At 73.8% G+C, this 57353-nt stretch carries 53 protein-coding genes (2 of these 53 cut by a window edge); 35 read left to right on the plus strand and 18 right to left on the minus strand.

Annotated elements, in window-relative coordinates; genetic code table 11:
* A protein-coding gene (locus ACLE50_RS07715; protein WP_410942711.1) for an LLM class flavin-dependent oxidoreductase crosses the window boundary here: on the minus strand, positions 1-1120 show its 5' portion. 167 nt of this gene lie to the left of the window's left edge; the window shows 1120 of its 1287 coding nt (coding positions 1-1120); it begins with the start codon at positions 1118-1120; the stop codon falls past the left edge of the window.
* Positions 1121-1865: 745 nt separating this feature from the next.
* On the opposite strand from ACLE50_RS07715, the gene ACLE50_RS07720 reads away from it, so the two are divergent.
* From ACLE50_RS07720 to ACLE50_RS07780, 13 genes are all read left to right on the plus strand, one after another.
* A complete protein-coding gene (locus ACLE50_RS07720) occupies positions 1866-2963 on the plus strand; it encodes an ABC transporter substrate-binding protein (RefSeq protein ID WP_410942712.1) in 1098 nt (365 codons plus the stop codon).
* A 48-nt stretch (positions 2964-3011) separates the two neighbouring features.
* A complete protein-coding gene (locus ACLE50_RS07725) occupies positions 3012-3872 on the plus strand; it encodes an ABC transporter ATP-binding protein (RefSeq protein ID WP_410942713.1) in 861 nt (286 codons plus the stop codon).
* Entirely contained in the window at positions 3862-4773 is a 912-nt protein-coding gene (locus ACLE50_RS07730; RefSeq protein ID WP_410942714.1) for an ABC transporter permease, read from the plus strand. The genes ACLE50_RS07725 and ACLE50_RS07730 overlap by 11 nt, the downstream gene beginning before the upstream one ends.
* A 407-nt stretch (positions 4774-5180) precedes the next feature.
* Positions 5181-6032: an ABC transporter permease gene (locus ACLE50_RS07735; RefSeq protein ID WP_410942863.1), complete on the plus strand. Its 852-nt coding sequence runs from the start codon at positions 5181-5183 to the stop codon at positions 6030-6032.
* Positions 6029-6745, plus strand: a complete 717-nt coding sequence (locus tag ACLE50_RS07740) for an ABC transporter ATP-binding protein (RefSeq protein ID WP_410942715.1) — start codon at positions 6029-6031, stop codon at positions 6743-6745. The genes ACLE50_RS07735 and ACLE50_RS07740 overlap by 4 nt, the downstream gene beginning before the upstream one ends.
* Positions 6735-7781, plus strand: a complete 1047-nt coding sequence (locus ACLE50_RS07745; RefSeq protein WP_410942716.1) for an ABC transporter substrate-binding protein — start codon at positions 6735-6737, stop codon at positions 7779-7781. Before ACLE50_RS07740 ends, ACLE50_RS07745 begins: the two co-directional genes overlap by 11 nt.
* Positions 7778-8932: an LLM class flavin-dependent oxidoreductase gene (locus tag ACLE50_RS07750; protein WP_410942717.1), complete on the plus strand. Its 1155-nt coding sequence runs from the start codon at positions 7778-7780 to the stop codon at positions 8930-8932. Before ACLE50_RS07745 ends, ACLE50_RS07750 begins: the two co-directional genes overlap by 4 nt.
* A gap of 229 nt (positions 8933-9161) precedes the next feature.
* On the plus strand, positions 9162-10046 hold the full coding sequence (locus ACLE50_RS07755) for a MetQ/NlpA family ABC transporter substrate-binding protein (protein WP_410942718.1): 885 nt from the start codon (positions 9162-9164) through the stop codon (positions 10044-10046).
* Positions 10047-10048: 2 nt separating this feature from the next.
* On the plus strand, positions 10049-11167 hold the full coding sequence (locus tag ACLE50_RS07760) for a methionine ABC transporter ATP-binding protein (RefSeq protein WP_410942719.1): 1119 nt from the start codon (positions 10049-10051) through the stop codon (positions 11165-11167).
* The gene (locus tag ACLE50_RS07765; RefSeq protein ID WP_410942720.1) at positions 11164-11826 is read left to right on the plus strand and encodes a methionine ABC transporter permease; all 663 of its coding nucleotides are present in this window, start codon (positions 11164-11166) and stop codon (positions 11824-11826) included. Before ACLE50_RS07760 ends, ACLE50_RS07765 begins: the two co-directional genes overlap by 4 nt.
* A gap of 41 nt (positions 11827-11867) precedes the next feature.
* On the plus strand, positions 11868-13217 hold the full coding sequence (locus tag ACLE50_RS07770; protein ID WP_410942721.1) for an NtaA/DmoA family FMN-dependent monooxygenase: 1350 nt from the start codon (positions 11868-11870) through the stop codon (positions 13215-13217).
* A 72-nt stretch (positions 13218-13289) separates the two neighbouring features.
* Positions 13290-13730 carry a helix-turn-helix domain-containing protein gene (locus ACLE50_RS07775; protein WP_410942722.1) on the plus strand — a complete coding sequence of 147 codons (441 nt, stop codon included), beginning with the start codon at positions 13290-13292 and terminating at the stop codon, positions 13728-13730.
* A 208-nt stretch (positions 13731-13938) separates the two neighbouring features.
* Positions 13939-14883, plus strand: a complete 945-nt coding sequence (locus tag ACLE50_RS07780; protein WP_410942723.1) for a sigma-70 family RNA polymerase sigma factor — start codon at positions 13939-13941, stop codon at positions 14881-14883.
* Between the two features lie 27 nt (positions 14884-14910).
* On the opposite strand, the gene ACLE50_RS07785 is transcribed toward ACLE50_RS07780, so the two are convergent.
* From ACLE50_RS07785 to ACLE50_RS07810, 6 genes are all read right to left on the minus strand, one after another.
* Entirely contained in the window at positions 14911-15489 is a 579-nt protein-coding gene (locus ACLE50_RS07785) for a type 1 glutamine amidotransferase domain-containing protein (RefSeq protein WP_410942724.1), read from the minus strand.
* A gap of 109 nt (positions 15490-15598) precedes the next feature.
* Positions 15599-16177 carry a hypothetical protein gene (locus tag ACLE50_RS07790; protein ID WP_410942725.1) on the minus strand — a complete coding sequence of 193 codons (579 nt, stop codon included), beginning with the start codon at positions 16175-16177 and terminating at the stop codon, positions 15599-15601.
* A 70-nt stretch (positions 16178-16247) separates the two neighbouring features.
* Complete coding sequence (locus ACLE50_RS07795) at positions 16248-16640, minus strand: nitrile hydratase accessory protein (RefSeq protein WP_410942726.1); 393 nt, start codon at positions 16638-16640, stop codon at positions 16248-16250.
* Positions 16637-17221, minus strand: a complete 585-nt coding sequence (nthA, locus tag ACLE50_RS07800; RefSeq protein ID WP_410942727.1) for a nitrile hydratase subunit alpha — start codon at positions 17219-17221, stop codon at positions 16637-16639. The genes ACLE50_RS07795 and nthA overlap by 4 nt, the downstream gene beginning before the upstream one ends.
* Positions 17218-17925: an SH3-like domain-containing protein gene (locus ACLE50_RS07805; protein WP_410942728.1), complete on the minus strand. Its 708-nt coding sequence runs from the start codon at positions 17923-17925 to the stop codon at positions 17218-17220. The genes nthA and ACLE50_RS07805 overlap by 4 nt, the downstream gene beginning before the upstream one ends.
* A gap of 4 nt (positions 17926-17929) precedes the next feature.
* On the minus strand, positions 17930-19261 hold the full coding sequence (locus tag ACLE50_RS07810) for an MSMEG_0569 family flavin-dependent oxidoreductase (RefSeq protein WP_410942729.1): 1332 nt from the start codon (positions 19259-19261) through the stop codon (positions 17930-17932).
* 299 nt (positions 19262-19560) lie between these two features.
* Here ACLE50_RS07810 and ACLE50_RS07815 point away from each other — a divergent pair, with 299 nt between their 5' ends.
* From ACLE50_RS07815 to ACLE50_RS07840, 6 genes are all read left to right on the plus strand, one after another.
* Entirely contained in the window at positions 19561-20079 is a 519-nt protein-coding gene (locus ACLE50_RS07815) for an MSMEG_0572/Sll0783 family nitrogen starvation response protein (protein WP_410942730.1), read from the plus strand.
* A 90-nt stretch (positions 20080-20169) separates the two neighbouring features.
* Positions 20170-21312, plus strand: a complete 1143-nt coding sequence (locus ACLE50_RS07820; RefSeq protein WP_410942731.1) for an MSMEG_0568 family radical SAM protein — start codon at positions 20170-20172, stop codon at positions 21310-21312.
* Between the two features lies 1 nt (position 21313).
* Complete coding sequence (locus ACLE50_RS07825) at positions 21314-22879, plus strand: MSMEG_0567/sll0787 family protein (protein WP_410942732.1); 1566 nt, start codon at positions 21314-21316, stop codon at positions 22877-22879.
* Entirely contained in the window at positions 22876-23721 is an 846-nt protein-coding gene (locus ACLE50_RS07830) for a carbon-nitrogen hydrolase family protein (RefSeq protein ID WP_410942733.1), read from the plus strand. The genes ACLE50_RS07825 and ACLE50_RS07830 overlap by 4 nt, the downstream gene beginning before the upstream one ends.
* Positions 23722-23723: 2 nt before the next feature.
* Positions 23724-24557 carry a carbon-nitrogen hydrolase family protein gene (locus ACLE50_RS07835; RefSeq protein ID WP_410942734.1) on the plus strand — a complete coding sequence of 278 codons (834 nt, stop codon included), beginning with the start codon at positions 23724-23726 and terminating at the stop codon, positions 24555-24557.
* A 1-nt stretch (position 24558) separates the two neighbouring features.
* Positions 24559-25644, plus strand: coding sequence for an MSMEG_0565 family glycosyltransferase (locus tag ACLE50_RS07840; RefSeq protein ID WP_410942735.1), 1086 nt, complete (start codon positions 24559-24561; stop codon positions 25642-25644).
* 40 nt (positions 25645-25684) lie between these two features.
* Here ACLE50_RS07840 and ACLE50_RS07845 read toward each other — a convergent pair whose 3' ends face one another.
* From ACLE50_RS07845 to ACLE50_RS07855, 3 genes are all read right to left on the minus strand, one after another.
* Positions 25685-26914 (minus strand): PucR family transcriptional regulator, encoded by a 1230-nt coding sequence (locus tag ACLE50_RS07845; protein ID WP_410942736.1) that lies wholly within the window; start codon positions 26912-26914, stop codon positions 25685-25687.
* Between the two features lie 80 nt (positions 26915-26994).
* Positions 26995-27186, minus strand: a complete 192-nt coding sequence (locus ACLE50_RS07850) for a ferredoxin (protein WP_410942737.1) — start codon at positions 27184-27186, stop codon at positions 26995-26997.
* A gap of 1 nt (position 27187) precedes the next feature.
* Positions 27188-28603 carry a fatty acid desaturase gene (locus ACLE50_RS07855; RefSeq protein WP_410942738.1) on the minus strand — a complete coding sequence of 472 codons (1416 nt, stop codon included), beginning with the start codon at positions 28601-28603 and terminating at the stop codon, positions 27188-27190.
* A 320-nt stretch (positions 28604-28923) separates the two neighbouring features.
* On the opposite strand from ACLE50_RS07855, the gene ACLE50_RS07860 reads away from it, so the two are divergent.
* Positions 28924-29106, plus strand: coding sequence for a three-helix bundle dimerization domain-containing protein (locus tag ACLE50_RS07860; protein WP_410942739.1), 183 nt, complete (start codon positions 28924-28926; stop codon positions 29104-29106).
* A 79-nt stretch (positions 29107-29185) separates the two neighbouring features.
* Here the strand turns inward: ACLE50_RS07860 and ACLE50_RS07865 are convergent, their stop codons facing one another.
* The 3 genes from ACLE50_RS07865 to ACLE50_RS07875 all read right to left on the minus strand — a co-directional run bounded on the left by ACLE50_RS07865 (position 29186) and on the right by ACLE50_RS07875 (position 32080).
* Complete coding sequence (locus ACLE50_RS07865; RefSeq protein ID WP_410942740.1) at positions 29186-29743, minus strand: CPBP family intramembrane glutamic endopeptidase; 558 nt, start codon at positions 29741-29743, stop codon at positions 29186-29188.
* A gap of 259 nt (positions 29744-30002) precedes the next feature.
* Positions 30003-31262, minus strand: a complete 1260-nt coding sequence (locus tag ACLE50_RS07870; RefSeq protein ID WP_410942741.1) for a kynureninase — start codon at positions 31260-31262, stop codon at positions 30003-30005.
* Between the two features lie 23 nt (positions 31263-31285).
* The gene (locus ACLE50_RS07875) at positions 31286-32080 is read right to left on the minus strand and encodes a FadR/GntR family transcriptional regulator (RefSeq protein WP_410942742.1); all 795 of its coding nucleotides are present in this window, start codon (positions 32078-32080) and stop codon (positions 31286-31288) included.
* A 258-nt stretch (positions 32081-32338) separates the two neighbouring features.
* On the opposite strand from ACLE50_RS07875, the gene ACLE50_RS07880 reads away from it, so the two are divergent.
* From ACLE50_RS07880 to ACLE50_RS07915, 8 genes are read left to right on the plus strand one after another with little or no spacing between them, the layout of a single operon-like run.
* Positions 32339-33736, plus strand: a complete 1398-nt coding sequence (locus ACLE50_RS07880) for an MFS transporter (protein WP_410942743.1) — start codon at positions 32339-32341, stop codon at positions 33734-33736.
* A 43-nt stretch (positions 33737-33779) separates the two neighbouring features.
* On the plus strand, positions 33780-34304 hold the full coding sequence (locus ACLE50_RS07885; RefSeq protein WP_410942744.1) for a MaoC family dehydratase: 525 nt from the start codon (positions 33780-33782) through the stop codon (positions 34302-34304).
* Positions 34301-35506 (plus strand): CaiB/BaiF CoA transferase family protein, encoded by a 1206-nt coding sequence (locus tag ACLE50_RS07890; protein WP_410942745.1) that lies wholly within the window; start codon positions 34301-34303, stop codon positions 35504-35506. Before ACLE50_RS07885 ends, ACLE50_RS07890 begins: the two co-directional genes overlap by 4 nt.
* Position 35507: 1 nt before the next feature.
* Positions 35508-36671 carry an acyl-CoA dehydrogenase family protein gene (locus tag ACLE50_RS07895; RefSeq protein WP_410942746.1) on the plus strand — a complete coding sequence of 388 codons (1164 nt, stop codon included), beginning with the start codon at positions 35508-35510 and terminating at the stop codon, positions 36669-36671.
* The gene (locus tag ACLE50_RS07900; protein WP_410942747.1) at positions 36668-38251 is read left to right on the plus strand and encodes an amidase; all 1584 of its coding nucleotides are present in this window, start codon (positions 36668-36670) and stop codon (positions 38249-38251) included. The genes ACLE50_RS07895 and ACLE50_RS07900 overlap by 4 nt, the downstream gene beginning before the upstream one ends.
* Positions 38248-39642 (plus strand): MmgE/PrpD family protein, encoded by a 1395-nt coding sequence (locus ACLE50_RS07905; protein WP_410942748.1) that lies wholly within the window; start codon positions 38248-38250, stop codon positions 39640-39642. The genes ACLE50_RS07900 and ACLE50_RS07905 overlap by 4 nt, the downstream gene beginning before the upstream one ends.
* A 54-nt stretch (positions 39643-39696) precedes the next feature.
* Entirely contained in the window at positions 39697-41799 is a 2103-nt protein-coding gene (locus tag ACLE50_RS07910) for a hydantoinase/oxoprolinase family protein (RefSeq protein WP_410942749.1), read from the plus strand.
* Positions 41800-41801: 2 nt separating this feature from the next.
* Positions 41802-43610, plus strand: a complete 1809-nt coding sequence (locus ACLE50_RS07915; protein ID WP_410942750.1) for a hydantoinase B/oxoprolinase family protein — start codon at positions 41802-41804, stop codon at positions 43608-43610.
* 252 nt (positions 43611-43862) lie between these two features.
* On the opposite strand, the gene ACLE50_RS07920 is transcribed toward ACLE50_RS07915, so the two are convergent.
* Positions 43863-44684 carry an HpcH/HpaI aldolase/citrate lyase family protein gene (locus ACLE50_RS07920; RefSeq protein ID WP_410942751.1) on the minus strand — a complete coding sequence of 274 codons (822 nt, stop codon included), beginning with the start codon at positions 44682-44684 and terminating at the stop codon, positions 43863-43865.
* 193 nt (positions 44685-44877) lie between these two features.
* Here ACLE50_RS07920 and ACLE50_RS07925 point away from each other — a divergent pair, with 193 nt between their 5' ends.
* Positions 44878-45549 carry an excalibur calcium-binding domain-containing protein gene (locus tag ACLE50_RS07925; RefSeq protein WP_410942752.1) on the plus strand — a complete coding sequence of 224 codons (672 nt, stop codon included), beginning with the start codon at positions 44878-44880 and terminating at the stop codon, positions 45547-45549.
* Between the two features lie 82 nt (positions 45550-45631).
* The gene (locus ACLE50_RS07930) at positions 45632-46144 is read left to right on the plus strand and encodes an isochorismatase family protein (protein ID WP_410942864.1); all 513 of its coding nucleotides are present in this window, start codon (positions 45632-45634) and stop codon (positions 46142-46144) included.
* Between the two features lie 18 nt (positions 46145-46162).
* On the opposite strand, the gene ACLE50_RS07935 is transcribed toward ACLE50_RS07930, so the two are convergent.
* The 3 genes from ACLE50_RS07935 to ACLE50_RS07945 form a co-directional block, all read right to left on the minus strand.
* Positions 46163-48340 carry a transglycosylase domain-containing protein gene (locus ACLE50_RS07935; RefSeq protein WP_410942753.1) on the minus strand — a complete coding sequence of 726 codons (2178 nt, stop codon included), beginning with the start codon at positions 48338-48340 and terminating at the stop codon, positions 46163-46165.
* 89 nt (positions 48341-48429) lie between these two features.
* Positions 48430-48921, minus strand: coding sequence for an Rv2732c family membrane protein (locus ACLE50_RS07940; protein ID WP_410942754.1), 492 nt, complete (start codon positions 48919-48921; stop codon positions 48430-48432).
* Between the two features lie 98 nt (positions 48922-49019).
* Positions 49020-49424, minus strand: coding sequence for a zf-HC2 domain-containing protein (locus ACLE50_RS07945; RefSeq protein WP_410942755.1), 405 nt, complete (start codon positions 49422-49424; stop codon positions 49020-49022).
* Positions 49425-49562: 138 nt separating this feature from the next.
* On the opposite strand from ACLE50_RS07945, the gene ACLE50_RS07950 reads away from it, so the two are divergent.
* From ACLE50_RS07950 to ACLE50_RS07960, 3 genes are all read left to right on the plus strand, one after another.
* Positions 49563-49820, plus strand: coding sequence for a hypothetical protein (locus ACLE50_RS07950; RefSeq protein ID WP_410942756.1), 258 nt, complete (start codon positions 49563-49565; stop codon positions 49818-49820).
* A 49-nt stretch (positions 49821-49869) separates the two neighbouring features.
* Positions 49870-51690: a glutamine--fructose-6-phosphate transaminase (isomerizing) gene (gene glmS, locus ACLE50_RS07955; protein WP_410942757.1), complete on the plus strand. Its 1821-nt coding sequence runs from the start codon at positions 49870-49872 to the stop codon at positions 51688-51690.
* A 148-nt stretch (positions 51691-51838) separates the two neighbouring features.
* Complete coding sequence (locus tag ACLE50_RS07960; RefSeq protein ID WP_410942758.1) at positions 51839-54172, plus strand: WD40 repeat domain-containing protein; 2334 nt, start codon at positions 51839-51841, stop codon at positions 54170-54172.
* Between the two features lie 4 nt (positions 54173-54176).
* On the opposite strand, the gene ACLE50_RS07965 is transcribed toward ACLE50_RS07960, so the two are convergent.
* Positions 54177-55802, minus strand: coding sequence for a long-chain fatty acid--CoA ligase (locus ACLE50_RS07965; protein ID WP_410942759.1), 1626 nt, complete (start codon positions 55800-55802; stop codon positions 54177-54179).
* A gap of 396 nt (positions 55803-56198) precedes the next feature.
* On the opposite strand from ACLE50_RS07965, the gene ACLE50_RS07970 reads away from it, so the two are divergent.
* Both ACLE50_RS07970 and ACLE50_RS07975 read left to right on the plus strand, forming a co-directional pair.
* A complete protein-coding gene (locus ACLE50_RS07970) occupies positions 56199-56906 on the plus strand; it encodes an ANTAR domain-containing protein (protein WP_410942760.1) in 708 nt (235 codons plus the stop codon).
* Positions 56907-57006: 100 nt separating this feature from the next.
* Positions 57007-57353: the 5' portion of a S8 family serine peptidase gene (locus ACLE50_RS07975; protein ID WP_410942761.1), read on the plus strand. The gene runs 931 nt beyond the window's last position; only the first 347 of its 1278 coding nucleotides appear in the window; the start codon lies at positions 57007-57009; its stop codon lies beyond the right edge, outside the window.

Consider the following 57353-nt stretch of genomic DNA (forward strand, 5'->3'; position numbering starts at 1 on the left):
CACCGCGGCGCTGCAGCTCCGGGACCAGGCCGTCGACGATCGCGGTGAGGTCGGTGGGCAGGACGGCGGGGCGCAGCCGGAAGCCGTCGAGTCCGGCGCGGCGCCAGTCGAGCAGGGTGTCGGCGAGCCCGGCCGGGGTGGTCGCGAGCACCGCGGCATCCGAGGACAGGGGGATGTTCGCGTCGAGGCGGGCGAGCCGGTCGCGGGCCTGGGAATCGGTCCCGCCGAGCACCACGACGACGTCGCCGAGGATCTTCAAGGGTGGCGCCGTGCGTCCGGCGGCCCGCTCCGCGGTGCGGACCTGTGCGACGACGCGGGCGGCGTCGTCGGCGTCGTGCGGGGTGGTGAACACGACGTCGCCGACACGGGCGGCGAGCAGCGCCGGGTCGTAGCCGTGCGCCAACGAGACGACCAGCGGCTGGCCCTGCGGCGGGCGCGGCACGATCGCGGGCCCGCGCACCGCGAAGTACGGGGTCCGGACGTCGACGTGGTGCACCTTGTCCCGGTCGAGGAACCGGCCGGTGGCGGCGTCGCGGATCTCGGCGTCGTCCTCCCAGGAGTCCCAGAGCCGCCGGACGGTCTCGACGGCGTCGGCGGCCTCGTCGAACAGCTCGGCGACCAGGGCACGCCCGGCCGGGGTGTCCCGGTTCTCCCGGGTGATCACCGGGATGTCGCGGCGGCCGAAGTGCGCCGCCTCGTCGGCACGGAACGAGGTCTGCACCCGCCATCCGGCGCGGCCGTGCGAGTCGTGGTCGAGCGTGGAGATCGCCGAGGCGACGTGGAACGGCTCGGTGTGCGTGGTCGTCACCGTCGGCACCAGCCCGATCGACGACGTCAGCGGGGCCAGGAACGCGGCGACCAGCTGCGCGTCGAGGCGGCCCTGTACCCGGCCGGTGTCCCGCCCGGCCGGGGTGAGGTGGTCCCCGGACTGCAGGCCGAGCGCGTCCTCGACGGTGAGCAGATCGAGCAGCCCGCGCTCGGCGGTGCGGGCCAGGTCGGCCCAGTAGCCGGCGGTGAACAGCTCGCCGGGACGGGCGCCGGGCTCGCGCCACGCGGCGGGGTGCCAGCCGGCCCCGTCGAGCGCGACGGCCAGGTGCAGATATGAGTCCGATGTGGACATATGGGTGCCGCTTCCTCGCCGCGCGCCGGCGCGGCGGAACCAGGTGTGGTGGAGGGTCGCGGGGTTGCTCAGCCGCGACAGGTCGCGGCGGCGGTGCGCTGCAGGTCGATGTGCCTGCGGTAGCGCGGGTGGTGCGCGGCGCGCCGCTGTATCCGGCCGGACGTCGCGGGGTGTCGCATGGGTCCTCCATCGGTCCCGGCGGGAGCACCCGCACCCGCTGGTGGCGGGGGGTTGCTGCGGCGTCGTCGAGCCGGGTCTCTCAGCCGCTCCGGATGGTGTGCGCCATCGACTGTACGAAGCGGAGACCGCTCCGTGTCAACCCGTTCGGGCCCGGGGTGACGCGCGCCGCTCGACGGTTCCACCGGCTGGGAAGCCCCAGCGCAGAACCCTTGTCCTGTACGGACAGACGAGGTGGGCGTCCGGCCCCGTGGACGACCGGTTGTCCGGCGACGTGTCCGCGGCGCACCCTGACCGGGTGACGACGAACCCGGGGCGGTCCGCACGTCCCGGACCGCGCTTCCGGGGCGCCTCCGACGTGCTCGCGGTCCGCCCGACGGGCCTCGAGCCCTTCTGGCCGAGCCGCCGCGCCCCCGCCTACAGCGAGCTGTGTCCGGGCCCCACCCGTCCCTGACCAGCTCCCGATCTCCCTCTCTCCCGTTTCGCTGCGCGCGCCCGTGCCGGGCGTGCGCCGTCGGCACCTCGCGCGCCCACGCGCCGTCACCACCACGGAAGGACCACTCCCCCGATGTCCCCGCACGCCCTGCGCTCCGGATCCCGGACGCGTGCCGCCGCACTCCTGCTCGCCGCCATCACCACGCTCGGTGCCCTGGCCGGCTGCTCGCGCGCCGACGACAGCTCGTCGGGCGCGTCGGGCCCGACGTCCCCGGCCACCGAGGTCCGGCTCGGCTACTTCCCGAACATCACCCACGCGCCGGCGCTGATCGGTCTGAAGCAGAACCTGTTCACCGCCGAGCTCGGCAACACCAAGCTGACCCCGCAGCCGTTCAACGCCGGCCCGGACGAGGTGAACGCGCTGCTCGGCGAGTCCCTCGACATCGGCTTCATCGGCTCCGGCCCGGCGATCAACGCGTTCACCAAGTCCGGCGGGGAGGCGGTCAGGCTCGTCGCCGGCGCCACCTCGGCCGGCGCCCAGCTGGTCACCGCACCGGGCATCACGTCACCGGCCCAGCTCAGGGGAAAGACCATCGCGACACCGCAGCTGGGCAACACCCAGGACATCGCGCTGAAGACCTGGCTGAAGCAGAACAACCTTCCGATCGGCTCCGGGCCGGACGCGGTGACCGTGCAGAACATCGACAACCCGCAGACCCTCGACCTGTTCAAGCAGGGCAAGGTCGCCGGTGGCTGGCTGCCGGAGCCATGGAGCTCGCGACTGGTCGAGGCGGGCGCCAAGGTCCTCGTCGACGAGAAGAGCCTGTGGCCGGAGGGGAAGTTCCCGACGACCGTCGTACTCGTCCGGACCAAGTTCCTGCAGGAGCACCCGGAGACGGTCAAGGCCGTGCTGACCGGTGAGCAGAAGGCGATCGAGGCGGCGAAGGCCGACCCGGCGAAGGCGAAGGCCACCGCCAACGACGCGATCAAGGACGTTACCGGCAAGGCGCTGCCCGCGTCGGTGGTCGACCGGTCGTTCACCGAGCTGTCCTTCGACAGCGACCCGCTCGCCTCGACGTTCCCGCAGCTGGCGAAGAACTCCGTCACCGCGGGCATCGCGAAGGACGAGGCGAAGCTGACCGGCTTCCTCGACCCCCGCCCCGTCGACGAGGTCCGCAAGGCCGCCGGGCTCGCCCCGGTCGACCCGGGCGCCCTGGCCGACACGAACTGACCGCCACCGACTGACCGGCACACCACCCACGACGACAGGGAGATCCCCGTGCCCGTCGACACCCCGGCGATCGCGGAGCACCGCCCCCGCACGTCGCCCACCGCGCTGAGCCTGACCGGCGTCGGCAAGACCTTCGGCACCGGCCCGGGCGCGGTGACCGCGCTCCACGACATCGACCTCCACGTCGGCGACGGCGAGTTCGTCTGCCTGCTCGGCGCGTCCGGCTGCGGCAAGTCGACGCTGCTCAACCTGCTCGCCGGGCTCGACGACGCGACCACCGGCACCGTCGAGGTGCGGGCGGCGCGGCCGTCGTTCATGTTCCAGGAGGCCGCGCTGATGCCGTGGCTGACCGCGCAGCGCAACGTCGAGCTGCCGCTGCAGCTCGCCGGGCACGGCCGGTCCGCCCGCCGCGAGCGGGCCGGCGAGCTGCTCGAGCTGGTCCGGCTCGACGGGATGGGCCCCAAGCGCCCGCACGAGCTCTCCGGTGGCATGCGCCAGCGGGTGTCGCTGGCCCGCGCGCTCGCCGCGGCCACCGGCCTCGGCGCCGCGGACTCCGGCAGCGCACAGTCCGGCGGCGCGGAGCACGGCGGCGCCCCGGGCCTGCTGCTGATGGACGAGCCGTTCGCCGCACTCGACGCGATCACCCGCGACGTCCTGCAGGGCGAGCTGCTGCGGGTGTGGCGGGCGACCGGCACGACCATCGTGTTCGTCACCCACGACGTCCGGGAGGCCGTACGGCTCGCCGAGCGGGTCGTGCTGCTGTCGTCGCGGCCGGGCACCGTGGTGCGCGAGTGGACCGTGCCCGCAGGCGGCGACAACGGCAGCGACAGCGACGACCGGGAGGCGGCCGAGCTGCACGACGACATCACCGGCCGGCTGCGGCAGGTGATCACCAGCCATGCCGCGTGAGAACGCAGGCGCAGCGGTGACGGGCGGAGCGGTGACCGACCGCGAGCACGACTCCGCGGCCGCCGTCGCCGCGCTCGACGCCCTCGACACCCCGGTCGTGCGGACGACGCCGTGGTGGCAGCGCGCGTTGCGCGGCTGGCTGCCACCGGCCGTCGCCGTCGTCGTGATCATCGTGATCTGGCAGGTCGTGTGGGCCTCGGCGGTGCTGCCGGAGTACCGGCTGCCGGACCCGGCCGACGTCGCCGGGGAGCTGGGCGACGTCGTCGCGAGCGGGCAGATCTGGTCGATCCTGTGGACCTCGATCAGCCGCGCGGTACTGGGCTTCCTGTTCGCGCTGGTCGTCGCGACGCCGATCGGCCTGGTCGTGGCGAAGGTGCCGCTGGTGCGCTCGGCGATCGGCCCGCTGCTGACCGGGCTGCAGTCGCTGCCGTCGGTGGCCTGGGTGCCTGCCGCGGTGCTGTGGTTCGGGCTCACCGACGCGACGATCTTCTTCGTCGTTCTGCTCGGCTCGGTGCCGTCCATCGCGAACGGCCTGGTCGCGGGCATCGACCAGGTGCCGCCGATCCTGCCGCGCGCCGGGCAGGTGCTCGGCGCGACGGGGTTCGCGATGGCCCGCCACGTCCTGCTGCCCGCCGCGCTGCCCGGATACCTCGCGGGCTGCAAGCAGGGCTGGGCGTTCTCCTGGCGGTCGCTGATGGCCGCCGAGATCATCGCCGCGGGCCCGGAGCTCGGCGTCGGGCTGGGGGCGTACCTGAAGAACGGCGCGGACCTGAACAACATCGTCCAGGTGTTCGCGGCGATCCTGCTGATCCTGGTCGTCGGGATCGGTGTGGAGCTGCTGGTGTTCCGGCCGCTGGAGCGCCGCGTGCTGCGCGCGCGGGGGCTGGCGCTGTCGGTATGAGGCCGCACCGCGCCCTCCCGGGATCCGGACCCGCGCTGCGCCGTCCGGGAGCACACTGTCCGGACACCACGGACGGTGTTCCCGGCGACCGGACGGCCGGTTGTGGCCGCCCGGAACCCCGTGATGACCTCGTCGACGTGGCCGAGCACGTGACGACGACGGGACCGGTGTCCGGGCCGGGCCGTCTGCTCACCCGGCGCAGGCACCTGGACCTGCTCCGGCTCGCCGGCGGCACCTGTCGCGCCCGCTGAGCGCACCCGCCTCTCCGCGCCGCCTGCTTCTCCGCGACCCCTGCTTCTCCGCGACCCCTGCCTCGCCGGGACCCACCGCGGTCCCGGCACCTCCGAGCGCCGCCACCCGCCCGTGCGCGCGCTCGCCCACCCCTGTCCCGGGAGACACCTGTGGCTCTGCCCACCACCCTCGCCGGCTCGGCGAGCGGCCCGGCCGCCGTCGCGCGGCCGCGGTCCGCCGAGCCGGTACGCCGATCCGGCCGCCGCCCCGACCTGCGCCGCTGGATCTCACCGATCGCGATCCTGCTGCTCTGGCAGCTCGCGTCCTCGACCGGCCTGCTCGCCGAGGACGAGCTGGCCTCACCGCTGCGTGTGCTGGCCTCGGCCGTCGACGTCACCCGCAGCGGCGAGCTGCCCGAGGGGCTGCTCGTCTCGCTGGCCCGGGTCGCGGTCGGGATCGTGCTCGGCGTCGTCGCCGGGACCGTGCTCGGGCTGGTGTCCGGACTGTCGGAGTGGGGCGGGATCCTCGTCGACCCGCCCACCCAGATGTTCCGGACGCTGCCGCACCTCGGTCTGGTGCCGCTGTTCATCCTGTGGTTCGGCGTCGACGAGCTGCCGAAGGTGCTGCTGGTCGCGATCGGCGTGCTCGTGCCGATCTACCTCAACGTGCACGCCGGGGTCCGCGGCATCGACCCGAAGCTGCTGGAGGCCGCGAAGGTCTCCGGGTTCACCCGCTCCGAGGTGCTGCGCCACGTCGTGCTGCCCGGCGCGATGCCCTCGGCGCTGACCGGGCTGCGGCTCGCGCTCGGCGTCGCGTGGCTGTCGCTGGTCGTCGCCGAGACCACCGCCGCAGACTCCGGCGTCGGCTACATGATCATGAACGCGCGGGAGTTCCTGCGGACCGACGTGATCGTCGTCGGGCTGGTGGTCTATGCGCTGCTCGGGCTGGGCACCGACGCCCTGGTCCGCCGCCTCGAACGCCGCGTCCTCGCGTGGCGCCCGGCCGGACCGGCGGGGGCGGGCCGATGAGCGCCCGGGTGCACGGCCTCGTCCGGGAGTTCGGTGGCCGCCGCATCCTCGACGACCTCGACCTGACCATCGGCGACGGCGAGTTCGTCGCCCTGCTCGGCCGTTCCGGCTCGGGCAAGTCCACGCTGCTGCGGCTGCTCGCCGGGCTCGACTCGGCCGGCGACACCGGGGTGTCCGGGACCGTCGAGGTGCCCGGGTCGGTGGCCGTCGCGTTCCAGGAGCCGCGGCTGCTGCCGTGGCGGGTGGTGCGCGACAACGTCTCCCTCGGCCTGCACCGCGACCTCGGCGGCGACACCGCCGCCCGGGTCGCCGAGCGGGCACTCGCCGAGGTGGGCCTGACCGAGCGCGCCGATGCGTGGCCGCTGACCCTGTCCGGCGGCGAGGCACAGCGCGCGTCGCTGGCCCGCGCCCTGGTGCGCGAGCCGCAGCTGCTGCTGCTCGACGAGCCCTTCGGCGCCCTCGACGCGCTGACCCGGATCACCATGCACCGCCTGGTGCTCGACCTGTGGCGCCGGCACCGGCCCGGCGTGCTGCTGGTGACCCACGACGTCGACGAGGCGCTGCTGCTCGCCGACCGCGTGCTCGTCCTCGCCGACGGGCGGATCGCCGCCGAGCACCACCCCGGCGACCGCCCGCGCGACGCCGACCGGCTGGCCCCGCTGCGCCGCACCGTGCTCGACGAGCTCGGGGTGGAGGTCACCGATGCGGCGTAGCGCGGTCCTGCTCGCCGTACTGCTGCTCGCCCTGCTCACCGGCTGCTCGAGCGTGCCGGTGAGCAGGCCGCCGGTCCAGCCGCCGGTGGACCGGGCCGCGCTGGCCGGGGTGACGCTCGCCGTCGGCGACCAGAAGGGCGGCTCGCAGTCGCTGCTGCGCGCCGCCGGGCTGCTCGACGACCTGCCGTACCGGGTCCAGTGGCGGACGTTCACCTCCGGGCCGCCGCTGATCGAGGCGGCCCGCGCGGGCGCCATCGACGTCGGCGGCACCGGGAACACCCCGGTGATCTTCGCGGCGGCGGCGAAGGCCCGCGTGCAGATCGTCTCGGCCAACCGCGGCAACTCCGCGAGCGACGCGGTCCTGGTCCGCCCCGGCTCGCCGCTGCGCACGGCGGAGGACCTGCGCGGCAAGCGGATCGCCGTCGCGAAGGGCAGTTCGGCGCACGGCCAGCTGCTGTCCACGCTGCGCGCGGCCGGGATGACCCTCGACGACGTCGACGCCACCTTCCTCGCCCCCTCCGACGCCTACGCGGCCTGGCGGCAGGGCGACGTCGACGCCTGGGCGGTGTGGGACCCCTACACCTCCCAGGCCGTGCACGACGACCACGCCCGCGTGCTCGTCGACGGCACCCGCACCGCCAACGGATACGGCTTCCAGGTCGCCTCCAACGCCGCACTCGCCGACCCGGCCCGCAGCGCCGCCGTCGCCGACCTGCTGGCCCGGATCGCAGCCGCGCAGACCTACTCCGACACCCACCGTGAGCAGCGGGCGAAGGTCTGGAGCGACGAGACGAAGCTGCCGCTCGCGGTGACCCGCGCGGCCGTCGCGAGCGGGGTGGACCTGCCCGTCCCGCTCGACGACGCCGTCGTCGCCTCCGAACAACAGCTCTCCGACTCCTTCACCGAGGCCGGCGTGATCCCCGGCCGGGCGGACTTCGGCGCGTTCGTCGACCGCCGTTTCGAACCGACCACGCTGGCCGCCGCCCGCCGCGGTATCCCCGGCACACCCACCGACACCCGAGGAGGCGCCCGATGACCGGGATCGTCCCGCACTGGTTCCTGCCCACCTCCGGCGACGGCCGCACGATCGTCGCCCGCCGGCACGCCGACCGCGGCGAGGCAGGCGGCACCGCCCGCGACGCGAGCATCGACTACCTCGCCCAGATCGCCCGCGCCGCGGAGTCGCTCGGCTTCCACGGCGTCCTGACGCCGACCGGCACGTTCTGCGAGGACGCCTGGCTGACCACCGCGGCGCTGCTGCGCGAGACCCGCACGCTGCGCTACCTGGTCGCGTTCCGCCCGGGCGTCCTGTCCCCCACGCTGGCCGCACAGATGGCGTCGACCTACCAGCGGATCTCCGGCGGCCGGCTGATGCTCAACATCGTCACCGGCGGCGACGACGTCGAGCAGCGCCGGTTCGGCGACCACGTCGGCCACGACGAGCGCTACGCCCGCACCGACGAGTTCCTCGACGTGCTGCGCGGCGCCTGGTCCGACGAGCCCTACGACTTCACCGGCGCCCACTACGACGTCACCGGCGCGACGACCCTGGCCGTCCCCGACCCCGTCCCGCCGGTCTACTTCGGAGGCTCCTCGGACGCGGCGCTGCCGGTCGCCGCCCGGCACGCCGACGTGTACCTGACCTGGGGCGAGCCGCCCGAGGCCGTCGCGGAGAAGATCGGACGCGTCCGCAAGCTCGCCGACGACCTGGGCCGCAGCCCGCGGTTCGGCATCCGGCTGCACGTGATCACCCGCGACACCGCCGACGAGGCGTGGGCCGAGGCCCAGCGGCTGCTCGACGCGCTCGACCCCGACGAGGTGCGCCGCGCCCAGGCGACACTGGCCGCCAGCCAGTCCGAGGGTCAGCGCCGGATGCGCGAGCTGCACGGCGGCGTGCACAGCGGCGCTGCCGCGGACCTGACGGTGTCACCCAACCTGTGGGCCGGCGTGGGCCTGGTCCGCGGCGGCGCCGGGACCGCGCTCGTCGGGTCGCACACCGAGGTCGCCGACCGGATCGCGGAGTACCACGAGCTGGGGATCGACGAGTTCGTGCTGTCCGGCTACCCGCACCTGGAGGAGGCGTACCGGTTCGGGGAGGGTGTGCTGCCGGAGCTGGCGCGGCGCGGGCTGCTGGCCGACCGTGACCTTCGTCGCGGCGAGACCGCCTCGCCCGCAACACGGGCGTAACCTGAGGGGACGTGCCGACCGCCCCGCCGCGGCGGCCGCGCCCTCGCGGTGCGGCCCGACCCGGCGGCCCGGTCTCCCCCGGCCGCCCCCGGAGCCACCGCTCCCGCCCGGCGGTCGGTCCCACCGCAGGGGCGCCGCGCGCCTCCCGGTGATTCGGCACGGACCACCGACGCACTGCTGCGCCGCCCCGGGCGCAACCCGTCCGTGGCCGGCGCCGAGAGGAACACCGATGCGCCTGCTGCGCGCCCTGACCCTGCTGGTGCCCGCGATCGTGCTCGCGGCCGGCTGTGCCGCACCCGGCGAGGCCCCGTCCGGCGGAGGCGGTGACGGGGCGAAGACGGTCCGGATCGGCGTCACCGACGGGTCCGAGCCGTACTGGACCGTGTTCAAGGACAAGGCCGCGGCCCAGGGCATCACCGTCGACCTGGTCAACTTCACCGACTACAACCAGCCGAACCCGGCGCTGGCGCAGGGCCAGCTGGACCTCAACGAGTTCCAGCACCTGCAGTACCTGGCGAACTACAACGTCAAGAACGACGACACCCTGGCCCCGGTCGGCGCCACCGCGGTCTATCCGCTGCCGCTGTACTCGGCCAAGCACCGCTCGCTCGCCGAGATCCCGCGCGGCGGGCAGATCGTCATCCCGAACGACGCGGTGAACCAGGCCCGCGCACTCAACGTGCTGCAGTCCGCCGGGCTGCTGAAGCTCACCGACGGCGGCACCACCGTGTCCACCCCGGCGCAGATCGACGCCGCCGCCTCGAAGGTCACCGTCACCCCGGTCGACGCCGCGCAGACCGCCACCAACCTGGCGAGCGCGGACGGCGCGATCGTGAACAACAACTTCGCGACCTCGGCGAACCTGTCCAAGCAGCAGGTCGTCTACCAGGAGGACCCGAACTCGGAGAAGGCGAAGCCCTACATCAACCTGTTCGTCGCGAAGGGCGACCGCAAGGACGACCCGGTGTTCGCGACCCTGGTGAAGATCTACCACGACCCGGCGGTGCTGGCCGCCGCGCGCAAGGACCTCGGCGACGGCGGCGTCGTCCGCGACAACTCCACGGCCGACCTGCAGCAGACGCTGACGACCATCGAGAAGCAGCTGCGGGGCTGAGCGTGACCGCGAGCGACACGACGGCGCCGGCGATCTCCTTCGCCGGCGCCACCCGCACCTTCCCCGCCCGCCGTGGCGCGCCGGTCACCGCCGTCGACGACGTCACCCTCGACATCGCCGAGGGCGGCATCACCGGCGTCATCGGCTGGTCCGGGGCGGGCAAGTCCACCCTGGTCCGGCTGGTCAACGCCCTGGAGCTGCCGACGTCGGGCACCGTCACCGTGCGCGGGCGGGTCACCACCGAGCTGTCCGAGCGCGGGCTGGCCGAGCTGCGCCGCGAGGTCGGTATGATCTTCCAGCAGTTCGCGCTGATGAGCTCGCGCACGGTCGCAGGCAACGTCGGCTACCCGCTCGCGGTGGCCGGCTGGTCCCGCGAGGCCCGCCGCGCCCGGGTCGCCGAGCTGCTGGAGTTCGTCGGACTCGCCGACCTGGCGGGCCGCTACCCGGCGCGGCTGTCCGGCGGGCAGAAGCAGCGCGTCGGCATCGCCCGGGCGCTGGCGACGTCGCCGTCGATCCTGCTGGCCGACGAGGCGACCAGCGCGCTGGACCCGCAGACCACCCGCGAGGTCCTCGACCTGCTGCGGCGGGTCAACCGCGAGCTCGGCACCACCGTCGTCGTGATCACCCACGAGATGGAGGTCGTCGCCGACATCTGCGACCGGGTCGTCGTCATGGAGGCCGGGCGGGTCATCGAGTCCGGCGACGTGCACGACGTGTTCGCCGCGCCGTCGCACCCGGCGACGCAGCGGTTCGTCCGCGGTGTCCTGCAGGACGTCCCCGCGCCGGACACCCTCGCGCGGCTGGCGAGCCGGCATCCCGGACGGCTGGTCACCGTGGCCGTCGGCGGGGCCGCCGAGGACGGCGACGACACCGCGCAGGACGCCGTCGCGCGGATCCCCGCCGCGCACGGTGTGCGCAGCACCGTGGTGCACGGCGGCATCCGCGAGCTCGGCGGCCGCCCGGTCGGCAGCCTGACCCTGTCCCTGACCGGCGACGACGACGCCGTCGCGGCCGCCGTCGCCGAGCTGTCGGCCGTCGCGCGGGTCACCGACCCGCGGCAGCCGGACACGACGGCGGGCACCACCGCCACCCCGAGCACGAGCACGGAGCGCCCCGCATGAACACCGACTGGTCCCAGCTGCAGCCGGTGCTCTGGCTGTCGCTGCTGCAGACCGCCTACATGGTCTTCTGGACGATGCTGCTCGCCGGCCTGCTCGGCCTGCTGCTCGGCGTCGCCCTGCACACCACCCGCGCCGGCGGCCTGTTCGCCAACCGTGGCGTCTTCACCGTGCTGAACGTGCTGGTCAACCTGGTGCGGCCGATCCCGTTCATCATCTTCATCACCGCCGTCGGGCCGGTGACGCTGCTGGTCATGGGCACCACGATCGGCACCCGCTCGGTGCTGTTCCCGATGGTCGCGATGGCGACGTTCGTGATCGGCCGGATCGTCGAGCAGAACCTGGTGTCGGTGGACCCGTCGGTGATCGAGGCGGCCCGGGCGATGGGCGCCGGGCGGTTCCGGATCGTGTGGAGCGTGCTCGTGCCGGAGGCGCTGGCGCCGTTGGTGCTGGGCTACACCTTCGTCTTCATCGCCGTCGTCGACATGTCGGCGATGGCCGGCTACGTCGGTGGCGGCGGCCTGGGCGACTTCGCCATCTCCTACGGCTACCAGCGCTTCGACTGGCCCGTGACGCTGGTGACGGTGGCGATCATCGTCGTGCTGGTGCAACTGGCGCAGCTGGCCGGGAACACCCTGGCGCGGCGGGTGTTGCACCGATAGAGACCGGTACGCACCGCACCTGCGAGTCGGAGGCCGCCCGTATGCCGCGCAAGCAGATCCACCTCGCCGCGCACTTCCCCGGCGTCAACAACACCACGGTGTGGGCCGATCCGGCCTCGGGCAGCCACATCGAGTTCGACTCGTTCGCGCACTTCGCGCGCACGGCCGAACGGGCGAAGTTCGACTTCCTGTTCCTGGCCGAGGGGCTGCGGCTGCGCGAGCACCGCGGGCGGATCTACGACCTCGACGTCATGGGCAGGCCGGACACGTTCACGATCCTCAACGCCCTGGCCGCGGTCACCGACCGGCTCGGCCTGGCCGGGACGATCAACTCGACGTTCACCGAGCCCTACGACGTCGCCCGCCAGTTCGCCTCGCTCGACCACCTCTCGGCCGGGCGGGCCGCCTGGAACGTGGTGACCTCGTGGGACGCGTTCACCGGCGAGAACTTCCGCCGCGGCGGGTTCCTGCCGAAGGACAAGCGGTACACCCGGGCCAAGGAGCACCTGGCCGCCGCGGCCGCGATCTGGGACTCGCGCACCGGCCCCGAGGACCGGGGCACGTTCGCCTACTCCTCGGACCAGTTCGACGTCGCGGGGCGGTTCGCGCTGCCCCGCAGCCCACAGGGCCGGCCGGTGATCCTGCAGGCCGGGGACTCCGAGGAGGGCCGCGAGTTCGCCGCCGCCTCGGCGGACGCGATCTTCTCCCGGCACGCCGAGCCGGAGGCCGGGCGCGCGTTCACCGCCGACGTCAAGGGCCGCCTCGCCCGCTACGGCCGCGGGTGGGACGACCTGAAGATCCTTCCCGCGGCGACGTTCGTGCTGGGCGACACCGACGCCGAGGCCGCCGAGCGCGCCGAGGTCGTCCGCGCCCAGCAGATCAGCCCGCAGACCGCGATCGTGTTCGCCGAGCAGCTGTGGAACACCGACCTGTCCGGCCACGACCCGGACGGGCCGCTGCCGGAGTTCGACCCGGTCGAGGGCGAGCTGGTGTCACAGGGCCGGGCCAGCGTGCGGATGTACCGGGACCCGAAGGCCGACGCCGACCGGTGGCGCGCCGTGGCCGCGGAGAAGGGGCTGTCGCTGCGCGAGACGGTGATCGAGATGACCGGGCGGCACACGTTCGTCGGGAGCCCGGAGACCGTCGCCGCCGCGATCGACGACGCCGTGCAGACCGACGCCGCCGACGGCTACGTCCTCGTCCCGCACGTCACCCCCGGCGGGCTCGACGAGTTCGCCGACCGGGTGGTGCCGCTGCTGCAGGAGCGCGGCTCGTTCCGCACCGACTACGCCGGGACGACGCTGCGCGAGCACCTGGGCCTGCCCACCGTCGCCACGACGACCGACCCGACCGCCGCCGCGACCGCCGCCCCGGGCACCGCAGCCGGATAGGGCGCCGCGCGCCGGTATCGTCGTCGCACCGGGTTCGACGACAGCCGGGGTTCGACGACGGCAGGGAGCGGCGTGCTGCAGATCGGTGAGGTGGCCACCCGGGTCGGGCTGTCGCTGCGGACCATCCGGCACTGGGACGAGCTGGGCCTGGTGACGCCGTCGGCGCGCAGCTCCGGTGGCTTCCGGCTCTACACCGACGCCGACGTCGACCGGCTCCGCTTCGTCAAGACGCTCAAGCCGCTGGACCTGGGGCTGGACCAGATCCGGGACCTGATGGGCCAGATCGACGCCGCCCGCGCCGAGCTCGACGCCGGCCGGACCGTCGACCAGGACGCCCGCAACCGGCTCGGGCTGTACCGGGCCGCCGCGGAGTCCCGGATCGAGGCGCTGCACGCCCAGATCCAGGGCCTGGAGCTGCTGTCCCGCGAGCTGCGCACGCTGTGCGAGCCGCGCAAGGGCCCCGCACCGGCCGGCGACGGCACCGCGGCGGCCGCACACGACGCCGAGCGCTGATCCGACGGCGGAGCCGGGTTGTCCCCGGCGCCCCCGGCAGTTACGGTCGAGTCACCGGCAGTGGTGGAAACCCACGAATCTCGCTGTGCTACAGCGGAAACCGTGCCGCGAGCCCGAGCTACGGGCCCCAGGCCACGCCGACCCACAGACGAGATCCGTTCAATCACGCAGCGGACCCCGCCGCCCTTCACGGCACGCGAGGTGGTCCATGCCCATCCGAACCCCGTCGCCCACCGCAGCCCCGGCTGCGACCGCGACGATCCCCACGACCCCCACGGCCACGGCTCCGGCCGTCGCCACCGGTCCGGTGCACACCGCGACCGGCCGGACCGCGACCGGCAAGACCGTCCCGGCGCCCCGCACCGCCCGCCGGGGCCCCGGCGCCTACGACGACCTGATCCCCCTGCTCGACCGGCTCGCCGCCCTCCCCGAGGGCGACCCGCACCGGGCCCGGCTGCGTGAGGAGGTCATCCGCGGGTTCCGCCCGCTGGTGCGCAACCTGTCCCGGCGCTACGCCGCCCCCGGGCCCGCCGGGGAGGACGTCGAGCAGGCCGGGATGGTCGGCCTGGTCAAGGCCGTCGACCGCTACGACCCGGCGTCGGCCACCGGCGGTCCGCTCGGCTACCTGATCCCGAGCATCCGCGGTGAGATGAAGCGCCACCTGCGCGACCAGACCTGGTCGGTGCGGGTGCCGCGCGACCTGAAGGAGCTGGCGGTCGCGGTGCGCCGCAAGGCCGACGAGCAGGTGCAGGAGCTCGGCCGCGCGCCGCGCCCGTCCGAGCTGGCCCGCGAGCTCGACGTCACGACCGGCGAGGTCGTCGACGCCCTCGGCGCGCTGGACTCGCACCACGCCCGCTCGCTCGACGCCGTCCCCGGCCCGGGCGACGGCACCGACGACGGCGACGCCACCCTCGGCGAGCGCATCGGCGACGACGACCCCGGGCTGGACATGGCCGCGCACCGCTCGGAGATGCACGCGGTCATCCGCGACCTCCCCGAGCGGGAGCGGGCGATCCTGATGATGCGGTTCTTCGGCGACCACACCCAGTCCAGCATCGCCGCGGAGATGGGCATCTCGCAGATGCACGTCTCCCGGCTGCTCTCCCGCACCCTGGCCGGGCTGCGGGAGAAGCTCACCGCCACCGACGACTGAGGCGAGGGGCCGGGCCGGGGCGCCGGGTCAGGCCGTCGCCCCGGCCTCCTTGACCGGGTGCCTGCCCTCGGCGAACTCCTCCACCAGCTTGGCGCAGAACGCGTCCAGGTCGTGCGGGTTGCGGCTGGTGACCAGGGCCTCGTCGCAGACGACCTCCTCGTCGACGACGGTGGCGCCGGCGTTGCGCAGGTCGGTGCGGATGCTCGGGAACGACGTCAGCGTCCGGCCCGCGACGACGTCGGCCTCGATGAGCGTCCACGGGCCGTGGCAGATCGCGCCGATCGGCTTGCCGGCCGCGGCGAACGCCTGCACGAACGCGACGGCGTTGGCGTCGGCGCGCAGGGTGTCGGGGTTGATCGTGCCGCCGGGCAGGACGAGTGCGTCGTAGTTGCGCGACGAGACCTCGCCGACCGACTGGTCGACGTCGAAGATCTCGCCCTTGTCGATGTCGCCGTTCATGGCCTGGATGGGGTCGGTGCTCAGGGACACGACGTCCACCCGGGCACCGGCCTCGCGCAGGACGTCGCGCGGCTGGGTCAGCTCGACCTGCTCGACGCCGTTGGTGGCCAGGATCGCGACCGTGCGGCCCTCGAGTTCGTTCGCCACGTTCTTCTCCCGTCGTTCGTGGTGCCTGTCGTGCGTGATGACTGTCGTTCCGGGGCTTCCCGCTCCGGCGCGACCCATGCACGCACCCCGGGGCGGACGACCGGATCGCTCAGTCGACGGGCGCGGGCGGCGTGGCGACCGGGACGGTCGGCCCGGCGACGCCGGGGGCGCCGGTCGTGACGCGCAGGGCCGCCTCGGTGCAGGCGGCGGCGCGGACGGCGCCGGGCGCGTCCGGGCCGATCCGGTAGAGCTGCGGGCCGGGCAGCCGCGGGGACAGCAGGCGGGCGTCGTCGGTGACGGCGGCGAAGCCCTGCCCGCCCCACACCCAGACGGCGGCGTCGCCGGAGGTGCCCGCGCCACGGACCGGGGCGGTGATGTAGGTGAGCGCGCCGTCGGTGACGGCGTAGCGCTGCGGCGCCGGGCGGACACCGGCGCGCAGGCTCGCCGCGAGCGCGTCGAAGTCCGTGGGCCGGGCCGCAGGACACTGGCGCAGTGCCGCAACGGGATCGGTGGCCGCGAGGGTGCGGAACTCGGCCGTGGCGGTGTCCGGTGGCGGCTCGGAGTGCGCGGGCTCCGGATGCACCAGCGACCCGAGCCCGAACACCAGCGCGCCCAGCAGCGCACCGCCGGCGGCGAGGACGGCCACGCACCACGCCAGGGTCCGTAGGACGACCCCGGAACGGCTCATCGTTCCAACGTAGCCGCGTCCGGCATGATCCCGCCGGGTCGTTAACCGGATGGACCCCTGGCGCGCGGACCTACCGCCCGGCCAGGTGATCGTCGCTGTGATCATGGCCGTCGAGCTTGTGATCATGGCCGTGGCCGTGCTGGTGGCGGTGGTCGTGGCCTGCCGGGCGGGACGCGAGCGCGCCCGCGCGCCGATGGACCGCGCCGTCGCCGATCCGGCCGGTGCCGACGAGCAGGTCCTCCAGCGCGGCGAGCCAGCAGCCGTAGTAGGAGAAGGGCTCCCGGGCCTCGGCGATCCGGACGACGAGCCGGGCGCGGAACTCGTCCCAGGCGAGCACGCCTCCGTCGGCGAGCCCAACGGCCATCGCGAACGCTCGCCCCTCCCACGGCTCGGCGAACACCAGCTCGCCGTTGCTGCGCGGCGGCGCAGCCGGGCCGTCGACGTCGAGCACCGGGCGGCTCACGCGGGTGCCCCCGCCTCGGCGACGCCGACCATCGCGTCCCGCCCGACCAGCGCGGCGAGCTCCTCGACCGGCCACCCGTCGGTCCCGGCGGGGCGGCGTGGCAGGCACAGGTAGCGGACCTCGGCCGAGGAGTCCCACACTTCGATCCGCCGCTCCGGCGGCACCACCAGGCCCATCTCGGCGAGCACGGTGCGCGGCTCGCGCACCACCCGCGCCCGGTAGGCCGGGTCCTTGTACCAGCTCGGCGGCAGGCCCAGCACCGGCCACGGGTAGCAGGAGCACAGGGTGCAGACCACGACGTGGTGCACGTGCTCGGTCTGTTCCAGCACCACCATGTGCTCGCCCTGCGGCCCGGAGAACCCGAGCGAGGCGATCGCGGCGGTCCCGTCGCGCAGCAGCCAGTCGCGGTACTCCGGGTCGGTCCAGGCGGTGGCGACGACGGTGGCGCCGTTGCGCGGGCCGACGTCGCGCTCGTAGGTGCGGACGAACCCGTCCAGCACGGCCGGGTCGACCAGTCCGCGCTCGACGAGCAGCTCCTCCAGCGCCTCGGTGCGCAGCGCGGGGCCGGGCTGGTCGCTCACCGTTCCTCCAGGTAGCTCTCGAACAGGTCCGCGTGCACGGTCGTGGCCTCGGCGCCGGGTCCGAAGAGGTCGGTTCCGGTGAACCCGACGGTGTAGACGTGCTGCGGGTGCTCCCCCGCGAACACCGCGTTGGTGTCGGGCAGCACGTGCGGCGGCCGGACCGCGGTGATCACGCCCTGGCGCCCGGCCAGATAGCCGGGAAGCTTCGACGGACCGGCGGGCGGCTCCGGGTGCGTCCGCACCGGGTCACCGGCGGCGAACCGGGGCGCCCGGTCGAGCCGGCGCAGCGAGCCCGGTGCGGACGGTGTGTGGTCGGGCTTCGCCGGCGTCGGGTCGGGCGGCTCGGCGAGGTCGCCGTCCGGAACGGCGCTGTCGGGGGCGGCGAGCCGGCGGGCGCGGGCCTCGACGGCGCCGGGCGCGAGGATCGCGGAGTCGGTGAGCATCAGCTCGGCGGCGGCGAGCCAGCGGCCGTAGTAGCCGTCGTCGAGGTAGGCGTGCCGGTCGAGCCGGGACAGCGCGAGGCGGAACGCGTCGAGGTTGCGGCCCGACACCCGGCCCATCGTGACCAGGGTCAGCGCGAACGCCCGCTGCTCCCACCGCTCGTGGAACGGCGGCTCCGGCTCCACGTCCGACGGCCGCACCACCGGCCCCCACCCCGGCGCGCCACCGAGGTCGGCGACGGAGCGCTGCGCGGTCGGATCCATTGGGTCAGGACCCCAGCGCGAGCACGTTGCAGACGTCGCCGCGCGGGCCGGTCGCGGTGAGGCCGCGTTGCGAGCGGATGCGCTCGGCGAGGTACTCCGCGTCGTTGCCGACCCCGGAGAACCGGCCCGAGCCCCAGGTCCACTGCCAGGGCAGGCCCAGGAAGTAGAGCCCGGGGGCGCTCGTCGTGCCGCGGGAGTGGACGGGGCTGCCACGGCCGGTGAAGACCGGGACGTCGACCCAGGAGAAGTCCGGCCGGAACCCGATGCACCACACCACCGAGGTGATCGCGCCGCCCTCCAGCGGCAGCTCGCTGACCTCCTCCGACGGCTCCCAGACCGGGGTGTAGCGCTCCTCGGCCGGTGCGTCGATCCCGGCGCGCTCGATGTAGTCGTCGATCGTGGTCTTGATCGACTCCGACACCTCGTCGGCGTGGTCGAGCGAACCGCGCAGCGTCGGGGCGAGGTGCAGGACGCCGTCGCGGTGGTCGGTGAGCGCTCCGTAGAGGTACATGCCCTCGGCGGCGAAGCGGCGCAGGTCGATGTCGCGGCCGCCGTCGCGGCCGGTCACGTAGTGGTTGGCCTGTGCGCGCACCGCCTCCCGGCGCGGGTGCTCGGCGACGGTCATCCGGTAGTAGCCCATCTCGTCGAGCCAGTCGGTGACGTCGCGGCCGCGGTAGAAGCGGGCCACCCGCGGCGCGTTCCCGACGACGAGATGCACGGTGCGCCCCTCCAGGTGCAGGTCCTCCGCGATCTGCGCGCCGGACTGCCCGGACCCGACGACGAGCACCTCACCCGGCGGCAGCTGCGACCCGTTGCGGTAGTCCTGCGACTGCACCTGGGTGATCGACGGGTCGAGCGGCTCGGACAGCGGCGGGGTCAGCGGGGTGTGGTAGCCGCCGGTCGCGACGACGACCTGGTCGGCGGTGCACTCCCCCGCCGTCGTCGTGAGGTGGAAGGTGCCGCGGTCGTCGCGGGTGAGCCGGGTGACGGCGACCCCCTCCCGCAGCGGCGGGTCGACGAAGGAGCGGTAGGCCTCCAGGTAGTCGACGATCTCACTGCGCACCATGAACCCGTGCGGGTCGTCGCCGGCGTAGGGGAAGTCGGGCAGGTCGCACTGCCAGTTCGGCGTGACCAGGCAGAACGTGTCCCACCGGTACCGCTTCCAGGACGCGGCCACCTCGTCGCGCTCCAGCACGAGGTGGTCGATCCCGCGGCGGCCCAGGCAGCGGCTCATCGACAGCCCTGCCTGACCGCCGCCGATCACGATCACCGGGCGGTGCTGCCCGTCGAGATCGGCGGCGGGATCTCCGGTGGGTCGCTGGGCGAGCGTCGTCATCGTTCCTCCGAGCGGGAAGGCCGGCGTACGAGGGAATGCCGACGGTGCGCGCCGGATATTTCGGGACGGTTCCGTCCGGACTACCGCAGCATTTCCGGGAGTTACGAAACACAGTCGTCATGTCCGGGCCATTCGGAAGCATTCCCGTAGTCCGCACACAACGTTCCCGACATACGCCGCTGGTGTCGTTGGAGACAGCAGGACCCGAGGGGCGGCCGCATTCCACGGAATTCCACGACCGGGATTCCCACAGCCGTCCCATTCTCCCCCATGCACGCCGTTCCCGCGAAGGAGACCCCATGACCAGCGCCGAGCTGTCCGACGTCGAGAAGAAGAGCCTCGAGGAGATCCCGCACCCCGCGCTGCCCGAGGGGTCGAGCATCTACGGCGGCACCAAGGTCTTCCCCGACCTGCAGGCCGAGGACGGCGAAACGTACTTCACCCTGGTCCACGGCATCGCCCACGAGTCCTCGGTCAGCTTCGTCGCCGTCCTGCAGGCCACCCGCGCCCTGCGCAAGGGATTCGAGACGGCGATGTACTTCTACGGTCCCGGATCGCTGAACTGCCTGGCCACCCGCGGATTCCCGACGACCGGGACGTCGGCGTTCCCCGGTGAGCACAACATCAACGACCAGCTGAAGACCTTCATGGCCGAGGGCGGGAAGGTCTACTGCTGCCGCTTCGGCCTCTCGCTGCACGGCGCGCGCGAGGAGGACCTGATGGAGGGCGTCATCCCGACGCACCCGCTCGACGTGCAGGACGCGTTGATCTACTACGCCCGCAAGGGCGCGATCATCAACTCGACCTACCAGCTCTGAGGCACTCCCCCGCCTTCCCGCCGGGACGCGTTCCGTGCCGCGTCCCGGCGGGATCCCGGTCCGCCCGAGCACCCGTGGAGGTCAGCCCGCATGTCCCGTACGTCCACATCCGAGACCGCCGACCAGGCCCTGCGGGCCCGCGCCGAGATGGCCGTCCGCGGCGTCGCCCTCGACCCGGAGCCCGGGACCGTCACCGAGCTCGGCTCGGTCATCCCGCTGCGCCGCCCCGGCGGGGCGGGTCCATCGGCCGACGGGCACGTGCTCGTCGACGGGCACCGCACCACCGTCCCGATCGACGACACCTCCCCCTTCCGGCTGCGCGAGGGGCGCCTGGTCCGCCGCGAGCCCGGCGGCGGGGTGACCGACATGGGCGTCGCCGTCGACACCGTGGCCCGGCCGGCGTTCTACGACCTGTACACCGCCGACGGCGTCTCCTACGAGCAGATCGCCCGGCTGCACGGCGACGACGTGCTGGCCTCCACGGTCGTGCAGACCTGCGTGCGCTACGGCGAGGCCGACCGCTGCCGGTTCTGCGCGATCGAGCAGTCGCTGCGCTCCGGGGCGACGACCGCGGTGAAGACCCCCGCGCAGCTCGCGGAGGTCGCCGAGGCCGCCGTCCGGCTCGACGGGGTGCGCCAGATGGTGCTCACCACCGGCACCTCCAACGGCCGCGACCGCGGCGCCCGGCACCTCGCCCGGTGCGTGCGCGCGATCCGCGCCGCCGTGCCGGGCCTGCCGCTCCAGGTGCAGTGCGAGCCGCCCGCCCCCGACGACCTGGCCGCGCTCACCGCGCTGCGTGAGGCCGGTGCGGACGCGATCGGCATCCACGTCGAGTCCCTCGACGACGACGTCCGCCGCCGCTGGACGCCGGGCAAGGCCACGGTCCCGCTGTCCCAGTACCGGGCGGCGTGGGACGAGGCGGTGCGGGTGTTCGGCCCGAACGCGGTGTCGACGTACCTGATCGTCGGTCTCGGCGAGGATCCGGACGAGCTGGTCGCCGGGGCCGCGGAGCTGATCGCGCGCGGGGTGTACCCGTTCGTCGTCCCCTACCGCCCGATCCCGGGCACCCTCGCCGCCGCCGACGGCGTGCCCGCCCCCGACCCCGGGCTGCTCGCCGACGTGACCGCCCGGGTCGCCGCCGAGCTGCGCTCGTCCGGGATGCGCGGCGCCGACCAGGCCGCCGGCTGCGCGGCCTGCGGGGCGTGCAGCGCGCTGTCCGCGGCGGGAGGCTGAGATGACCGAGCTGACCACCGGGGCGTCCCGGTACCTCACCCCGGCGGCCCGCTGGGTCGCCGACGAGCTGCTCGGTGGGCGCCCGCGCGGCACCGCACCCGAGCTGACGATCACCGCGGTGGCCGCCGACGACACCGCCGACCCGCTGGTGCACGGCTACCGGGCGCTGCGCCGGGAGGTGTTCTGCCGCGAGCAGGGGCTGTTCGCCGACAGCGGAGCCGCCGATCTCGACGACCACGACGCCGACGACCGCGCCCTGGTGCTCGTCGCCCACGACCCCGGCGGCGCGCTGCTCGGCGGGGTCCGGCTCGGCCCGGCCCGCCCGGACGAGCCGGACGTCGGCTGGTGGGCCGGGAGCCGGCTGGTCGTCGCGCCCGGGGCGCGGGGCGGCGGCACAGCGCCCGGGGCGCGGGGCGGCGGCACAGCGCCCGGGGCGCGGGGCGGCGGCACAGCGCCCGGGGCGCGGCGCGGCGGCGCACACGTCGGCGCCGCACTCGTGCGGGCCGCGTGCGCCCGCGCCGAGGCCGCCGGGGCGCTGCGCTTCGACGCCGACGTGCAGGCCGCGAACGCCGTGCTGTTCGACCGGCTCGGCTGGACCCGGGTGCGGGAGACCGTCGTCGCCGGGGTGCCGCACGTGCGGATGCGGTGGCCGATCGGCCGGATCGCCGCGCTGGCGACGGCGACGAAGGCGCCGCTCGGGCCGCTGCTCGGCGCGCTCGGGCCGCCCGGTTTCGTCGGCGACGACGGTGCGCCCGTACCCGGGACCGACATGGTGGCCTGCTGCGACGCGATCGTGCCCGCGATGGTCGAGCGCGACCCGGAGTGGGCGGGCTGGGCCGGGGTGCTGGTCAACGTCAACGACCTGGCCGCGATGGGCGCCGCACCGGTCGGGCTGCTCGACGCGATCGGCGCGCGCGACGCGTCGTTCGCGCACCGGGTGCTGTCCGGGGTGCGGGCCGCCGCCGACGCGTGGGGTGTCCCGCTGCTCGGCGGGCACACCCAGCTCGACGTCCCGGCCGCGCTGTCACTGACCGCCCTCGGCCGGACGGCGCACCCGGTCCCGGCCGCGGGCGGACGGTCCGGGCACCGCGTCCGCCTCACCACCGACCTCGGCGGCGGCTGGCGCCCGGGCTACGGCGGCCGCCAGTGGGACTCGACGACGTCCCGGTCGCGCACCGAGCTGGCCGCGATGACCGGCGCGATCGGCCCGGCCGCGGCGCACCGTCCGGCCGCGGCCAAGGACGTGTCGATGGCCGGTCTCGCCGGCACCCTCGGCATGCTCGCCGAGGCGTCCGGGGTGGGCGCGGTGCTCGACGTCGCCGCCGTCCCGCGCCCGGACGGGGTGAGCACCGGGGACTGGCTGACCTGCTTCCCCGGGTTCGGCCTGCTCACCGCCGACGACGCGGGCGCACCCGCCCCGCAGGCGGGGCCCGCGGTGTCGGCGGAGGTCGGCGAGCTGCGCCCCGGTGGCGGGGTGCGGCTGCGCTGGCCGGACGGTGAGGAGACCGACGCCGTACCGGCGGGGGTCACGGGCATGGGGACCGGAACGGCAGGAGGAACACGGTGAGCGAGACGACGTTCGGGGCGGTCGCGCAGGGGTTCGTGCGGGACCTGGAGGAGGACTTCGCCCGGATCGGCGCGACGATCGCCGAGGCCCGCGAGCGGGGCGTGCAGCTGCTCGCGCTGCCCGAGGCCGCACTCGGCGGATACCTGTCGTCGCTGCACGGCGAACCCGACGACGTGCCGCCGCAGCTCGAGGTGGACGGCCCGGAGATCGCGCGGCTCGCCGCACTGGCCGGGGACATGGTCGTCACGGCGGGGTTCTGCGAGCGCGGTGACACCGATGGCCGCCCGTTCAACAGCTGCGTGGCCGTCACCGGGGACGGGGTGCTCGGCACGCACCGCAAGGTGCACCAGCCGCTCGCCGAGGACGCCAGCTACGCCGCCGGGGACCGGTTCACCGCGTTCGACACGCCGGTCGGCCGGATCGGCATGATGATCTGCTACGACAAGGCGTTCCCGGAGGCCGCCCGTGCGCTGGCGATGGACGGCGCGCGCACCGTGGTGTGCATGTCGGCGTGGCCGGCCTCGCGCACGAACCGGGCCCCGGTGCTCGCCGAGGACCGCTGGGCGCGGCGCTTCGACCTGCACGACCGGGCGCGGGCGCTGGAGAACCAGATCGTGTGGGTCTCGGCGAACCAGGCCGGTAGTTTCGGCGAGATGGAGCTGGTGGCGAGCGCGAAGATCGTCGATCCCGGTGGCGAGGTCCTGGCGACGACCGGGTCCGGGCCAGGGCTCGCCGTCGCCTCGATCGACGTCGACGAGGCCGTGGACGCGGCCCGGCGGTTCATGGGGCACCTGCGCGACCGGCGCCCGGCGGCGTACGGCCCCGCCGCGGCGGGGGTCTGAGCATGCGGCTGGCGGCGGCCGCCGCGAACTTCACCCGCGACGTGGCGTTCGACCTCGACCGGATCGGGGTGATCGTCGAGCACGCGAAGGAAGCGGGTGCGGCGGTGCTGGCGCTGCCCGACGGCGCGCTCGGCGGCTACGTGCACGACCTGCGCGGCCTCGACCCGGCCGACCCCGACGCGTTGCCGCCCGCCCTGGACCCGGACGGCGACGAGGTCCGGGCCGTGGTCCGGATGGCCGGTGACCTGGTCGTCTGCCTCGGGTTCTGCGAGGCGGGGTCCGAGCCGGGCACCCGCTACAACGCGGCGGTGTGCCTGTCCGGCGACGGCGTGCTGGGCCGGCACCGCAAGGTGCACCAGCCGGCCGGCGTCGCGGGGGTGTTCACCGCGGGCGAGGGGTTCACCGCGTTCGACACCCCGGCCGGCCGGATGGGCATGCTCATCGACCACGACAAGACGTTCCCGGAGTCGGCGCGCTCACTGGCCCTCGACGGCGCCGAGCTGATCGCCTGCCTGTCGGCGTGGCCGACGTCGCTGACCAACCGCGCCCCGCGGATGGCCGACGACCGGCAGGCCCGGCTGTTCGACCTCTACGACCAGGCCCGCGCCGCGGAGAACCAGGTGGTGTGGTTGTCGTCGAACCAGAGCGGGCGCAGCGGGGCGCTGCACTTCCTGGGCCGGGCCAAGGTCGTCGGGCCGGGCGGGGAGATCCTGGCGCGGACCTGGTCGAAGGGCGGCCTCGCCGTCGCCGACGTCGACCCCGGTGGCGTGATCGGCGCGGCCCGGGCGGTGCTGCACCACCTCAAGGAACGCCGCCCCGACCTCTACCAGGGCTGACGTGCGGATCCGGCTCTCGACCTACTCGACGAAGCCCCGCGGCGGCGTCGTGCACACGCTCGCGCTGGCCGAGGCGCTCGCCGCGGCCGGGCACGACGTGCAGGTGTGGTCGCTGGCCCGCGGCGGCGACACCGGATTCTTCCGGCCGGTCGCCCCGGCCGTCGGCGTGCACCTGGTGCCGGTCCCCGACATCGACGGCGAGAGCGTCGGCGCCCGGATCCTGCGCTCGATCGACCTGCTCGCCGGCGCGCTCGCCGGCGCCGGGGACGTCGACGTCCGGCACGCACAGGACTGCCTGTCCGCCAACGCCGAGGGCCGCGCGCACGGCTACGGCTCGCTGCTGCGCACCGTGCACCACCTCGACGACTTCAGCACCCCGGAGCTGGCCGCCTGCCACGAGCGGGCGCTGGTGTCCCCCGCGGCGCTGGTCTGCGTGTCCGGCGCCGTCGCCGCCGAGGTCCGGGCCGGGTGGGGCCGGGACGCGACGGTGATCGGCAACGGCGTCGACTCGGCCCGCTTCGCCGCCGCCGAGGCCGCCGGGGCCGGGTCGCCGTGGCGCGCCCGGTTCGGCCGCTACGTGCTGTCGGTCGGCGGGATCGAGCCGCGCAAGGGCACCCGCGACCTGGTGGAGGCGATGGCTGCGCTCCCGGGACTGCGGCTGGTGATCGGCGGCGGCGAGACGCTGTTCGACTACCGCGGCTACCGGGACGCGGTGCTGGAGCGGGCCGCGGAGCTGGGCGTCGAGCCGCAGATCCTCGGCCCCGTCCCCGACGACGAGCTGCCCGGCCTGATGGCCGGTGCGGCCGCGTTCGCGTTCCCCTCGACGAAGGAGGGCTTCGGGCTGGCCGCGATGGAGGCGCTGGCCGCCGGGGTGCCGCTCGTGACCCGGGACCTGCCGGTGCTGCGCGAGGTGTTCGGCGGGGCGGCCCGGTTCGCCGATGACCCGGCCGGGTTCGCCGCCGCGCTCGCCGACGCCGTCACCCGGCCGTCGCCGGAGCGCGCCGTCACCGGGAGGGGGCTGGCGGCCCGGCACTCCTGGACGACGGCCGCGGCCCGGCACGCCGAGCTGTACGCGGCCCTGTTCTGAGCGTTCTGAGCGCCCCGCTCACGCGGGCCGCACGCCCTGCTCACGCCGGCCGCAGCACCGCCGAGCCGAGCAGCCGGCAGGCCAGCAGCGCCACCTCGACGTCGAGCCGCTGCTCGGTGTTCGGCCGGCCCCGCACCTCCTCGGCGCGGCGCAGCCGGTACTGCACCGAGTTCTTGTGCAGGTGCAGCGCCGACGCCGCCGCGGCGAGGCTGCCGCCGGAGGCCAGGTAGGCGTACAGGGTGTCGCGCAGCCGGGCGTGCTGCTCGTCGTCGACCACGAGGTCGCCGAGCACGCCCGCGACCCACCCGGCCAGCAGCCCGGTGTCGGCGCCGAGCAGCGCCAGCGGGCCGAGCGAGGCCGCCGTCGTCACCGTGCTGCGGGCTCCCGGCGCCGCGGCGACGGCGACGGCCTGGGCCTGCCGGGCACGGCGGTGCGAGCGGGCGAACCCGTCGAGACCGTCCTCCGGGGTGCCGAGCGCGAGCCGGACCCCGGCGTCGCCGTCGAGCTCGGGGACCACATCGGACGGATGACCGGTGACCGGGTACCAGGCCCACAGCGTCGCGTCGTCCGGGGCGATCAGCAGCGGCGCCCCCGATGACCCCAGCTCCACGGCGACCGCGCCCGCCGCCCGTTCCAGCGCCCGGCCGGGGTCGCCCGCGGCGTCGTCGGCCCAGAGGACGGCGGCGACGTGGGTGCCCGAGACCGGCTGTCCCAGACCGCGTTCGACGTCGGAACGGGACCCGGCGCGGCCGTCGAGCAGGGCGTTGACGGTGGCCAGGCGGGTGGCGTCGCGGCGGCGCATCCAGGCGTCGCGCTCGGTCTGGTGGACCGCGACCATCTCCTCGGAGACCCGGTCGACGAACCCGAACGCCACCGACGACAGCTCCCGGGCGGCCTCGGCGACCGCGGCCGCGTCGACCGGCTCGCCAGCGATCCGGCGGATCAGCTCCCGCTGGAACGCGGCCTGCCCGAGGCGGTAGGCGCGCAGCAGCGTCGTCACCGGGACACCCTGCTGGGCCAGCCGCCGGGCCAGCTCGATACCGGCAGGCGGGACTGTCACCTCGCGGGGGTCGGTGCCGCCGGTGAGCACCACCAGCGCGGTGTCCAGCGACGCCCGCAGCGTCGCGACCAGCAGCTCCCGCACCCGCGGGTCGCGGCCCAGCTCCGGCAGCGTCGACTCGATCTCGGCGAGGACCTGCCCGGCGAGCGCCCCGACGTCGTCGCGGGCGGACCGCGCGACGTGCGCGAGCGTGTCGATCACCGGGGGCATTCGGGCACCGTACTGCGTGGACGGGCCCGCCCGGACCCCTGCGATCGGGTCCGGGCGGGACGGTCGGTGGATCCGTGTGCTCAGCTCTCCAGGCGCAGCGCCCGTGCCGGGCAGGCCTGGACGGCGGCGTGGACGTGGTCCCGGTCGCCCTCCGGCGGGTTCTCGTCGGTGATGTGGACGAGGTCGTCGTCCCCGATCTCGAAGTAGTCGTCGGCCATGGCCTCGCACATCCCGTAGCCCTCGCAGGCTCCGATGTCGGCAACGATCCGCATGTCAGACCTCCTCGGTCGTGAGGGCGATGAAGTCGACCTTCTCCCGGACACCGCAGTCCGGGCAGCACCAGTCGTCGGGGATCTGGGACCAGGCGGTCCCGGCCGGGAAGCCCTCGGACTCGTGGCCCGCGGCGACCTCGTAGGTGTAGCCGCAGCCGGGGCAGCGGGCGGCGGTGACGCCGTCGCCGTGGCTGCGCCGGGTGGCGTCGACGGCGGGCGCGTCCGGGGTGACCTGGCCGGGCGGCGGGTAGGCGGTGAGCAGCTTCTCGCGCTTGCCGGGCTGCAGGTTCGCCCTGCGCAGGTCGCCCTCGTAGTGCGCGACGACCAGCGGGTCCATCAGCCTGCGGAACAGCGGCGGCACGGTCGCGGCAAGCATCATCCCGGTGTAGCCGGTCGGCAGGACCGGGGCCTCGGGGAAGTCGCGCAGCGTCTGGAACCGGCGGACCGGGTTCGCGTGGTGGTCGGAGTGGCGCTGCAGGTGGTAGAGCAGCACGTTCGTGGCGATGTTGTTGGAGTTCCAGGAGTGCTCGGGCAGCACGCGCTCGTAGCGGCGACGCTCCGGCGGGCCGACCTTCTGGCGCAGCATCCCGTAGTGCTCCATGTAGTTGACCAGCTCGAGCAGGCTGAACCCGAACACGGCCTGGATCAGCAGGTACGGCAGCACGACCCAGCCGAACAGCGCGACCAGCGCGCCCCACAGCACCACCGACATCAGCCAGGCGTTGAGGACGTCGTTGCTCAGCCGGTACGGGTGGCCCTTGCGGCGGGACAGGCGCTTGCGCTCGATCCCCCAGGCGCTGCGCAGCGAGCCGAAGACGGTGCGCGGCCAGAAGCGGTAGAAGTTCTCGCCCATCCGGGCCGACGCGGGGTCCGCCGGGGTGGAGACGTGCACGTGGTGGCCGCGGTTGTGCTCGACGTAGAAGTGGCCGTAGAAGCTCGGGGCCAGCGCGATCTTCGCGGCCCAGCGCTCGACGTCCTCACGCTTGTGGCCCAGCTCGTGCGCGGTGTTGATCGCGACGCCGGCGACGGTGCCGAGGGTGACCGCCATGCCGATGTTCCCGACGATCGGGGCCCCGGCCAGCGCGATGTAGGCCATGCCGGCGAACAGGCCCGCGTACTGCAGCGGGAGGTAGGCGTAGGTGACCCAGCGGTAGTAGCGGTCCTCCTCGAGCGCCTCGGTGATCTCCTCCGGCGGGTTCGTCGGGTCCTGCCCGGCGAAGAGGTCGATCGTGGGCACGATCCCGAGGACGACGATCGGGCCGAGCCACAGCATCACCGACCATCCGGTGAGCATGTGCAGGCCGATCGCGATGAACGGCAGCACCGGCACCAGCAGGCCCAGCAGCCAGGCGTAGCGCTTGCCGTCGTGCCAGGTGTCCTTCCCGTCGACCGGTTCGGTCAGGGCGAAAGTTTTCACGGCGGTCTCCCTGTCGGTCGGCGTCGACCGTGCTCGGGTGGTGCGGGACGTCGTCGACGCTAGGTCCGCCGCGGGGCCCGGGGCTTCGGTCCCGGAACCGAAGGCGTCGGGCCCCTTCGGTCTCCCGGCACGAAGCGCGGCGTCGGAGCCCGGTCACGCTCCGCCCCCGCGGGTCCACCCCTTCGGACGCGTATGGGATGGGCCGGACGGGGTACTGACACTCGTACGGGTCGGGGGACGCGTGCGCACTGCGGACGACGGGAGCCCGGCATGCCGGAAATGGGTGGCCACCGGACGGCCCGTCGGCTGGGATGTGCGGCATGAGCACGGACCTGACCCGCGCCGCCGTGGCCCGGCTGCTCGACGAGCTCGGCCCCGGCACCTGCCCCGACGTCGTCGGCGCCGCGGTGCACCAGGCCTGCGAGGACCTGCGCGGCAGCCCCGTCGGGGCGCTCCCGGAGCTGGTGGAGCGGCTGGCGCGGGTGCGGCTGCTGCCCGCCTGAGGGTCTTGTCCACCGCTGATCTCCACCACTGATCGACGTCTGCGAGGGGTTCGGTGCCGCAGCCGGCATCGATCCCGGGTCAGCGCATGGTCGTGAGGACGCCGGCGAGCAGGTTGACCACGACGTGGACGAGGCCGCCCGGCAGGACGCTGCCCGACCGGTGCCGGAGCCACCCCAGCAGCCAGCCCGCGACGAACTGCAGAGGCAGGATCGGCCACACGCGCGGATCGACGAGCAGCAGCGGCAGGTGCGCCACGAGGAAGACGAGCGCCTGCGCGAGGTTCCCCCACCGGAAACCGAGCCGCCGGATCAGCACCCCGGCGACCAGCCCGCGGAAGAACAGCTCCTCCACCAGGGCCCGCACCGCCACCAGGGCTCCGGCGGCGACCGAGACGACCGGCGCCGGGCCCGACAACCCCGGCGCGGCGAGTGCCTCCGGCGGGATGAGCAGGACGACCAGCCACCCGATCGCGAGCTGCGGGACCAGCAGCACCGCCGCCCACCGGTACCCGGACGCCGTCCCCGGGGTCGCGCCGAGGAGATCGAGCGCGGACCGCACGCTGCGGCCCGCTCCCCGGGACTGCACGACGACGTAGACCAGCGCGGCTGCGACGCCGAGAACCGGGGTCAGGTCCACCCCCGACACGGTACCCAGCCAGCGGGGCCGCACCCCGTGATCAGCGGCAGCGAAGGTTCCGGTGCCGGATGTGGCGCCGCCCCTCGGCCCCGCTGATCACGATCGCCGGGCCGCCCCGCACCCCATGATCACCGTTCTGCCGGTGTTCGGTGCCGTGGATGGCACCGAACACCGGCAGATCTCCGATCACCGACACCATGATCAGCGGCAGCGAGGGGTCCTGTGCCGAATGTGGCACCGATTCCGTCAGACCCGCTGATCAAGGACGCCGCGGCCGCACCAGCTCCTCCGCGATCGCCGTGACCCCGGCGAGCACCTCGCGGAACGACGTCGACAGCGGCGCCAACCCGATCCGGATGCCGTCGGGAGCGCGGAAGTCCGGGATCACCCCACGCTTCCAGAGCCGCACGGTGACCTCGTCGAACCCGGGGGCGCACACCGTCACGTGCCCGCCGCGGCGGGAAGGATCGCGCGGTGAGGCGACGCGGACGCTGTGCGGGACGAGCAGCTCGTCGGCCAGCTCCAGCGCGTACGACGTCAGCGCCACCGACTTCGCGCGTACCGCGCCGATCCCGGCCTCGTCGAGCAGATCCAGGTTCGCGTCCAGCGGCACCATCGCGAGCACCGGCGGCGTCCCGGAGATCAGCGACCGGATCCCCTCGGCCGGCTCGTAGCCGGGCCCCATCGCGAACGGCGTGCGGTGCCCGAACCAGCCGCGGATCGGCTGCTGCAACCGGCCCTGGTGCCGTGCGGCCAGGTAGCCGAACGCCGGGGCGCCCGGGCCGCCGTTGAGGTACTTGTAGGTGCAGCCGACGGCCAGGTCGACACCCCAGTCGTCGAGGGCGAGCGGGACCGAGCCGACCGAGTGGCAGAGGTCCCAGAGCACCAGGGCACCGGCGTCGTGCGCGATCCGGGTGATCGCCGGGGCGTCGGCCAGGAACCCGGACCGGTAGGCCACGTGCGAGAGCAAGACCAGCGCGGTCTGCGGCCCGACGACCGCCGCGACCTGCTCGGGCGTCACGCCGGACTCGGGGTCGGCGTCGATCCAGCGCAGCGTGGTGCCGCGCTCGGCGGCGATGCCCTCGACGATGTAGCGGTCGGTCGGGAAGTTGTCGGTGTCGATCACGATCTCGCGGCGCCGCGGGTCGGCGGCGAGCTGCTCGTCGACGGCGGCGCGGGCGAGCTTGTACAGCAGCACGGTCGTCGAGTCGGCGACGACGGTCTGCCCGTCCGCGGCGCCCAGGGCCGCCCGGGCGATGCGGTCCCCGTACGTCTGCGGGCTGTCGATCCAGCCCTCGTCCCAGCCCCGGATGAGCCGACCGGCCCAGTCCTCGGTGCAGAAGCGGGCGAGCCGGTCCGCGACGGCGCGCAACGGGCGGCCGAGGGAGTTGCCGTCGAGGTAGGCGACCACGTCACCGGCCGGCAGGAACCGCTCCCGGTAGGGCGCCAGCGGGTCGGCCGCGTCTCGACGCTCGGCGTCGGCGCGTGACGCCGGTGATGCAACTGACCGGTCGGTCACTGCGGTCCCCCTCCCCGCCCGGCTCAGTCCGCTCGCCAGGCCCCCGGCCGATCGTAGATCTCACGGAGGTCGAGAAGGTGTCCGCGCATCGCGTCCTCGGCCTCCGCCGCCTCTCCGCGCGCGATGTGTTCGGCGATCGACTCGTGGCACGCGTCGACCCGGGCCCAGTGCTCGGGGCCGACGACGTCGCGGTTCAGCCTCGTCCGTAGAACGTCCCCGACCGGTTGCCCCATCATCGTCAGCATCAGATTGCCGGTGGCCATGAGCACCGTCGTGTGGAAGTCCATGTGCTCGACGAAGCCGCTCGGGTCCCGCGGGTCCCGGGGTGCGCAAGCGGCCGCCCGCAGCGCCTCCACAGTCTCGGGCGCGGCTCGCTGAGCGGCGAGCCGCGCCGCCGCCGGTTCCAGGAGCAACCGTGCCTCGAGCAGGTCGGCCATGCCGAGCCGCGGAGTCGCGACGAGCACGCCGAGGGCACCGCCGACGTCCTCCACCAGCCGGGCCGGGTCGGGCGCTGCGACGAACGAGCCTCCGCGCACTCCGCGCCGGGTCTCGATCAGATGCTGGCTGGCGAGTACGCGCAGTGCCTCACGGACGGTCGAGCGGCTGACCCCGAACATCCCGGTCAGCTCGGACTCGGCAGGCAGCCGGGTGCCCGACGGAATCGAGCCGCGCATGATCTGCGACCGCAACTCGTCGGCCACCTGGCGGTAGGCGGGACGGACCCGCTGCACACGCAGCCGCGCGGTGGGCGGCGCGCCGGGCGCGGTCCCGTCCACGGGTACGGAGGGCCCGCCCGGGGGTTCCGGGGTCGCAGTCATCTGCACGCTCCGCCGTCCGGTTCCGGCCGCGACACCCACGGCTCGAGCCGAGGTTACCGCTCGCCCGTTCCGCACGTTCCATCCGGACCATCTCGTCCGCATAGATCAGACCGATAGGCAAGCCGGTCAGACAGTCAATATACGACCCTCGAACCCTTGCGACGCTAAGTGTCTGATGTTTAACGTATGGATCGGCGGTCGCAGCGAGGCGCTCGCCGGACCAGGGCGTGCGACGCGGCACGCCGAGGGGAGCTCGCCATGTCCGACGACCCATCAGCGACCCGCCGACCGGCCACCACCGGGAGCCCGCCCCGCTCCCCCGACCTCGCGGCCCGGCTCGACCGGATCCCGGTCATCACCCGCCTGCACCGACGCTGGGTCGCCGTGCTCGGCGTTCTCTTCGTGTTCGACCTCGTCGATCTCAACTCCTTCGCCTACGCCGCACCGGCTCTCCGCACGGAATGGGGACTGAGCATCGGCGAAGTCGGTGCGGTCACCTCGGCAGGCTTCGTCGGCATGTTCGCCGGCGCCATCGTCGGCGGACGGCTGTCCGACCGTTTCGGCCGCCGCCCGGTACTACTGGGATCGATCCTGTTGTTCTCGGTCTGCTCACTGGGCAGCGCGGCGACGACAGGCGTGTGGTCCCTCGGGGTGCTTCGGGTCCTCACCGGCATCGGGCTCCAGGCCATGACCGGCGTGCTCCTGGTGTGGGTCAGCGAGATGTTCCCCCGTTCGCTGCGTGGCCGGTACCAGTCGCTGCTCCTCGCCGTCGGACTCGCGGGGATCCCGGTCGCCGCGTGGCTGGCCCGCCTGGTCATCCCACTCGGGCACGGCTCCTGGCGCTGGATCTTCGTGGTCGGCGCGCTCGGTGCCGTCGGCGGGCTCGTCGCCTGGCGGACCGTGCCGGAGTCGATCCGCTGGCGCTCCGCGCAGGGCCTGTCCCCGACGGCGCGCGAGGAGCAGATCGTCGCCGCGATGGAGCGCGACGCACGCGAGCGGACCGGCACCGAACTGCCCGAACCGGTCGCCGAGGCCCCGGTCGGACAGGGCCGGCTGTCGGAGATGCTGCGCCCGGGCATGCTGCGCCGCACCGTCGTCGCCTCGGCGGCGTGCGTGTTCCTGATCCTGTCCTTCTACGGCTTCAGCTCCTGGGTACCGACGCTGCTCGTCGAGCGCGGCTACACCACTGCAGAGTCGCTGACCTTCGCCTCGGTCCTCGCCATCGCGGCCGTTCCCGGCGCGCTGCTGGCTGCCCCGATCGCCGACCGCTTCGAGCGCCGTTCGGTCGTGCTCGTGCTGCAGGTCGTCGTGGCCGTGCTCCTCGTGGTGTTCGGCCTCGTCGACAGCCCCGTCGCGATCGTCGTGTCCGGGTTCTGCGCGGCGATGGTCATGCAGACCAGCGTGCCGCTGCTCTACACCTACATCGCCGAGGTCTTTCCGCTGCACCTGCGCGGGCTCGGCTCCGGCATCGCCAACGGATCGGGCCGGCTCGCCGGCGTGGTCGGCGGCGTGCTCGTCGCGTCTGTCTACTCCGGACTCGGCCTCACCGCCGTCTACGTCTACCTCGCCGTCGCCGCACTGTCGCTCGGCCTGGTCATGGCCCTGTTCGCCGAGCGCACGACCAACCGGCGCCTCGAGGACATCGAACGCGGATGACCACGGGTCACCGCTGCACACCCACGAGAGAGGACACCTCCACGTGACAATCACGGAAAGCTGGCAGGGCCGGTTCTACGAGGACTTCGGGATCGGTGAGATCTACCAGCACCCCCTCGGCCGCACGATCACCGAGACCGACAACTCGTGGTTCACCCTGCTCACGATGAACACCAACCAGGCGCACTTCAACGCCCAGGTCGGTGCGTCGTCCGAGTTCGGAAGGATGCTCGTCGTCTCCCCGCTGACCATCGCGATCGCGATCGGACAGTCGGTCGTCGACACCACGCAGAACGCGTTCGCCAACCTCGGGATGGACGACCTGCGGCTCACCGCCCCGGTCTTCGCCGGGGACACGCTGTGGTCGGAGTCGATCGTGCTCGACAAGCGGGAGTCGGGGTCGCGCCCGGGCGCCGGGATCGTCACCATCCGCACCCGCACCCTCAACCAGGACGCAGTCGAGGTACTGACCTTCCGACGCACCTTCTACGTGCACAAACGCGATGCCGCCGGAGCCGTCTCGCACTTCCCGCAGGCCGCGACGCCGCTCCAGCTGGAGCAGCTGTGAGGCCGCTCGCCGACATCCGGATCGTCTCGCTGGAGCAGTACGGTGCGGGACCGTTCGGATCGATGCACCTGGCCGAGCTCGGCGCGGAGATCATCAAGGTTGAGGACCCGTCGGTCGGCGGCGACGTGGGGCGGACCGTACCGCCCTACACCGCGGGCGACGACTCACTGTTCTTCCAGTCGTTCAACCGGGACAAGGCCTCGATCACTCTCGACATCCGCTCCCCCGAGGGTCGCGAGGTGTTCCTGGAGCTGGTCCGCGGAGCGGACGCCGTCTACTCCAACCTGCGCGGCGACGTCCCGGCGAAGCTCGGGATCCGCTACGACGACCTCAAGGACGTCAACCCGCAGATCGTCTGCTGCTCGTTGACCGGGTTCGGGATGACCGGCCCACGCTCGGCCGAGCCGGGCTACGACTACGTCCTGCAGGCCCTCGGCGGCTGGATGTCGATCACCGGGGAGCCCGGCGGCGCACCGCAGAAGACCGGGTTGTCACTGGTCGACTACTGCGGCGGCTACGTCGCGGCGATCTCACTGCTCGCCGCGGTGCACGGGGCCCGGCGCGACGGCGTCGGCACCGACTGCGACCTCTCGCTCTACGACACCGCGGTCAGCCTGCTGACCTACCCGGGTACCTGGCACCTGACCGCCGGCTACGAGCCGGCCCCCACCCGACGCTCGTCGCACCCGTCGCTGGTGCCGTTCCAGGCCTTCCAGGCCTCCGACGGCTGGCTGGTCGTCGGGTGCGCCAAGGAGAAGTTCTGGCAACGTCTCACCATCGTGCTCGACCGCCCCGAGCTGGCCGAGGACCCGCGGTTCGTCTCCTTCGCCGACCGCGGCCGCCACCGCGACGAGCTGGTCCCGCTGCTCGAGGACCTGTTCGCCACCCGCACCGTCGACGAGTGGCTCGCCCCGCTCTACGCGGCGTCGATCCCTTGTGCCCCGATCCGTGACGTCGCGGCGGCGCTGACCGACCCGCACACCCTCGAACGCGATCTGATCGCCGAGACGCCGACCGAGCACTTCGGCCCGGTCCGCTCGCTGCGCAGCGCCGTCCGTGTGGGGCCCCCCGGTGCCGATCGGGCCCCGACCCGCTCGGCACCCGCGATGGGCGCCGACACCGACCGCGTACTGCGCGAGCTCGGCTACGACGACAGCAGGATCACCGCGCTCCGTGCATCCGGCGCGCTGGGAAAGGACTGACGTGGACTTCCAGCTCACCGACGAACAGCGGCTCTATCGGGACACCCTGCGCGACTTCGTCGACAAGGAGATCGTGCCCGTTGCCCGGGAGTGGGAACACTCGGGCCGCTATCCCACCGAGATCGTCGAGGGGATGAAGGAGCTCGGGTTGTTCGGCCTGGCCGTTCCGGAGGTCTACGGCGGCCTCGGCGCGGACACGGTGTCCTTCGCCCTGACCTTCGAGGAGATCGCCCGCGGTTGGATGGGTATCGCGGGCATCCTCGGCAGCCACTCGGTGTCCTGTTTCCTGCTCGCCCAGCACGGCACCGAGCAGCAGAAGCAGCGCTACCTGCCCGAGTTGGCCACCGGCGCCCGGCGCACCGGCATCGCGCTCACCGAGCCCGGTGCGGGTACGGATCTGCAGGGCATCCGGACCACCGCCCGGCGTGACGGCGACGACTACATCGTCGACGGCACCAAGATGTGGATCACCAACGCGCGCCACGCCAACCCGCTGCCGGTGCTGGTGAAGACCGACCCGTCGGCCTCGCCGGCGCACAAGGGCATGAGCATCCTGCTCGTCGAGGCGGACTCACCCGGGTTCGAGGTGACCGCGGACATCGGCAAGCTCGGCTACAAGGGCACCGAATCGTGCGAGGTCGTGCTCTCCGGAGTGCGGGTACCGAGCTCCCAGCTGCTCGGCGGTGTCGAGGGGCGCGGCTTGCAACAGGCGCTGTCGTCGCTGGAGACGGGGCGGATCAACATCGCCGCCCGTAGCGTCGGTATCGCCCAGCGCGCCTACGACGAGGCCCTGCACTACGCCCGCGAGCGCACCGCGTTCGGCCAGGCGATCGGCGAGTTCCAGGCCGTGCAGCAGCGGCTCGCCCAGACCGCGATCCGGCTGCAGTCCGCGCGGCTGATGACCTACTGGGCGGCGTCGCGGATGGACGACGGCGTCCGGATGGACACCGAGTCCGGGATGGCGAAGATCTTCGCGTCCGAACAGGCGCTGGAGTGTGCGATCGACTCGATGCGCATCCACGGCGGCTACGGCTACTCCACCGAGTTCGAGGTGGAAAGGCTCTATCGCGACGCCCCTCTCATGTCGATCGGCGAGGGCACCAACGACGTGCTGCGCGGCGTCGTCGCGAAGTCCCTGCTCGCGGGCAAGGCGACCGTGCGGTGAGCCCGTCCGGGACCTCCCCCGAGGAGCTCGGGGCCCTCGCCACACGGCTGGGGTACGCACTCGACCCCGGCCAGGTCCGCGGCATGGCCGACGCCGTCGCCGGGACCGAGCCCGCCGTCACCGCGCTGCGCCGCACAGCGGTCCCCGACGACGTCGCCGATCCCGCACACGGGGAACGCCGCCTCCGGGTGGACTCTCCAACCGACGGCGCCGATGTGCTCGACCGGCAGTGGGCCGACCAGCTGCGCGGGACGTGGTCCGGCCGCGCCCCGGCGGCGGCCGAGCAGCTGGAGCGGCTGCACCAGGAGCTGGGCTGCACGATCCGGGTGCTGCACCAGCGCATCGGTTCCAGGACCCCGGACAGCCCGCCGCGGCTGCTGGAAGGGGTTCCCTTCGCGGTCAAGGACGTCATCGACGTCGCCGGGGTCCCGACGACCGGGGCGTCGCGGACCCGCGAGCACGCAGCCCCTGCGGTGGAGTCGGCGACGGTCGTGGCCCGGCTCGAGGCGGCCGGCGCGGTGCCGGTGTCGAAGGACGCGACGACCGAGTTCGCCGTCGGCGGACCGCACGCCCCACTCACCGGCGCCTGTCGCAACCCGTGGGACACCGAGCGCTGGGCCGGTGGGTCCTCCACCGGTACTGCGGCCGCGGTCGCCGCCGGGGTGGTGCCGTTCGGGATCGGCACCGACGTCGGTGGGTCGATACGGCTGCCGGCGGCGTGGTGCGGGCTCACCGGCCTCAAACCGACGGCCGGGGCGGTGCCGCGCACCGGGGTGATCCCGCTGTCCTGGACCACCGAGACCGTCGGCCCGATCGCGCGGGACGCCCGCACGACCGCGCTCGTTTTCGGGCTGATCCGCGGCGCCGACGGCCGGGACCCGCGGACCGGCCCGTTGTCGCCGCTGCCGTCGGTCCAGCCACCTGCCGACCTACGCGGGCTACGGATCGCCCGGCCCGGTGGCTACCTCACCGAGCTGTGCGACTCCGCGGTGCGCGCCGGACTCGACGAGCTCGTCGGGGTTCTCACCGACGCCGGTGCCGAGATCGTCCCGGGCGAGATCGAGTCGGCCGCGCAGGCACTGCCGATCGGCTACGAGATCGTGTTCACCGAGGCGGCCACCCTGCACCGCGACGACGCGGGGCGCTGGGCCGACTACGACCCGGTCACCGTCGCCCGCATCAGCAAGGGCATCACGACGCCTGCGGTGGACTACCTGCGGGCACTGCAGTTCCGCACCCGGCTACAGACCGAGCTGGACGCGGTGTTCGCCGAGGCCGACCTGGTCGTCGTCCCCACCACGCCCGCGACCGCGCCGCGGCTGCCCGACTGCACCGTCGTCGTCGACGGACAGCGGTATCCGCTTTACGCGGCGCAGTCGCGGGCCACGATGCTCGGCAACCTCACCGGTGCCCCCGGCTTGGCGTTGCCCACCGGCTTCGCCCCCGACGGCTGTCCGGTCTCGGCGATGTTCCTCGCCCAACCGCACGACGAGGCCACCGCGCTGCGGGTGGCCGCCTTCTTCCAGGAGCGCACCGGCCATCACCGGCGTGTCCCCGACCGACCCGGAGGTCACCGATGACCATCCACTCCGCCCCGGCCCACACCACGACCCTGGCCGGAACCGTCGCCGCGTTCGCCGCGTCTGCCCGGCTCGACGATGTGCCCGTCGACGTGCAGGAACGGGCTCGCCACCTGATTCTCGACGCCGTCGGACTGGCCTTCGCCTCGACCACGCACCCGTTCTCCGGGACCGCGGCCCGTGCGCTGGGCGCGTTCGGCGGTCCCGGTGAGCAACCCGTACTGGGCCTTCCCGACCGACTGCCCGCCCGGGACGCCGCGACGCTGAACGGTGTCCTGATCCACGGGATGGACTTCGACGACACGCATATCCCGGCGGTCGCCCACGTGTCCGCCGCCGCGTTCCCGGCAGCGCTGGCAGCCGCGATCGCTCGCGGAGCCGACACCCGCGCGCTGCTGCTGGCTTACGTTCTGGGTATCGAGGTGTCGGCTCGGGTCGGGATCGGTGGGGCGGGCGGCTTCCACGACGTCGGTTTCCATCCCACCGCGGTCGCCGGTGCCTTCGGAGCCGCCGTGGCCGCGGGCACGGTGGCGGGTCTCGACACCGACGAGCTGACCGCCGCCCAGGGAGTCGTCGGGTCGATGAGCTCGGGTCTGCTGGAGTTCCTCGCCGACGGCTCGTGGACCAAGCGTCTGCATCCGGGCTGGGCGGCGATGTCCGGGCTCACCGCGGCCGGCTTCGCCGAAGCGGGCTGGAGCGGTCCCGCCACCGTCTACGAAGGACGCTTCGGGCTCTACAACTCCCACCTCGCCGGGCGGGAGACCCGACCGGAGGTGGTCGGCGACGGTCTCGGCGAGACCTGGGAGCTCATGCGAACCGCGGTCAAGCCCTACCCGATCTGCCACTTCATCCACGCCTTCGCCGACGCCGCGCTGATCCTGCGCCCAGAGGTCGGAGACACTGCGATCCGGGAGATCCGCTGCGCGATCCACCCGGTCCCGGGCAAGGTGGTCTGCGAGCCCGCCGAGGCCAAGTGGGCACCGCGCACCGAGTACGACGCCAAGTTCAGCCTCCCGTTCGTTGTCGCGACGATACTGTTGCGTGGCCGATTCGGCCTCGCCGAGCTGGAGGACGACGCGCTCGCCGACCGGGCTGCGCTCGATCTGGCCCAGCGGGTGCGGGTCGTCGAGGACCCCGACAGCGCCTTCCCCGGTGCCTACTCCGGCGCAGTCGAGATCGAGCTCGACGACGGCCGCGTGCTGCGCCACCGCGAGCAGGTCAACCGCGGCCACGACCAACGTCCGCTCACCAACGACGAGATCGTCGCCAAGTTCCGCGGGACGATCGGCCGGGCGGCCCCGGACGCCGTCGCCGACCGCGTGCAGGCCGCGGTGCTCGCCCTGGGCGACGACACGCCCGCCGTCGAGTTCGCGGAGGCCTGCCGTGGCTGAGGCCGTCCGTCGTGCCGCACGCCCTGTCCGTACCGCCACCCCTGGAGCATCGCGATGAAGCGAGTCGGAGTCGACGTCGGTGGCACGTTCACCGACATCATGTACTGCACCGACGACGGCCAGGTGGCCGTACACAAGGTTCCCTCCACCCCGCAGGACCCGGCGGTCGCCACCGTTGAGGGCGTCCGCGAGCTGTGCGGCGAACTCGGTGCCGGCCTGGACGAGCTGGGCCAGTTCCTGCACGGCACCACGGTCGCGACCAACATCGTCCTGGAGCACAACGGCTCCGACATCGGGCTGATCACCACCGAGGGTTTCCGGGACATTCTGCACATCGCCCGCAAGAAGCGGCCGCTGAACTACTCGTCCTACCAGGATCTGCCATGGCAGAAGTGGCAGCTGGTGAAGCGACGCAACCGACGGGTGGTTCCGGAGCGGGTGAACGCTGCCGGTGAGGTGCTCGTGCCGCTGGACAGCGACGCCGTCCGCGAACAGGTCCGGGTGCTGGTCGCGAACGGCGTCGAGGCGATCGCAGTCTGCTTCCTGCACTCCTACCGCAACCCGGCTCACGAACAGGAGGTGAAGCAGATCCTCGCCGAGGAGGCACCGGGGGTGTTCGTGTCGTTGTCCAGCGAGGTCGCGCCGCAGTACCGCGAGTACGAGCGGTTCTCCACCACCGCGCTCAACGCGTTCGTCGGGCCGAAGGTCGCCGGCTACATCGATCGGCTGGCCGCCACCACCCGCAGCGCCGGCGTCCGCGGCGACGTCGGGCTCATGACCTCGGCAGGCGGCCTGGTGACCGCGCGCCGGGCGGCGGAGAACCCCGTCCTGCTGTTGACCAGCGGGGTGGTCGCCGGGCTACTGGGCGGCTGCGCGATCGGCAAGGCCTCGGGGTACCCGAGCGTGATCACTCTCGACGTCGGCGGGACCTCGGCCGACGTCGGCGTCGCCCCGGACGGCGGGCTGCGGATGAAGCACTTGCTCGACACACGGATCGGGGACTACCACGCGATGGTGCCGATGGCCGAGGTCGACACGATCGGCGCGGGCGGCGGCTCGATCGCCTTCGTCGACGAGGGCGGGATGTTCCGGGTCGGACCGCGCAGCGCGGGCGCCGTGCCCGGGCCGGCCTGCTACGCGCGCGGCGGCACCGAGCCGACCAGCACCGACGCGATGGTGGAGATGGGGTGGCTGCGCGCCGACAGCTTCCTGTCCGGAGCGATGCGGGTGGAACCGCAACTGGCGACCAAAGCGATCACCGATCAGGTCGCGGATCCGCTCGGCACCTCGGTCGCCGAGGCCGCCGTCGGGATATTCCAGATCCTCGCCCATGCCATGACCGAGGCGATCAGCTTGCACTCGGTGCGCAAGGGCTACGACCCGCGGGACTTCTCGCTCGTCGCCGAGGGCGGCGCAGGGCCGCTCTACGCGTGGCACATCGCCGAGCAGCTCGGCATCCCGCGGGTGATCGCTCCGCATCACCCCGGCATCGCCTCGGCGATGGGACTGCTGGCCACCGACATCCGCTCGGAGATACCGGCGACGGTCTGGACGTCCTCGGACGATCCGGACCTGCAACGGATCTCCGGCGAGTTCGACCGGCTGACCGCCCAGGCCGTCGAGCAGCTGGGCGCAGACGGCCTCGACCCCGCCGACGTGTCGGTCGAGCGCAGCCTGGACTGTCGCTACCTCGGCCAGGGCTACGAGCTGCGCGTCCCCGCGCCGAACGGCCCGATCACCGCGGACTGGGTCGCGCGGGCGTCGGAGATCTTCCACGAGGTGCACGAACGCACCTACTCCCAGCGCTTCGACGACAAGCCGGTGCACATCGTCAACGTGCGGGTGACCGCCGTCGGGAAGGTCGGCGAGGTGCCACTGCCCGCGGTCGCCGCCGGCGGGCCCGACCCGTCGGACGCGGTGAAGGCGACCGTCGACGCGATCTTCTGGACCACGAGCAACCGGGTCGGCACCTTCTCCACCACCGTCTACGACCGCGACCGGCTGAGGGCCGGAAACGTCCTGGCGGGCCCGGCAATCGTCGAGCAGTTCGACTCGACGACCGTCGTCGGGCCCGGCCAGACCGCCATCGTCGACGCGGTCGGCCATCTCGTGATCTCGACCGGCAACTCCGGCGACACCGCCGGCGAAGGAGCGTAACGATGACCGCACTGGACCCCCGTGGGGTGTCACTCGCCGACACCGCCCCCGGCACCCACACCACCGTCGAGGTCGATCCCATCACGCTGCGGGTGATCGGCGGTGCGCTCAACTCCATCGCCAAGGAGATGGCGCAGATTCTCTACCGAATGGCGTACTCCAGCCTGATCCGCGAGTCCGAGGACCTCGGGGCCGGCATCTTCGACGTCAACGGCCGCGAGCTGTGCGAGTCGGACTCGACGCCGATGCACTGCGGCTCGATCCCGGCCTATATCCGGGGCATCGACCGTAAGCTTCGCGGTACATACCGTCCGGGCGACGTCGTCCTGCACAACCACCCGTACCACGGGGCGGCGCACAGCCCGGACTACGGCATCGTCATCCCGATCTTCTTCGGCGGGGTGCACGTCGGGTTCGCCGGCTGCACCGGGCATGTCTCCGACGTCGGCGGCAACTTCCCGGGGCTGTGCATGGACGTCGTCGACGTCTGGGCCGAGGGCAAGCTGTTGGACTCCTGCAAGATCTACGACGCAGGCACCCGCAACGACGTTCTCATCCAGCACATCCTCGACAACGTCCGCACTCCCGAGCAGAACCTCGGGGATCTGGAGGCGCTGGTCGCCTGTGCCCGGCTCGGCGAGCGCCGGTTCACCGACCTGCTGGACCGCTACGGGCTCGACGTCGTCATGTCGGCTGCGGACCGCTGGATGGACTACAGCGAGGACATGCTGCGGCGCCGGATCCGCGAGCTGCCCGACGGCGAGTACCCCGCGCCGCTCACCCACCTCGACGACGACGGCAAGAACAGAGACGAGCCACTGGCCGTCGCGGTCACGGTGCGGGTCACGGGTGACGACGTCGTTGTCGACCTGACCGGGTCCCACCCCCAGGTGCCGACGGCGTTCAACGTCCCGTTCGAGGGATCGGTGTTGCCAACGGTGGCCTCGGCGATCCGGACCCTGCTGCTCGACGAAGCGTTGACCGAGGAGTTCGTGCCGCAGAACGACGGCTGCTTCCGCCCGGCGAAGGCGTACGCACCGGAGGGGACGCTGTTCAACCCGGACTTCCCGGCGTCGTGTTTCGCCCGGTTCTCCCAGATCAACCGGGTCTTCGACTCGATGAACCTGGCGCTGGCCGACGTGCTGCCCGAGCGGGCCGTCGCGGGCTCGTCCGCGGCGCTGTGCGCGATCGCCTACTCGGGCCTGGCACCGGACGGACAGTCCTACTGGGTCTACATCGAGATCAACGAGGGGTCCTACGGCGGCCGTAACGGCAAGGACGGCTTGGACTGCGTCGACTCGCTGATGGCCAACACCCGCAACAACCCGATCGAGGAGGTCGAGCTCAACCACGCGATGCTGGCCGAACGCTACGAGTTGCGTGACGAGCCACCCGCGCCCGGGCGCTACCGCGGCGGTGTCGGCAGCGTTCGCAAGTGGCGGATGCTGACCGACACGTTCATGGGCACCGAGGCCGACAACCGTTCCGACCCGCCCAGGGGTCTCGCCGGAGGGCACGACGGGTGCCCCGGCTCGTTCATCCGAAACGCAGGTACCGACCATGAGGAGGTACTGCATTCAAAGGTGACGCAGGAGCGGTGTGCGGCTGGGGACACGCTGGAGATCCGGCTGCCCTCCGGCGGCGGCTACGGCGACCCGTTCGAGCGGGAGCCCGCCGCGGTGTTGGAGGACGTGCTCGACGACTACCTGTCCGTGGCCGACGCCCGCACCTGCTACGGCGTGGTCATCGACCCGGTGGCGAGGGTCGTCGACGACACCGCGTCCGTGCAGCTGCGTTCGGCCGCCCGGTGAGCAGCACAAGCGCCCCGCTACGAGGACCTGGCCCACGACCGGTTCGTCATCGGCACCCCGGATGACTGCCTCGCGGCACTGCTGCCATGGCTTGACGAGGTCGGCGTCGATCACCTCGTCCTGCGCACCGACTGGGCCGGGATGCCGGCCGGCGACGCGCTGTGCTCACTCGAGCTGCTCGCCCGCGAGGTTGCACCGGTGCTCCGCGACCGTCCGGCCGGAGTGCGCCCGGCCGGGTGAGGGCTGGACTGCTCACCGGCCCGGGACGTGTTCGCCTGCCCGGGCCAGTAGCCCCGCCGCACGATCGACGACGGGCTTGTCCACCAGCGCTCCGTCGAGCACCGCGACCGCTCCTGCGCCGGCCGCGTCGATCACCCGCCGGGCCCAGGCCAGCTGCTCGCCGGTGGGCCGGAACGCCTCCGCCACCGGGGCGATCTGGGACGGATGGATGCAGAGCTTCCCGGTCAGCCCCAGCGACAGCGCCGTCGCGCAGTCCCGGACCAGGCGCTCCGGGTCGCGCACCGCCGTGGTGACGCCGTCGATCGGAGCGGCGACGCCTGCTGCGCGGGCACTGAGCACCAGCTCGGCGCGGGCGAGCCACAACGCGTCGTCGTCCAGGTGGTCGACACCGAGGTCGACGGCGTAGTCGACGCTGCCGAAGGCCGGGCGCGTCACCTGGGGCACCGCGCACATCTCGTCGATCCGGCGGATGCCGCGTGCCGTCTCGACCAGCGGGACGACCTCGACATCGTCGGGCAGGCGGCCGGTCAGCGCCGTGAGCTGGGCTCCACTCTCGGCCTTGGGCAGCACGACCGGACAGCCGCGGGGAGCGACCATCGCGACGTCGTCGTCGTACCAGGGGGTGCTCGAGCCGTTGATGCGCACCGCGGCCGTTCCCCCGCCGTCGAGCCAGCGCGCGACATCGCGACGGGCGTCGTCCTTGCCGTCCGGTGCGACGGCGTCCTCCAGATCCAGGATCACGACATCGGCACCGGTGGCGACTGCCTTGTCGTAGCGGTCCGAGCGGGCACCGGGGACGAACAGGAACGTGGTCGCGGAGACGAGAGACGGCACCCGAACATCGTTAATGTCTGATGTTTTCCTGTCAACCGGCTGCGCCTGTCCTGTCCGCCTCGCGGGCCGGTGATCCTCAGTTCTGTGGAGACGGCCGTCCGGCCGATAACGACACCCCGGTACTTCTCGACGAACCGGTCGACCACGGCATCCACCGGATGCCTGAACCCACTCGTTCCACTGGAGGAACACCGTGTCGAAGTCCGCGCTCGCAGGAGTCGGTCTCGTCCTCACCTCGGCCCTGGGTCTCGGCCTCGCCGGTACCGCGGCCGCGGCTCCGGCCGCCGCACCGGCCCCGGCGCGGGAGAGCGTCGTCGTCAGCTCGGTGACCGACGGCGACACCTTCCGCGTCGGCAACCGCCGGATCCGCGTCATCGGCATCGACTCCTGCGAGACCAACACGACCGGCGGCACCGCGGCCACCGAGGCCGCGAAGCGCCTGATCGCGGGCAAGCGCGTCACCCTGACCCGCCAGGCAGGCGTCGACCGCGACCAGTACGGCCGCGAGGTCCGCTACGTCGGCACCCCCACCGGCGACTTCGGCCGGCAGATGGTCCCGGCGCTGCACACCGGCGTCTACCGGGGCGGCAACAACGCCTCGCCCGCCTACCTGGCCGAGCTGAGCCGGATCGACCACGGCCGCAACTGCGGGTCCGTCATCCCGCCGAAGCCGGCCCCGAAGCCCGCACCGAAGCCCGCGCCCAAGCCGGCCCCGAAGCCTGCGCCCAAGCCCGCGCCGAAGCCGAACGTCTACTACAAGAACTGCTCGGCCGCCCGCGCCGCGGGCGTCACCCCGATCTACCGCGGCCAGCCCGGTTACGGCGCCCACCTGGACCGCGACAACGACGGCAAGGCCTGCGAGTGACCCCTACCCGGCTCGGACCCGGATCCGGGGCCGAGCCGGGTGGAGCAGGGCGGTGTCGCCGTCTACGGTCGGGCACGTGCTGATGACCGCCGACGACGCCGTCCTGCTCCTCATCGACTTCCAGCAGCGCCTGGTCCCCGCGATGCACGACGGGGACACCGCGGTCACCCGGGCCGCCCGGCTCGCGGAGGCCGCCACGCTGCTGGAGGTGCCGGTGCTGGCGACCGAACAGGTCCCCGACAAGCTCGGCCCGACCGTCGAGCAGCTGGCCGGGTTCCCGCACCTGGTCACGCCGAAGACCCGGTTCACCGCCGACGCCGGTGTCCTCCCGCCCGGGCGGCGGGAGATCGTCGTCGCCGGGGTGGAGGCGCACGTCTGCGTGCTGCAGACCGTGCTGGAGCTGCTCGGCGGTGACCGCCGGGTGCTCGTCGTCGCCGACGCCGTCGCCTCCCGCTCCGACGACGACAAGGACGTCGCCCTGGCCCGCGCCCGCGCGGCAGGCGCCGAGGTCGTCACCTCGGAGATGGTGCTGTTCGAGTGGGTGCGCGACGCGACCCACCCGCAGTTCCGCGCGGTGCAGAAGCTGCTGAAGTGATCACCGGGCGGTAGCGGCTCAGCGGGCCTGCCGGAACGCCGGGTCGGGATCGGGCAGCGGCACGTCCGGCGCGTCGCCGAGCAGCTCGCCGACCGCGGCGAACCACGGCGGCGCGGCGACCGTCCCGCCGAACGCCCCGTGCCCGCAGTCGCCCAGGTGCACCGGGTGCCCGGGGCAGATCTCCTGCGGGCGGGCGCCGTCGGCGAAGACCATCGACGACCCGGCCAGGCCGTCGATCCCGCCGGTGCCGCCGACGAACGCGACGGACTCGCTGGTGTTCGTCGTCCCGGTCTTGCCGATGGTGGGGCGGGTCCAGCCGGCGTCGCGGGCGGCGGCGGCCGAGGTGCCCGAGACCGTGTCCTTGCCGAGCCCGGCGGCCAGGGTGTGCGCGATCCCGGGCGACACGGCCTGCTCGCACGGCTCCGACGGAACCGGGACCGGGGCGCCGTTGCGGTCGGTCACCGAGAGGACCGCGTTCGGCGGGCACCAGGTGCCGTCGCTCTGCACGGTGGCGGCGACGTTGGCCATCTCCAGCGTGGACACCGGGCTGACGCCGAGGGTGAACGACAGCAGCCCGGAGAAGAACTGGGACTGCGGCTGGGAGACCCGGGGATCGTCCGAGGCCGGGTCCGGGGTGCCGCCGGCGAGGTTGGCGTTCAGGCTGTCGCGCAGCCCGAGCCGGCGGGCCATGTCCAGGACCTGCGGCATCCCGGTACGCGCCTCCAGGTCGACGAACGCGGTGTTCGGCGAGGTCGCGAGCGCGTCGGGCAGGCTGATCGGGTTCGGGTAGTTCGGGGTGTCGTTGGCGACCGGGTAGCAGGAGGTGTACCGGTTCGCGTCGGGCGGAGTGAAGCACGACGACGCCGGGTCCGGCAGCAGGCTGTCGTAGCCGACGGTGCCCGCCTGCAGTGCCGCCGCCGTCGTGAAGATCTTGAACGTGGATCCGGCGCCGAACACGTTGCTCGGGTTGGCGACGATGTCGGTGGCGGTCTGGCCCCGGTCGGCGTCGGTGCCCAGCGAGCGGTTGGACACCATGGCCAGCACCTGGTGGCCGTCGTGGCCGGGGCGGATCAGCGCGAGGGTGTTCGCGACGCCGTCCTGGGTGGGCGGGACGTTGGCGTCGACGGCGCGCTTGGCGTCGTCACTGGCGACCGGGTCCATCGTGGTGCGGATCGTGTAGCCGCCGGTCTCGAGCTGCTGCGGGGTGAACCCGGCCTTCTCGAGCTGGTCCACGGCGTAGCGGCAGAAGAACCCGGCGTCCGGGGCCGCGCCCATGCAGTTGCCACCCGGGGTGACCGGGCCGTCCGGCAGCACGCCGAGCGGGGCCGCCGTCGCCTGCGCAGCCTGCGCCGGGGTGATCGACCCGGCCTGGCGCATCGCGGCGATCACAGTGTTGCGCCGGTCGGTGGTGGCCTTGGGGTGCTTGTACGGGTCGAACAACGTGGGGTTGTTGACCATCCCGGCGAACATCGCGGCCTGGGCGACGCTCAGGTGCGCCGCGTCGGTGCCGAAGTAGGCGTGTGCCGCCGCCTCGACGCCGTAGACCCGCCCGCCGAACTCGACGACGTTCAGGTAGCCGGCGAGGACGTCCTGCTTGGACATGGTGCGGTCGATGCGCTGCGCGACCAGCGCCTCGCGGACCTTCCGGCTGATCGTGTCGTCGCGGTCGGCCTGCTGGGCGCCCGGGTCGTTCCGGTCGGCGACGTTGATCAGCCAGTTCTTCACGTACTGCTGGGTGATCGTCGAGCCGCCCTGCACCGAGCCACCTGCGGCGTCGGCGGCCAGCGCGCGCAGCGTGCCGACCGGGTCGACGCCGGACTCGGAGAAGAACCGCCGGTCCTCGATGTCGACCACGGCAGCGGTCATGGCCGGGGCGATCTTCTTGTAGGGCACCGGCATCCGGTACTGCTCGTCGAGGACGGCGAGCGGGGCGCCGTTGCGGTCGGTGACCGTGGTCGCGGCGGGGACGGTGGCCGGGTCCGGGGTGCCGGACGCGTCCTCGGGGACGGTGCCCGCGGCGAGCGCGACGGCCCCGGCCGCCGGGGCGGCGCAGGCGGAGAGCACGAGCCCGCCGGCGAGGATCGCGACGCCGAGCCGCACCCAGGTGCTGCGGTCCCGGACCGCCGGGCGCCTGCCGATCCGGTTCCGCCACGACCTGCTGTTGCTGCTGCCCGTCCGGTCCGCGTTCTCCCCCACGGGAGATCATTGTGGGGTGCAACTCTGAGGTACGCCTGAGACGCGGCCGGGGTGTCGCTGAGAGTCGGCGCACGCCCCGGGCGACGCCGCTAGTCCGACCCCGGCGGGCTCAGCGCGATCCGCGCCCAGGTGCCGGTCAGCACCAGCACCGCCAGCACCTCCACGACCAGGCCCGGCCCGACGTCGTCGGCGGGCAGCCCGGTGCGCCGCGCCCAGATCGCCCACAGCCCGGTGACGGCGGCAACCCCGCAGACCGCACCCGCGGCCCAGGCCAGCGGCCAGAACCGGACGAGCAGTGCGACCCCGGAGACGACGAGCGCAACCCCGGCCACCAGCGCGAACAGCCACGGCAGCGGGCCGGGTGTCGCGGTGCCGAGCAGCACCTCCCAGCCGGCGGCGCGGTCGGCCCACGGCATCAGGGCCGCGGCCGCGGCGGCCGCGGTCGTCCCGCCGGCGAGGACGGCGGCGGGTCCGAGGTCGATCCAGCGGTCGACGCGCCAGGCGATCCGGGTGAGGTCGCGCTGCATCTCCGGCGGCGCGGTCAGGGACGCGGGGACGGGGTCGGGCGTGTGCTCGGTCATCGCTCCCCTCCGCCGGTGGTCGTCGGCGATGGTCCCCCATGCGTGGCCGGGTCGGAAACCCCGGGTCGGCCGGGTTCACCCACCCGGCGAGGAACGGGTCAGGCCGCCTGCTGCCCGCAGCGGCACGGTGCCCCCTGCTGGCAGCCGCATCCGCAGGTCGCTGCGCAGCCGCACGCGGTGCGGCTCGCCGGTTCCGGGGCGGCCTCGGGCGCCGCACCGCAGCAGCCGGGGACGCTGACCAGCTCGGGGGCGGCACCGTCGGCGGCCGGCTCCGGCGGCGCGACCGGGTCGAGGCCGAGGGCGGCCAGCACCGCACCGGCGAGGTCGGGCACCGGCTCGGCCGGGCGCACGCGCGCGAGCCGGTCGAGCCGGTCGGCGGCACCGGCCCAGGCGCGGCAGGCGTCGCAGCCGGCGCGGTGCGCCCGGGCGGCCGCGGCCTCGCCTGCGGTCGCCTCGCCGTCCAGCTCCGCGGACACCACGTCCCGGCACTGCTGACAGTCCATACCGTCACTGTCGCGCAAGCGCTCCGCCGAGTTCCCGCGGGCCCGCAGATTTCCTGTGACCCATCCGACGCCACCGATCCTGCCCGATTCCGGGCAGGGAGTTCGCCAATTCGACCTCGATCGGCCAGGATCCGTGCAGTGGATGCGGAACTCGTCCGGCACGTCGCGGTCACGACCGGGCTGCCGGAGCCGGTGGCGGCGCGGGTCGTCGCCGACGTCCGCGCCTACTACGGCGAGACGACCGAGACCTACGTCCGGCGCCGGCACCGCGAGCTGCGGCAGCGGGACCGGCGCAACGACGAGATCTGGCCGCGGATCGCCGCCGAGCTGCGCGACCGCGTCGTCGCACCGGGCGAGGTCTCCGAGCGCAGGCTGCGCCGGATCGTCTACGGCTGAGCACCACAGGTGCCCCCCAGCGAGAACCAACGAGAGGAACCCAGCAGGTATGTGCGGAATCGTGGGCTACGTCGGGCCGCGGGAGGCCACCGACATCCTGGTCGAGGGGCTGACCCGGCTGGAGTACCGGGGCTACGACTCGGCGGGCGTCGCCCTGCCGTACCGCCGCAAGGTGCGGGTGCGGCGCACACCGGGCCGGGTCGAGGATCTGCGCGCGTCGCTCGAGGCCGACCCGCTGTCCGGGCACACCGGCATCGCGCACACCCGCTGGGCCACCCACGGTGAGCCGAGCGAGGCCAACGCCCACCCGCAGACCGACTCCTCGGGCCGGATCGCGGTGGTGCACAACGGCATCATCGAGAACGCCGACGAGCTGCGCGCCAAGCTGGCCGCCGGCGGCGTCGTGTTCACCTCCGACACCGACACCGAGATCCTGCCGCACCTGATCGCCGAGGCCCTCGACGGCGGGGCCGCGTCGCTGACCGACGCGGTGCGCTCCGCGCTGTCCGCGGTCGAGGGCACCTACGGCCTCGCCGTGCTGGACGGGCACTCCCCCGACGAGATCGTCGTCGCGCGCAACGGCAGCCCGATCGTGCTGGGCATCGGCGACGGCGAGATGGTCGTCGCCTCCGACCTGGCCGCGGTCGTGCGGCACACCCGCCAGGTCGTCTACCTCGACGACGGCGAGGTCGTCAGCGTCCGGGCCGGCGGTGTGGAGGGCAGCACCCGGATCACCCCGGTCACGCTCGACCCGGCCGACGCCGAGGACGCCGACATCCGCCTCGGCGGGCACCCGGACTTCCTGGCCAAGGAGATCGCCGAGCAGCCCGACGCCGTGTCCCGCGCGGTCGCGGGCCGGCTCGACAGCCGCTTCGCCACCACGCGTCTCGACGGCCTGAAGCTCGACCCGCGCGAGCTGCGCGCGATCCGGCGTGTGGTGTTCCTGGGCTGCGGGTCGGCGTACTACGCGGGCCAGATCGGTGCGGACCTGGTCGAGGAGCTCGCCCGGATCCCCGCGCACGCCGAGCCGGCCGGGGAGTTCCGCTACCGCAACCCGGTCGTCGACCCGGACGCGCTCTACGTCGCGGTCAGCCAGTCCGGCGAGACCGCGGACACCCTCGCCGCGGTGCAGGAGCTGCAGCGCAAGGGCGGACGGGTGGTCGGTGCGGTCAACGTGATCGGCAGCGCGATCGCCCGCGAGTGCGGCGCCGGGGTGTTCCTGCACTCCGGCACGGAGGTGTCGGTGGCCTCGACGAAGGCCGTCACCAACATGGCGGTGTCGTTCGCGATGCTCGCGGTGCTGCTCGGGCGGGTGCGGGACCTGTCGCTGACCGACGGGCGCCGCATCGTCGACGGGCTGGCGGCGCTGCCGGGGCTGATCGACGCCGTCGTCGCCGACGACGCCGCGATCGGGGAGGTCGCGCGGCGGCACGCGCAGGCGTCGTCGATGTTCTTCGTGGGGCGGACCCGCTGCTGGCCGGTGGCCCGCGAGGGCGCGCAGAAGCTCAAGGAGATCTCCTACGTCCACGCCGAGGCCTACCCGGCGGCCGAGCTGAAGCACGGGCCGCTGGCGCTGGTCTCCCCGGCGATGCCCAGCGTCGTGCTCGCCCCCGGTGACGAGCTGCTGGCCAAGAACGTCGGCACGATCGAGCAGATCCGCGCCCGGGGCGGGCCGGTCGTCGCGGTCACCGACACCGACCTGCCCGCGGGTCTCGCCGACGACGTGCTGCGGGTGCCGCGCACCGAGCCGGAGCTGGCCCCGATCCTGCTGACCGTGCCGCTGCAGATCTTCGCCCGGCACGTCGCCGTGGCGCTGGGGCGCGACGTGGACCGGCCGCGGAACCTGGCGAAGAGCGTCACCGTCGAGTGATCACGACCGGCGTCATGATCACCGTGCGTTCCCCGACGGGAATCGACCGGTCGGCGCGCCTCCTCCGGGCGGGTGACCACGGGGTGAACGGTTGCGGGCATCCTTCATGTCCGGGCCCGCTCCCCGTCGGGGCCCGGGAGGGACACGCATGCCGCCGGTCAGGTCGTTCTGGGACGCCGTCGAGGACCGCCTCGCCCGTGACGGTGCCGACGCCCGCCTGGTCGCCGGTCCCGGCGTCGGGCTGCCGGACGGCGTCACCCCCGGTGCGCTGGCCCGGGTGCTCGGCCTGGAGGCGCACCACCTGCGCCGCGCCGACCTCGCCGGACGCCCGGGGCTGCTCGCTCAGCAGGTCCTGACCAGGGCGAACGCCACCGGCGACGAGGTGCTGGCCCGGGCCGCGCGGGCGGCGCTCGACGCCGGCGGGCACCTCGCGCTGACCGCGCGGTGGCGCACCCGCCCGCCGTCGCCGGCGCTGCTGGGCACCCTCGACGGGCACGGGTCGGCGCCCGTGGTCGACCTCGCGTTCGAGCCGGGCGGGCTGCTGCTCGCCGTCGACGCCGACGGCGCCGCGCTGGCCTGGGACCCGGCCGAGGGCTTCGCCGTGGCTCCGGAGCCGTTCGCCGCGGACGCGCCCGTGCGCCGGGTCGCGGTGTCCGGGGACGGCGGGCTGCTCGCCGTCGCCGGGGCGGCCGGGGTGCGGGTGCTGACCGAGCACGGCCGGGAGGCGCTGGCGCTGCCCGGTGTCGGCACCGGGCACCTGGTCGCGATGCAGTTCCTGACGACGGCGGCCGGCTCGACCCGGCTGGTCGTCGCGACCGGGGCCGACGCCGGGTCCAACGGCACGGTGACCGTGCACGACGTCGTCGGGACCGGTGCGCCCGTGCCGCTGCCGCACCCGCTGCCGGTGGTCGCGCTCGGCACCGCCGCGGGCACCGTGGTCACCGCGGACCTGGCCGGGACACTCCGTGTCTGGGACGCCGCGTCCGGTACCCGGCGGCAGATCGTCGGCGGCTCGGCCTGCGGGGTCGCGGTCGCCGGGCGGTCGGTGCTGGTCACCACCGACGACGGCTCCGTGCTGCGGTACCCGGTGATCACCGGGCCGTGCGGGGACGGGCTGGGCACCCCGGAGACCCTCACCGAGGACGGCTCCGTCCCGACCGCCGTCGCCGCGGCCGGGGGCGACGCGCTGCTGGTCGCCCGCGCCGGGAGCGCCCGGGTCGACGTCGTCGGCGCGGCCACGCCGGGGGCGGCCCGCTCGCTGACCGGGCACCGCGCGCCGGTCCGCGCACTCGCCACCACCCCCGACGGCCGCCTCGCCGCCACCGGCGACGACCGCGGCCGCATCCTGCTCTGGGACCTGACCGCCACCGGCCCCGAGGTCCCCGGGCCCGCCGCCGGCACCCAGGGCCCCCGGCCCGGAATCGACACCGCCGCGACCGGCCCGGTCACCGCGCTCACCGTCGCCGACGACCTGGTAGTCGCGGTCACCGAAGGCGGCGAGCGGTGCGCCTACGACCTCGCCACCGGCGAGGGCCGCTGGACCCGCGACGACGAGCTCCCCGCCGCGCTGTGGGCCGACCCGTCCGGGCGTGCGCTGTTCGCCGCCGACGGCGCCTCGGTGCGGGTCGCGCACGCGGGCAGCGGCGGCACCACCGGGACGACGACCGCGCCGGGCACCGTCCTCGGCGGGTGCGGCGCGCTGATGGTCACCTGCGACGGCACCGCAGGCACGGTCGCCGTCGCCGACGCCCGCTCCGGGCGCGTGTTCCGCTCCGTCGCGCTCCCCGGCGCAGCGGGTGTCCCCGAGCGCGCCGCGGTCACCCCCGGCGGCACGACCGTCGTCCTCGCCGCCGCGGCCGCGCTCACGCTGTGGCGCCCCGCCGAGGGACGGCTGGTCACCGCGCCGCTCCCGGCCGAGGTCACCGCGCTGGCCCTCGACGACGAGGGCCAGCACCTGCTCACCACCGACACCGCCGGTGACGTCCGGATCTGGACACTCGACGCGTCCGGCCCGGCCCCGGAGCTGCCGGTCGTCGCGGCCGTCGACCATCCGGACGCGCTGCGCCGGCCGCGGACCCTGCCGATCCCCGCGCAGGGCGGGCAGGTCCGCGAGCAGCCGCCCGCCCCGGCCGTCGGGCTGCCCGGGCACCGCGCGGTGACCGGCGGCGCCGACGGCACGGTCCGGGTGTGGGACCTGGCCGCGGCCGTTCCGCTGGCCCGGGTCCCGCTCGACGGCCCGGTGACCGCGCTGGCCGCGTCCGCGGACCGGGTCGTCGCCGGGGACGCCTCCGGCGAGGTGCACGTGCTCGACCTGGTGCAGGGCGTGCCGGACATCCCCGCGCCCCGGGCCGGGACCGGGCCCGCGGACGAGCCGCCGGCGGCGGACGCGGCGAACTCCGGCGGGCCCGGCACCGAGGCAGGGGCCGACGAGGCGACCAGGGTGCGCCCGTCCCGCCTGCGCCGCCTCTTCCGCCGCGGCTGAGGCCTCAGGCGCTCCCGTACCCGGCGAACTTCTCGCGGAGCGTCTTCTTCGAGAACTTCCCGACCGAGGTCTTGGGCACCTCGTCGATGAACTCGACGGCCTCGGGCAGCCACCACTTCGCGACCCGGCCGGCGAGGAACTCGATCAGCTCGTCGGCGGTGACGGTCGCGCCGTCCTCGACGACGACGCAGGCCAGCGGGCGCTCCACCCACCGTTCGTGCGGGATCGCGATCACCGCGGCCTCGGCGACGGCCGGGTGGGCCATGATCTCGTTCTCCAGCTCCACCGAGCTGATCCACTCACCGCCGGACTTCACCAGGTCCTTGGTGCGGTCGACGAGCTTGACGTAGCCGTGCTCGTCGACGACGGCGACGTCGCCGGTGGCCAGCCAGCCGTCGTCGGTGAAGGCCTTCCCCTCACCCTCGCCGCGGTAGTACTCCGCGGCGATCCACGGGCCCGCGACCTGCACCTCGCCGGTGGCGACACCGTCCCACGGCTGCTCCTCGCCGGTGTCCGGGTCGACGATGCGCAGGTCGACCAGCGGGACGGGGGCGCCCTGCAGCGCACGGATCGTCGCCTTCCCGTCGTCGTCGAGATCGTCGTGCACGCCGCGCAGCGCACCGAAGGTCGCCAGCGGCGAGGTCTCGGTCATTCCCCAGGCCTGCAGGATCGGGACGCCGATCGCCTCGCGGAAGCCCTCCGACAGCGACTTCGGCACCGCCGACCCGCCGCAGAGCAGCGCCCGGATCGAGCTCAGGTCGTAGTCGCCCGTCTTGGGCAGCATGCCCATCCAGATCGTCGGGACACCGGCGGCGACGGTGACGTCGTAGGACTGGATCAGGCGCAGCAGCGCGTCCGGGCTCATGTCCGGGCCGGGCAGCACCAGCGACGTGCCTGCCATCAGGCAGCCGTAGGGCAGACCCCAGGCGTTGGCGTGGAACATCGGCACGACCGGCAGCACGACGTCGCGTTCCACCAGCCCGACGCCGTCGGCGAACAGGGTGCACAGCGAGTGCAGCACCGTGGACCGGTGGCTGTAGACCACGCCCTTCGGGTTGCCGGTGGTCCCGGACGTGTAGCACATGGCCGCCGCGGTGTTCTCGTCGTCGACGACGAACCGGCCCTGGTACGGCTCGGCGGCGGCGAGCAGCTCCTCGTAGTCGCGGATCCGCGGGTCGTCGGGGATGTCCACGGGCGCGCCGTCGTCGATGACGACGACCGTGCGGACCGTCTCCAGCCGGTCGACGTTCGGCCAGAACAGCCCCAGCAGGGACCGGTCGACGAACACGACCTCGTCCTCGGCGTGGTTGGCGACGTAGACGAGCTGGTCGGGGAACAGCCGCAGGTTCAGCGTGTGCAGCACCCGTCCGGTGCACGGCACCGCGAGGTAGAGCTCCAGGTGCCGCGCGGTGTTCCAGCAGAACGTGCCGACCCGCGCGTCGGCGGACAGGCCCAGGGTGTCGAGCACCGTCGCGAGCCGGCGGGTGCGGGCGGCCCAGTCCGCGACCGTCGTGGTCTCGACGGTCCCGGCCGGGGTCGCCGTGTGGATCTCCTTCTGCCCGAACAGCTGCTCGGCGCGGTGGAACACGTTCGGCAGGGTGAGCGGGCGGTCCTGCATCAGTCCGAGCATCGTTGCTCCCGGTTCGGGGCCGGCCGTCGCGGGCCGGTCGGGGACGGCGTGACGACGCCACCGTAACGGAGATTATGTTCCGGGCGAACCATTCGTCGCCCGGCGGCGGGGACCGGATCCCCGGGACGAAACCGCCACCCGCTGTCGGACACGGCGACGGCCTGTCTTAACGTTCGAGTGTGGGCGTGCGGGCCCGGAGCCCGCTGCGCCTCCCTTGAGGGTCCAGCCACCGGCCCACGTCCCCGGCCTCGTGACGGGGACCGTTCCCCGCGCAGACAGTTCAAGCCGCGCAGACAGTTCAAGCGCTGCCGGGGCCCGGCGGACGAACCCGGGACGGCGCCACGTTCCGTGGTCCTCCCCCGCTCCGTCGTGCGCCCCGGCCAGGCGGAGGTCGAGATGCTTTCCGGATCATCGGACGCGCACCGCATCCTGCGGGCCTGCCGCGCCGATCCGGCGTTCCGTGCCACGCGGTCGCCCTACCTCCTCATCGACCCGGACCTGCGGATCGCCGGGGCCAACCCCGCGTTCGGCTACGCCGTGCTGCGCGATCCCGACACGCTGGTCGACCAGCAGCTGTTCGAGGCGTTCCCCGCCCCTCCGCACCAGCCGGACGCCGCGGGCCGGGAGCTGGTCGCGGCCTCGATCGAGCGGGTCCTGCGCGAGGGGCGCCGCGACCGCCTCCCGGTGCTGCGCTACGACATCCCGGCCCCGGACGGCGACGGGTTCCTGGAGCGGATGTGGCTGGTCGTCAACTCCCCGGTCGACGACGGCCGCGGGCAGGTGGTCGGCGTGCTCAACCACGTCGAGGACGTCACCGCTCTGCTCGGCACGTCCGGAACGGACGGTCCGGGGACGGTCGCCGGCCAGGCCTGCAGCGCCCTGCTGCACTCCCTGGAGGCCGAGAACCGGACACTGCGCGACCGCTTCGCCCGGCACGTGACGATCGAGCAGGCCAAGGGCGTACTGATGGCCCGCCGCGGCTGCGACGCCGACGAAGCGTTCACCTTGCTGCGCAAGCTTTCGCACGAGACGAACAAGAAGGTGCACGTCGTCGCGGAGGCACTGCTCGCCGGCGCGGCCTCCGATCCGGACAGGCCGTCCTGAGCTGTCGCCGAGCGGTCGATCTACGCGCCGTGTCGTGCTGCCGTCCGTGACCGACTGCGGCACGATGCGTGACGACCGACGTCGATCATCGGAGGCGACATTGGCACACACACGCGCGATCGAGGACGGTTCGCCCGCCGGAACGCTGACGGGCCGCTACCTCATCACCCTGGGAGACGACCTCCTGGGTGACGACCACGCCGCGGCCCGCAGCACCATCCAGGAGCTCACCGGGATCTCGAGCGTCACCACGCTCGACGACCTCACCGGCTCCTCGGACGCCTCGGCCCGCCCCAACTTCTTCGGCCGGCTCGGCATCGCCATCGCCGAGCTGGACGACACCCAGCTGCAGACCGCCCGCGACGACCAGCGGATCGTGTCCGTCGAGCCGGAGCGGATCCTGCGGACCCTCGACGGCGGGCTGTCCGCCGACTACCTGAAGGGCTT

This window comes from Pseudonocardia phyllosphaerae (assembly GCF_046546475.1).
Lineage (GTDB): Bacteria > Actinomycetota > Actinomycetes > Mycobacteriales > Pseudonocardiaceae > Pseudonocardia > Pseudonocardia phyllosphaerae.

Coding starts and splice junctions, on each gene's coding strand:
- ACLE50_RS07720 (WP_410942712.1), top strand. CDS start 1,866: ATGTCCCCGCACGCCCTGCGCTCCGGATCCCGGACGCGTGCCGCCGCA.
- ACLE50_RS07730 (WP_410942714.1), top strand. CDS start 3,862: ATGCCGCGTGAGAACGCAGGCGCAGCGGTGACGGGCGGAGCGGTGACC.
- ACLE50_RS07740 (WP_410942715.1), top strand. CDS start 6,029: ATGAGCGCCCGGGTGCACGGCCTCGTCCGGGAGTTCGGTGGCCGCCGC.
- ACLE50_RS07745 (WP_410942716.1), top strand. CDS start 6,735: ATGCGGCGTAGCGCGGTCCTGCTCGCCGTACTGCTGCTCGCCCTGCTC.
- ACLE50_RS07750 (WP_410942717.1), top strand. CDS start 7,778: ATGACCGGGATCGTCCCGCACTGGTTCCTGCCCACCTCCGGCGACGGC.
- ACLE50_RS07755 (WP_410942718.1), top strand. CDS start 9,162: ATGCGCCTGCTGCGCGCCCTGACCCTGCTGGTGCCCGCGATCGTGCTC.
- ACLE50_RS07765 (WP_410942720.1), top strand. CDS start 11,164: ATGAACACCGACTGGTCCCAGCTGCAGCCGGTGCTCTGGCTGTCGCTG.
- ACLE50_RS07770 (WP_410942721.1), top strand. CDS start 11,868: ATGCCGCGCAAGCAGATCCACCTCGCCGCGCACTTCCCCGGCGTCAAC.
- ACLE50_RS07780 (WP_410942723.1), top strand. CDS start 13,939: ATGCCCATCCGAACCCCGTCGCCCACCGCAGCCCCGGCTGCGACCGCG.
- ACLE50_RS07790 (WP_410942725.1), bottom strand. CDS start 16,177: ATGAGCCGTTCCGGGGTCGTCCTACGGACCCTGGCGTGGTGCGTGGCC.
- ACLE50_RS07805 (WP_410942728.1), bottom strand. CDS start 17,925: ATGGATCCGACCGCGCAGCGCTCCGTCGCCGACCTCGGTGGCGCGCCG.
- ACLE50_RS07810 (WP_410942729.1), bottom strand. CDS start 19,261: ATGACGACGCTCGCCCAGCGACCCACCGGAGATCCCGCCGCCGATCTC.
- ACLE50_RS07815 (WP_410942730.1), top strand. CDS start 19,561: ATGACCAGCGCCGAGCTGTCCGACGTCGAGAAGAAGAGCCTCGAGGAG.
- ACLE50_RS07820 (WP_410942731.1), top strand. CDS start 20,170: ATGTCCCGTACGTCCACATCCGAGACCGCCGACCAGGCCCTGCGGGCC.
- ACLE50_RS07825 (WP_410942732.1), top strand. CDS start 21,314: ATGACCGAGCTGACCACCGGGGCGTCCCGGTACCTCACCCCGGCGGCC.
- ACLE50_RS07835 (WP_410942734.1), top strand. CDS start 23,724: ATGCGGCTGGCGGCGGCCGCCGCGAACTTCACCCGCGACGTGGCGTTC.
- ACLE50_RS07845 (WP_410942736.1), bottom strand. CDS start 26,914: ATGCCCCCGGTGATCGACACGCTCGCGCACGTCGCGCGGTCCGCCCGC.
- ACLE50_RS07850 (WP_410942737.1), bottom strand. CDS start 27,186: ATGCGGATCGTTGCCGACATCGGAGCCTGCGAGGGCTACGGGATGTGC.
- ACLE50_RS07860 (WP_410942739.1), top strand. CDS start 28,924: ATGAGCACGGACCTGACCCGCGCCGCCGTGGCCCGGCTGCTCGACGAG.
- ACLE50_RS07875 (WP_410942742.1), bottom strand. CDS start 32,080: ATGACTGCGACCCCGGAACCCCCGGGCGGGCCCTCCGTACCCGTGGAC.
- ACLE50_RS07880 (WP_410942743.1), top strand. CDS start 32,339: ATGTCCGACGACCCATCAGCGACCCGCCGACCGGCCACCACCGGGAGC.
- ACLE50_RS07905 (WP_410942748.1), top strand. CDS start 38,248: ATGACCATCCACTCCGCCCCGGCCCACACCACGACCCTGGCCGGAACC.
- ACLE50_RS07910 (WP_410942749.1), top strand. CDS start 39,697: ATGAAGCGAGTCGGAGTCGACGTCGGTGGCACGTTCACCGACATCATG.
- ACLE50_RS07915 (WP_410942750.1), top strand. CDS start 41,802: ATGACCGCACTGGACCCCCGTGGGGTGTCACTCGCCGACACCGCCCCC.
- ACLE50_RS07930 (WP_410942864.1), top strand. CDS start 45,632: ATGACCGCCGACGACGCCGTCCTGCTCCTCATCGACTTCCAGCAGCGC.
- ACLE50_RS07940 (WP_410942754.1), bottom strand. CDS start 48,921: ATGACCGAGCACACGCCCGACCCCGTCCCCGCGTCCCTGACCGCGCCG.
- ACLE50_RS07945 (WP_410942755.1), bottom strand. CDS start 49,424: ATGGACTGTCAGCAGTGCCGGGACGTGGTGTCCGCGGAGCTGGACGGC.
- glmS (WP_410942757.1), top strand. CDS start 49,870: ATGTGCGGAATCGTGGGCTACGTCGGGCCGCGGGAGGCCACCGACATC.
- ACLE50_RS07960 (WP_410942758.1), top strand. CDS start 51,839: ATGCCGCCGGTCAGGTCGTTCTGGGACGCCGTCGAGGACCGCCTCGCC.
- ACLE50_RS07965 (WP_410942759.1), bottom strand. CDS start 55,802: ATGCTCGGACTGATGCAGGACCGCCCGCTCACCCTGCCGAACGTGTTC.
- ACLE50_RS07970 (WP_410942760.1), top strand. CDS start 56,199: ATGCTTTCCGGATCATCGGACGCGCACCGCATCCTGCGGGCCTGCCGC.